This is a genomic window from Nonomuraea sp. NPDC050691 (genome assembly GCF_040654455.1).
Classification (GTDB): Bacteria; Actinomycetota; Actinomycetes; order Streptosporangiales; family Streptosporangiaceae; genus Nonomuraea.
The window spans coordinates 56,755-111,409 of record NZ_JBFAIA010000003.1; the positions used below are offsets into that span (position 1 = coordinate 56,755).

The 54,655-nt window shown below is 71.9% G+C and carries 57 protein-coding genes and 1 pseudogene (2 of these 58 running past the window's edge); 29 read left to right on the forward strand and 29 right to left on the reverse strand.

The genetic code is table 11. The features are described 5' to 3' along the window. Positions 1–242, forward strand: partial view of an alpha/beta fold hydrolase gene (locus AB0H81_RS02075; protein ID WP_358367904.1) — the final stretch only. The gene continues 622 nt to the left of window position 1, outside the view; 242 of the gene's 864 nt are visible here — the last part of the coding sequence; its start codon lies off the left edge, out of view; its stop codon occupies positions 240–242. Between the two features lie 226 nt (positions 243–468). Here AB0H81_RS02075 and AB0H81_RS02080 read toward each other — a convergent pair whose 3' ends face one another. Continuing rightward, positions 469–942: a hypothetical protein gene (locus AB0H81_RS02080; RefSeq protein ID WP_358367907.1), complete on the reverse strand. Its 474-nt coding sequence runs from the start codon at positions 940–942 to the stop codon at positions 469–471. 449 nt (positions 943–1,391) lie between these two features. Between AB0H81_RS02080 and AB0H81_RS02085 the strand changes: the two are divergent. Then, positions 1,392–1,835 (forward strand): annotated as a pseudogene (locus AB0H81_RS02085) (DUF4158 domain-containing protein); the annotation flags it as partial. A gap of 102 nt (positions 1,836–1,937) precedes the next feature. Here AB0H81_RS02085 and AB0H81_RS02090 read toward each other — a convergent pair. The 4 genes from AB0H81_RS02090 to AB0H81_RS02105 all read right to left on the reverse strand — a co-directional run bounded on the left by AB0H81_RS02090 (position 1,938) and on the right by AB0H81_RS02105 (position 4,898). After that, positions 1,938–2,354, reverse strand: coding sequence for a hypothetical protein (locus AB0H81_RS02090; RefSeq protein ID WP_358367910.1), 417 nt, complete (start codon positions 2,352–2,354; stop codon positions 1,938–1,940). Further along, positions 2,351–2,659: a hypothetical protein gene (locus AB0H81_RS02095; RefSeq protein WP_358367912.1), complete on the reverse strand. Its 309-nt coding sequence runs from the start codon at positions 2,657–2,659 to the stop codon at positions 2,351–2,353. The genes AB0H81_RS02090 and AB0H81_RS02095 overlap by 4 nt, the downstream gene beginning before the upstream one ends. An 8-nt stretch (positions 2,660–2,667) precedes the next feature. Further along, the gene (locus AB0H81_RS02100; RefSeq protein ID WP_358367915.1) at positions 2,668–4,059 is read right to left on the reverse strand and encodes a hypothetical protein; all 1,392 of its coding nucleotides are present in this window, start codon (positions 4,057–4,059) and stop codon (positions 2,668–2,670) included. 77 nt (positions 4,060–4,136) lie between these two features. Next, positions 4,137–4,898 carry a MerR family transcriptional regulator gene (locus AB0H81_RS02105; protein ID WP_358367918.1) on the reverse strand — a complete coding sequence of 254 codons (762 nt, stop codon included), beginning with the start codon at positions 4,896–4,898 and terminating at the stop codon, positions 4,137–4,139. Between the two features lie 90 nt (positions 4,899–4,988). Between AB0H81_RS02105 and AB0H81_RS02110 the strand changes: the two genes are divergently transcribed. From AB0H81_RS02110 to AB0H81_RS02120, 3 genes are all read left to right on the forward strand, one after another. Continuing rightward, positions 4,989–5,861, forward strand: a complete 873-nt coding sequence (locus tag AB0H81_RS02110) for a MerR family transcriptional regulator (RefSeq protein ID WP_358367921.1) — start codon at positions 4,989–4,991, stop codon at positions 5,859–5,861. Next, positions 5,852–6,364: a hypothetical protein gene (locus AB0H81_RS02115; RefSeq protein WP_358367923.1), complete on the forward strand. Its 513-nt coding sequence runs from the start codon at positions 5,852–5,854 to the stop codon at positions 6,362–6,364. Before AB0H81_RS02110 ends, AB0H81_RS02115 begins: the two co-directional genes overlap by 10 nt. 1,033 nt (positions 6,365–7,397) lie before the next feature. After that, on the forward strand, positions 7,398–7,667 hold the full coding sequence (locus AB0H81_RS02120) for a helix-turn-helix transcriptional regulator (RefSeq protein WP_358367926.1): 270 nt from the start codon (positions 7,398–7,400) through the stop codon (positions 7,665–7,667). 223 nt (positions 7,668–7,890) lie between these two features. Here AB0H81_RS02120 and AB0H81_RS02125 read toward each other — a convergent pair whose 3' ends face one another. From AB0H81_RS02125 to AB0H81_RS02135, 3 genes are all read right to left on the reverse strand, one after another. Continuing rightward, positions 7,891–8,967: a tyrosine-type recombinase/integrase gene (locus AB0H81_RS02125; protein ID WP_358367929.1), complete on the reverse strand. Its 1,077-nt coding sequence runs from the start codon at positions 8,965–8,967 to the stop codon at positions 7,891–7,893. 105 nt (positions 8,968–9,072) lie between these two features. Then, positions 9,073–10,602 carry a UDP-N-acetylglucosamine 1-carboxyvinyltransferase gene (locus AB0H81_RS02130; protein ID WP_358367932.1) on the reverse strand — a complete coding sequence of 510 codons (1,530 nt, stop codon included), beginning with the start codon at positions 10,600–10,602 and terminating at the stop codon, positions 9,073–9,075. A 16-nt stretch (positions 10,603–10,618) separates the two neighbouring features. Continuing rightward, the gene (locus AB0H81_RS02135) at positions 10,619–12,322 is read right to left on the reverse strand and encodes an enoyl-CoA hydratase-related protein (RefSeq protein WP_358367935.1); all 1,704 of its coding nucleotides are present in this window, start codon (positions 12,320–12,322) and stop codon (positions 10,619–10,621) included. A 390-nt stretch (positions 12,323–12,712) separates the two neighbouring features. Between AB0H81_RS02135 and AB0H81_RS02140 the strand changes: the two genes are divergently transcribed. Next, complete coding sequence (locus AB0H81_RS02140; RefSeq protein WP_358367937.1) at positions 12,713–13,252, forward strand: TIGR00730 family Rossman fold protein; 540 nt, start codon at positions 12,713–12,715, stop codon at positions 13,250–13,252. Positions 13,253–13,638: 386 nt separating this feature from the next. On the opposite strand, the gene AB0H81_RS02145 is transcribed toward AB0H81_RS02140, so the two are convergent. After that, positions 13,639–13,893, reverse strand: a complete 255-nt coding sequence (locus AB0H81_RS02145; RefSeq protein ID WP_358367940.1) for a hypothetical protein — start codon at positions 13,891–13,893, stop codon at positions 13,639–13,641. A 72-nt stretch (positions 13,894–13,965) separates the two neighbouring features. Further along, on the reverse strand, positions 13,966–14,478 hold the full coding sequence (locus AB0H81_RS02150) for a ribosomal protein L7/L12 (RefSeq protein ID WP_358367943.1): 513 nt from the start codon (positions 14,476–14,478) through the stop codon (positions 13,966–13,968). 338 nt (positions 14,479–14,816) lie between these two features. Here AB0H81_RS02150 and AB0H81_RS02155 point away from each other — a divergent pair, with 338 nt between their 5' ends. Then, a complete protein-coding gene (locus AB0H81_RS02155; RefSeq protein WP_358367946.1) occupies positions 14,817–15,080 on the forward strand; it encodes a hypothetical protein in 264 nt (87 codons plus the stop codon). 103 nt (positions 15,081–15,183) lie between these two features. Here the strand turns inward: AB0H81_RS02155 and AB0H81_RS02160 are convergent, their stop codons facing one another. The 3 genes from AB0H81_RS02160 to AB0H81_RS02170 all read right to left on the reverse strand — a co-directional run bounded on the left by AB0H81_RS02160 (position 15,184) and on the right by AB0H81_RS02170 (position 16,498). Further along, entirely contained in the window at positions 15,184–15,558 is a 375-nt protein-coding gene (locus tag AB0H81_RS02160; RefSeq protein ID WP_358367949.1) for a nuclear transport factor 2 family protein, read from the reverse strand. Positions 15,559–15,641: 83 nt separating this feature from the next. Then, on the reverse strand, positions 15,642–15,947 hold the full coding sequence (locus AB0H81_RS02165; RefSeq protein WP_358367952.1) for a DUF952 domain-containing protein: 306 nt from the start codon (positions 15,945–15,947) through the stop codon (positions 15,642–15,644). Then, on the reverse strand, positions 15,944–16,498 hold the full coding sequence (locus tag AB0H81_RS02170; protein ID WP_358367954.1) for a GNAT family N-acetyltransferase: 555 nt from the start codon (positions 16,496–16,498) through the stop codon (positions 15,944–15,946). The genes AB0H81_RS02165 and AB0H81_RS02170 overlap by 4 nt, the downstream gene beginning before the upstream one ends. A 110-nt stretch (positions 16,499–16,608) precedes the next feature. Between AB0H81_RS02170 and AB0H81_RS02175 the strand changes: the two genes are divergently transcribed. The 7 genes from AB0H81_RS02175 to AB0H81_RS02205 all read left to right on the forward strand — a co-directional run bounded on the left by AB0H81_RS02175 (position 16,609) and on the right by AB0H81_RS02205 (position 22,118). After that, complete coding sequence (locus AB0H81_RS02175) at positions 16,609–16,794, forward strand: hypothetical protein (protein ID WP_358367957.1); 186 nt, start codon at positions 16,609–16,611, stop codon at positions 16,792–16,794. Between the two features lie 157 nt (positions 16,795–16,951). Further along, entirely contained in the window at positions 16,952–17,236 is a 285-nt protein-coding gene (locus tag AB0H81_RS02180) for a hypothetical protein (RefSeq protein WP_358367960.1), read from the forward strand. A gap of 139 nt (positions 17,237–17,375) precedes the next feature. Then, complete coding sequence (locus AB0H81_RS02185) at positions 17,376–18,668, forward strand: FAD-binding oxidoreductase (protein WP_358367963.1); 1,293 nt, start codon at positions 17,376–17,378, stop codon at positions 18,666–18,668. A 12-nt stretch (positions 18,669–18,680) separates the two neighbouring features. Continuing rightward, positions 18,681–19,658, forward strand: coding sequence for a radical SAM protein (locus AB0H81_RS02190; protein WP_358367966.1), 978 nt, complete (start codon positions 18,681–18,683; stop codon positions 19,656–19,658). A gap of 139 nt (positions 19,659–19,797) precedes the next feature. Continuing rightward, the gene (locus AB0H81_RS02195; RefSeq protein ID WP_358367968.1) at positions 19,798–21,162 is read left to right on the forward strand and encodes a hypothetical protein; all 1,365 of its coding nucleotides are present in this window, start codon (positions 19,798–19,800) and stop codon (positions 21,160–21,162) included. Between the two features lie 135 nt (positions 21,163–21,297). Beyond that, positions 21,298–21,606 carry a hypothetical protein gene (locus tag AB0H81_RS02200; protein ID WP_358367971.1) on the forward strand — a complete coding sequence of 103 codons (309 nt, stop codon included), beginning with the start codon at positions 21,298–21,300 and terminating at the stop codon, positions 21,604–21,606. Next, positions 21,603–22,118, forward strand: a complete 516-nt coding sequence (locus tag AB0H81_RS02205; RefSeq protein WP_358367973.1) for a GNAT family N-acetyltransferase — start codon at positions 21,603–21,605, stop codon at positions 22,116–22,118. The genes AB0H81_RS02200 and AB0H81_RS02205 overlap by 4 nt, the downstream gene beginning before the upstream one ends. Before the next feature lie 69 nt (positions 22,119–22,187). Here AB0H81_RS02205 and AB0H81_RS02210 read toward each other — a convergent pair whose 3' ends face one another. Together AB0H81_RS02210 and AB0H81_RS02215 are read right to left on the reverse strand one after the other, a co-directional pair. Continuing rightward, on the reverse strand, positions 22,188–22,484 hold the full coding sequence (locus AB0H81_RS02210) for a putative quinol monooxygenase (protein WP_358367975.1): 297 nt from the start codon (positions 22,482–22,484) through the stop codon (positions 22,188–22,190). A gap of 44 nt (positions 22,485–22,528) precedes the next feature. After that, entirely contained in the window at positions 22,529–23,584 is a 1,056-nt protein-coding gene (locus AB0H81_RS02215) for an aldo/keto reductase (protein WP_358367977.1), read from the reverse strand. A gap of 177 nt (positions 23,585–23,761) precedes the next feature. On the opposite strand from AB0H81_RS02215, the gene AB0H81_RS02220 reads away from it, so the two are divergent. Further along, positions 23,762–24,619, forward strand: a complete 858-nt coding sequence (locus AB0H81_RS02220) for a helix-turn-helix transcriptional regulator (protein WP_358367979.1) — start codon at positions 23,762–23,764, stop codon at positions 24,617–24,619. 131 nt (positions 24,620–24,750) lie between these two features. Next, entirely contained in the window at positions 24,751–24,912 is a 162-nt protein-coding gene (locus tag AB0H81_RS02225; protein WP_358367982.1) for a hypothetical protein, read from the forward strand. A gap of 31 nt (positions 24,913–24,943) precedes the next feature. Here the strand turns inward: AB0H81_RS02225 and AB0H81_RS02230 are convergent, their stop codons facing one another. Then, positions 24,944–26,284 carry an FAD-binding oxidoreductase gene (locus tag AB0H81_RS02230; protein WP_358367985.1) on the reverse strand — a complete coding sequence of 447 codons (1,341 nt, stop codon included), beginning with the start codon at positions 26,282–26,284 and terminating at the stop codon, positions 24,944–24,946. 132 nt (positions 26,285–26,416) lie between these two features. Next, entirely contained in the window at positions 26,417–27,001 is a 585-nt protein-coding gene (locus AB0H81_RS02235; protein WP_358367987.1) for a TetR/AcrR family transcriptional regulator, read from the reverse strand. A 76-nt stretch (positions 27,002–27,077) separates the two neighbouring features. Between AB0H81_RS02235 and AB0H81_RS02240 the strand changes: the two genes are divergently transcribed. Continuing rightward, a complete protein-coding gene (locus tag AB0H81_RS02240) occupies positions 27,078–27,377 on the forward strand; it encodes an antibiotic biosynthesis monooxygenase family protein (RefSeq protein ID WP_358367990.1) in 300 nt (99 codons plus the stop codon). Next, complete coding sequence (locus AB0H81_RS02245; RefSeq protein ID WP_358367992.1) at positions 27,374–29,041, forward strand: CDGSH iron-sulfur domain-containing protein; 1,668 nt, start codon at positions 27,374–27,376, stop codon at positions 29,039–29,041. The genes AB0H81_RS02240 and AB0H81_RS02245 overlap by 4 nt, the downstream gene beginning before the upstream one ends. A 46-nt stretch (positions 29,042–29,087) precedes the next feature. Here the strand turns inward: AB0H81_RS02245 and AB0H81_RS02250 are convergent, their stop codons facing one another. Continuing rightward, on the reverse strand, positions 29,088–29,627 hold the full coding sequence (locus AB0H81_RS02250; RefSeq protein ID WP_358367995.1) for a PadR family transcriptional regulator: 540 nt from the start codon (positions 29,625–29,627) through the stop codon (positions 29,088–29,090). Positions 29,628–29,715: 88 nt separating this feature from the next. Here AB0H81_RS02250 and AB0H81_RS02255 point away from each other — a divergent pair, with 88 nt between their 5' ends. Beyond that, complete coding sequence (locus tag AB0H81_RS02255) at positions 29,716–31,008, forward strand: serine hydrolase (RefSeq protein ID WP_358367997.1); 1,293 nt, start codon at positions 29,716–29,718, stop codon at positions 31,006–31,008. A 15-nt stretch (positions 31,009–31,023) separates the two neighbouring features. On the opposite strand, the gene AB0H81_RS02260 is transcribed toward AB0H81_RS02255, so the two are convergent. Then, complete coding sequence (locus tag AB0H81_RS02260; RefSeq protein WP_358368000.1) at positions 31,024–31,605, reverse strand: LysR family substrate-binding domain-containing protein; 582 nt, start codon at positions 31,603–31,605, stop codon at positions 31,024–31,026. Here AB0H81_RS02260 and AB0H81_RS02265 point away from each other — a divergent pair. From AB0H81_RS02265 to sigJ, 3 genes are all read left to right on the forward strand, one after another. Next, positions 31,600–31,953, forward strand: coding sequence for a hypothetical protein (locus tag AB0H81_RS02265; RefSeq protein ID WP_358368002.1), 354 nt, complete (start codon positions 31,600–31,602; stop codon positions 31,951–31,953). The two genes, AB0H81_RS02260 and AB0H81_RS02265, sit on opposite strands and share 6 nt — an antisense overlap. Positions 31,954–32,056: 103 nt before the next feature. Then, entirely contained in the window at positions 32,057–32,713 is a 657-nt protein-coding gene (locus AB0H81_RS02270; RefSeq protein WP_358368005.1) for a maleylpyruvate isomerase N-terminal domain-containing protein, read from the forward strand. A 193-nt stretch (positions 32,714–32,906) separates the two neighbouring features. Next, on the forward strand, positions 32,907–33,842 hold the full coding sequence (gene sigJ / locus AB0H81_RS02275) for an RNA polymerase sigma factor SigJ (RefSeq protein ID WP_358368008.1): 936 nt from the start codon (positions 32,907–32,909) through the stop codon (positions 33,840–33,842). Positions 33,843–33,963: 121 nt separating this feature from the next. Here the strand turns inward: sigJ and AB0H81_RS02280 are convergent, their stop codons facing one another. After that, the gene (locus tag AB0H81_RS02280; RefSeq protein WP_358368011.1) at positions 33,964–34,449 is read right to left on the reverse strand and encodes a carboxymuconolactone decarboxylase family protein; all 486 of its coding nucleotides are present in this window, start codon (positions 34,447–34,449) and stop codon (positions 33,964–33,966) included. A 202-nt stretch (positions 34,450–34,651) separates the two neighbouring features. Here AB0H81_RS02280 and AB0H81_RS02285 point away from each other — a divergent pair, with 202 nt between their 5' ends. The 3 genes from AB0H81_RS02285 (at position 34,652) to AB0H81_RS02295 (ending at position 36,977) form a co-directional block, all read left to right on the forward strand. Then, a complete protein-coding gene (locus AB0H81_RS02285; protein WP_358368156.1) occupies positions 34,652–35,548 on the forward strand; it encodes an RNA polymerase sigma-70 factor in 897 nt (298 codons plus the stop codon). Positions 35,549–35,679: 131 nt separating this feature from the next. After that, positions 35,680–36,402 (forward strand): VOC family protein, encoded by a 723-nt coding sequence (locus tag AB0H81_RS02290; protein WP_358368014.1) that lies wholly within the window; start codon positions 35,680–35,682, stop codon positions 36,400–36,402. Positions 36,403–36,569: 167 nt separating this feature from the next. Continuing rightward, positions 36,570–36,977: a YciI family protein gene (locus tag AB0H81_RS02295; protein ID WP_358368017.1), complete on the forward strand. Its 408-nt coding sequence runs from the start codon at positions 36,570–36,572 to the stop codon at positions 36,975–36,977. A 309-nt stretch (positions 36,978–37,286) separates the two neighbouring features. Here AB0H81_RS02295 and AB0H81_RS02300 read toward each other — a convergent pair whose 3' ends face one another. From AB0H81_RS02300 to AB0H81_RS02320, 5 genes are all read right to left on the reverse strand, one after another. Then, positions 37,287–38,471 (reverse strand): Ig-like domain-containing protein, encoded by a 1,185-nt coding sequence (locus tag AB0H81_RS02300; protein ID WP_358368019.1) that lies wholly within the window; start codon positions 38,469–38,471, stop codon positions 37,287–37,289. 172 nt (positions 38,472–38,643) lie between these two features. Continuing rightward, positions 38,644–40,857, reverse strand: coding sequence for an ATP-dependent RecD-like DNA helicase (locus AB0H81_RS02305; protein WP_358368022.1), 2,214 nt, complete (start codon positions 40,855–40,857; stop codon positions 38,644–38,646). A 66-nt stretch (positions 40,858–40,923) separates the two neighbouring features. Further along, on the reverse strand, positions 40,924–41,352 hold the full coding sequence (locus AB0H81_RS02310; RefSeq protein WP_358368024.1) for a hypothetical protein: 429 nt from the start codon (positions 41,350–41,352) through the stop codon (positions 40,924–40,926). Continuing rightward, a complete protein-coding gene (locus AB0H81_RS02315; protein WP_358368027.1) occupies positions 41,349–41,954 on the reverse strand; it encodes a DUF2867 domain-containing protein in 606 nt (201 codons plus the stop codon). Before AB0H81_RS02315 ends, AB0H81_RS02310 begins: the two co-directional genes overlap by 4 nt. Beyond that, positions 41,951–43,882, reverse strand: coding sequence for a fumarylacetoacetate hydrolase family protein (locus AB0H81_RS02320; protein WP_358368030.1), 1,932 nt, complete (start codon positions 43,880–43,882; stop codon positions 41,951–41,953). The genes AB0H81_RS02315 and AB0H81_RS02320 overlap by 4 nt, the downstream gene beginning before the upstream one ends. Before the next feature lie 85 nt (positions 43,883–43,967). Between AB0H81_RS02320 and AB0H81_RS02325 the strand changes: the two genes are divergently transcribed. Next, entirely contained in the window at positions 43,968–44,549 is a 582-nt protein-coding gene (locus AB0H81_RS02325; RefSeq protein ID WP_358368033.1) for a TetR family transcriptional regulator, read from the forward strand. A gap of 63 nt (positions 44,550–44,612) precedes the next feature. Here AB0H81_RS02325 and AB0H81_RS02330 read toward each other — a convergent pair whose 3' ends face one another. After that, the gene (locus AB0H81_RS02330; RefSeq protein WP_358368035.1) at positions 44,613–44,930 is read right to left on the reverse strand and encodes a hypothetical protein; all 318 of its coding nucleotides are present in this window, start codon (positions 44,928–44,930) and stop codon (positions 44,613–44,615) included. A gap of 206 nt (positions 44,931–45,136) precedes the next feature. Next, a complete protein-coding gene (locus tag AB0H81_RS02335) occupies positions 45,137–46,570 on the reverse strand; it encodes an FG-GAP-like repeat-containing protein (protein WP_358368037.1) in 1,434 nt (477 codons plus the stop codon). Positions 46,571–46,731: 161 nt separating this feature from the next. Between AB0H81_RS02335 and AB0H81_RS02340 the strand changes: the two genes are divergently transcribed. Both AB0H81_RS02340 and AB0H81_RS02345 read left to right on the forward strand, forming a co-directional pair. Next, positions 46,732–50,037: a BTAD domain-containing putative transcriptional regulator gene (locus AB0H81_RS02340; RefSeq protein ID WP_358368040.1), complete on the forward strand. Its 3,306-nt coding sequence runs from the start codon at positions 46,732–46,734 to the stop codon at positions 50,035–50,037. Positions 50,038–50,118: 81 nt separating this feature from the next. Then, on the forward strand, positions 50,119–51,114 hold the full coding sequence (locus AB0H81_RS02345) for an LLM class flavin-dependent oxidoreductase (protein WP_358368043.1): 996 nt from the start codon (positions 50,119–50,121) through the stop codon (positions 51,112–51,114). Positions 51,115–51,161: 47 nt separating this feature from the next. Here AB0H81_RS02345 and AB0H81_RS02350 read toward each other — a convergent pair whose 3' ends face one another. Next, positions 51,162–52,790, reverse strand: coding sequence for a multicopper oxidase domain-containing protein (locus tag AB0H81_RS02350; protein ID WP_358368046.1), 1,629 nt, complete (start codon positions 52,788–52,790; stop codon positions 51,162–51,164). Then, on the reverse strand, positions 52,783–53,190 hold the full coding sequence (locus AB0H81_RS02355; RefSeq protein ID WP_358368049.1) for a hypothetical protein: 408 nt from the start codon (positions 53,188–53,190) through the stop codon (positions 52,783–52,785). The genes AB0H81_RS02350 and AB0H81_RS02355 overlap by 8 nt, the downstream gene beginning before the upstream one ends. Before the next feature lie 373 nt (positions 53,191–53,563). On the opposite strand from AB0H81_RS02355, the gene rsgA reads away from it, so the two are divergent. Further along, positions 53,564–54,655: the 5' portion of a ribosome small subunit-dependent GTPase A gene (rsgA, locus tag AB0H81_RS02360; RefSeq protein ID WP_358368052.1), read on the forward strand. It continues 27 nt past the right edge of the window; the window shows 1,092 of its 1,119 coding nt (coding positions 1–1,092); the start codon lies at positions 53,564–53,566; its stop codon lies beyond the right edge, outside the window.

Sequence of the window (54,655 nt, forward strand, 5' to 3'; positions counted from 1 at the left end):
GGTTCCTGGCGCCGCCGGCGGCGGGCAGGCTGGGTGAGGTGGCGGTGCCGGCGGTGGTGGTGAACGGGCTGGCGGACGTGGCGGGGATCCAGGAGGTGTCGGGGGTGCTGGCGGCGGGGATCGGTGGGGCGCGGCGGGTGGATCTGCCGCGTACGGGGCATCTGGCGCCGTTGGAGCGGCCGGTGGAGGTGGCGGGGTTGCTGGAGGGGTTGGTGGAGGAGGTGTCTGCCGGCGGCTGGTGAGGTGCGGGCCGAGCGTGCCGGTCTCGTTCATGTGCTGGGAGCCGTGAGGGGGCGCCGGCCCCTGCCGCCTGTCGTGGTGCGGAGGGGAGGGGCCGAGCGAGGCGTTCAGGCGGGCCTGCGCGCAGGTGGAGCGGCGCGGGCCGGGCGGGCCCGCCGGTGGCGGTGGTGGACGCGGCGGCTTGCCGGGAGCCTTGTCTCATCCCGCCCGGGGTCTGAAGGCGGCAGGTCAGCAGTGGCCGACGTACGGCTTGGTGTGCACCTGGTAGACGTGGTTGTCGCCGGGCAGGTCGCTGATCTCGCCCCAGGCGGTGATGCACCGGCCGGTGCCGTTGACGCGGGCGGGGCCGGCGTAGTACTCGAAGTTCCCGGAGTTGGAGTCGTCGTCGATGGTGTGGCAGTAGGTCGTGCCCTTGTCGGACAGGCGGCACGAGGAGATCGAGGCGACCATCCACTTGCGCTTGCCCCAGGTGGCTGCGGAGGACTGCATCTCGGCGCAGTTGTTGGTGCCGTCCCAGTAGACGTTGAGCCAGCCGATCGTCGTCCCGGAGACGTTCTTGAGGGGTTGCGACTCGATCCGCGTCCCGCCGCAGGCAACACCCGCCGAAGCCGGGGCGCTCCACGTCACGAGGGATCCCGCCAGCACAGCGACGCCCAGGGCGACCGTGGCGAGCTTGCGCAGCACCTTGCGAAAGGCATGCATGGGTGACTCCTTAACCATGATCAGACTTTGAGGTGATCACCCTAGGGCCGCTGCCCGCCCGCCGCCAGTTGTGGAGATCCACCCGGTGCCGGGGGTCAGGTGGACCGGCCGGCCGGATGTGAGAGGTTCGATCCTTTGTCCCGGGAGCGCTCGTGGGCGGGGGCTCGGGACTCTACTGACGGGTAGCTACGCTAAGGAGGGATCCGCAGGTCGGCAGGGTGGGGGTTGACTGGTTTGGTTTGATTTCGATTTGGGTGTGCTGACCGGTAGTGGCTGTCTGCATCCATAGCGTCGCGTTCTGTGGCTGTTGACTATCTCTCGGACGAGCAGGTCCGGCGTTATGGGGCGTTCGTGGCCGACCCGACGCCCGAGGAGCTGGAGCAGTTCTTCTTCCTTGATGAGCAGGGGCTGGTGGAGGCTCGGAAGAAGCGGCGCAAGCACAATCTGCTGGCTGGAGCGTTCAATGGGGCACCGTACGGATGCTGGGGACGTTCCTGGAGGATCCGATCGAGGTCCCGTGGGCGGTGGTCGACTACGTCGCCGAGCAGCTGGGGATCGACGACCCGTCGTGTATCAAGCGGTACGCCGAGCGGAGTGAGACGCAGCACGAGCACACCGGCGAGATCCGGAAGTTGTTGAAGTTCCGGGAGTTCGCCGAGTCCGAAGAGGAGATCGTGCGGTTCGTCGCCTCGCGGAAGGCCACCCGCAACCGCGGTCGCTTCCCCACAGATCAGGCCGCGTTGAAGGCGCTCTACCTCGCGGTCCGCGAGCAGATTACCCCGACGCGAGCGACGCGAACGGCTGGCCGCCCAGGTGCAGCGACGCGGCGCGCTGGTCGTGCTGGAAGGCGCGCGACGCCAACCGCGTCGCCGCACACTGGAAGGAAGCGCTGAGTCAGTTCTCCCTCTTCTTCGAGGACCGGCTCAACAATCAGTGACCACAAGCGACTTACGCGAGGTCACTGACACGCCCTCCCGCTCTGGGTCCAGCGACCGTCACACGCCGGTCATGCCTCTTGCGGTCAGCGGGCGGACGGTTGAGGGCGCCCGTCGTAGGGCTTCGTTCTCGACGGCCAGCTGCCGGATCATCTCGGCGTACGTCTCCACGGTGCGGCGTAGGTCCGCGTTCTCCCGGCGTAGTCGCTGTACGGCGGCTCGGTCGCGTTCGTCCGGTCCGGTGGCCGGGGTGGCCGGGGTGGCCGCGGTGGTGGCGGTGTCCGCAGCGGGGAGGCGGGGGTGGAAGTAGCCGGTGATGAGGTCGTTGTAGTGGCGGTGGAAGGTGGCGTGGGCAATGCCCAGGTGCCGCTCGACAGCGGTGACGGTAGGGCGGCGGCCGCGTTCGGCGGCGGTGGCCAGGACGGTGTCCATGGCGGCCCGGACGGTGTCGGCGTCGGGCAGGCCGGGGCGGGTCACGGGGTCTCCGGGTGGTACGGGGCGAGGAAGGCGGTGGTCTCGTAGCGTTGGGCAGTCAGGCGCTCGCGCACGTAGGGGGCCGGCAGGTCGGGCTCGGCGAGCGAGGCGTCCAGCTCGGCGACGTGGGGGGTGAGGGCCTCGCGGTTGGCGGCGGTCAGTGCGGTGTTGCGGCAGGCTAGCAGCCGGCAGTCAGCCAGCTCCGGCGCGGTGCCGGGGCTCTGCCGGGGGCGGCACAGGGCCCGGTCGGCGTTGTAGACGCAGGTGACGAAGGTGCCGGGGTAGATCTTGGGGTCGTGACTGTTCATGATCCGTTTCAGGCGGGCCTCGTCGGTGACGACTCGGCCTTGGAAGACGGCTCGGGCGGCGAAGGCGGCGATCCGCTGCTCGGCTTCGGCAGCGGCCGGGCCGGTGAGGGATGGGCGGTCCCCGTCGGCCAGGTGGGCGAGGAACTGGCCTCGGGCGAGGGCCTGCTCGGCTTCGACTTCCTCGCGGAAGCCGGAGGCGCTGGTGCCGGCGTAGCCCTCGAAGACGTGGATCGACTGGTGGCGGTACTGGAGGGCGCCGGCGATGGTGCCGCCGGGGCGGCGTGCGATGAACCAGGCGAGGGTTCGGCCCGCCAGGTCGCCCCATGGCGGGCCGCCCAGATGTCCGCGTCACGGCGGTCGAGGTCTTCCTGCAGCGCGTCCAGGAGGGCGAGGAGCATCGGCAGGTGGCGCTCCAGCACCAGGGCGTTCGGGCAGCGCAGGCAGGTCAGGAATGACTCACGGCAGCGGCCGCCAGAAGGGCCGTGGTCCATGTCCAGGCAGGAGGCGACCAGCGTGTCCAGGCGCCCCTGCTCGGCGGCGGCATGCACCGGCTCGGGCACGCTGGCGCTGTCGTCGGTGCCAATGCGCGCCACAGCCCGGCGGGCGCTGGCCTCGGCGTCGGTGATCGCCTCGGTGAGCACGTCGGCGGCCCACTCAACAGTGAAGGGCTCGGTGCGCAGGTAGTGGGCGAAGGACGTCTGCGCTGTGTTTGTCAGCCGGACCGACGGCAGATGGCCGCCGGCCTGCTTGGCGGTCCGCACCTCCACGGTCTTCTTCATCCGCGTCAGCCGCATGTCCAGCGGCCGGCCGTCGTCGTCCACCAGGCCGTGCCGGGCCGCCCACCTTCCCAGGTGCACCTTGCGGGCGAGCTCGGAGTCGAAGGGCCCGATGTGGCCGCTGGTCTCGGTGTTACGGGCCATGCCCTTGCCGGTTCCGGCCCAGATTGACCACAGCGAGGACGTGCCCGAGAGGGAGCGGCTGCGGGCCATCAGCTGGTGCAGCAGCAGGTAGAAGGAGCCGGAGCCGGCCAGCTGGCGGCCCGGGTCGGCGTGGACGCTCCAGTGGACCTGCGTGTGGGTGTTGGCCTTGCCGCGGCGGCGCTTGGTCACCGTCAGGGCCACCGCCTTGCCCTCCAGTACCTGGTGGTCGGCGGGCAGTTCCTTGAGCGTCTCGGGGTTGCGGCCGGTCAGCCCGGCCGCGTAGATCATCAGGGGTGCCAGATCGGCGTGCAGAACGAACAACTGCCGGGCCTGCTGCCAGGCCGCAGCAGAGAACTCACTGACCGCAAGCCCGCGGTAGTCGACGTGTGGGCGCCCGGTGCGGGCCATCACCTCCAGCCGCGCCCCCTGCTCCCGGGCCGGTCCGTCCAGGGCCGCCGGGTCGGTCCGGAAGCGCCGCAACAGGCGGCGGATGCGTTCCGTCCTTAGCGTAGCTACCCGTCAGTAGAGTCCCGGAGTCCCTGGGCGGAGCGGCTCGGTCAGGAGGGGTGGCGGGCGGCGTTGGCGTGGATGGCCAGGCGGAGGTAGGCGGCCAGGCCGGGGGCGTGGCGGTCGTAGGTGCTGGTGAAGCGGGGGTCGGTGACGTACAGCTCGCCGAGGCCCTGGTGGATGTCGGGGGTGCAGGGGTAGAACCAGCGGCTGATGTGGCCGCGGTGGCGTTCGGCGAGGTTCATGGTGTGGTCGCTGTCGGCGGGCAGGCCGGCTTTGTAGGCGGCGGTGAGGTCGTCGAGGAGAGCGGCGGCTTCGGCTTTGATCTGGAGCCAGTCGGCTTTGGTGTAGGTGGCGACGCGGCGGCGGCTTTCGGCGTAGTGGGGGGTGTCGCCCCAGCGGCGTTCGACTTCGGGGGTGTGGTCTTCGGGGGTGAAGGTGCCGAAGACTTCGAAGCGCTCGTCGGGGGTGAGGGGGATGTCGAGGGTGTGGGCGTTGAGGGCGCGTTCCACGGCGTTGATCACCTGGTTGAGTCGTCGGGCTTGGCGGGTGAGGAGTTCGTGCTGGCGGCGTAGGTGGGTGAGTTCGTCGGTGTGGGGGGCGTCGAGGATGACGGCGATCTCGTCGAGGGGGAAGCCGAGTTCGCGGTAGAGGAGGATCTGCTGGAGGCGGATGAGGTCGGCGTCGGTGTAGCGGCGGTAGCCGGCGTGGGTGCGTTCGCCGGGGGTGAGCAGGCCGATCTCGTCGTAGTGGTGCAGGGTGCGGACGGTGATGCCGGCGAGTTTGGCGACCTGTCCGACGGAGAGGCTCATGGGCCCACCTTGCACCCTGACGTGGCGTGAGGTTCAAGCCGGGGCGGTGGGGTGGACTCTCCCATGGAGGGAGAGGCCATGCTGGGGTGCGTGGACGATGAGGAGTTGCTGCCGATCGGGGCGTTCGCGCGGTTGGGGCGGTTGAGCGTCAAGCAGGTGCGGCATTACGGGGAGCTGGGGCTGCTGGCGCCGGCGTGGGTGGATGAGGCGACGGGTTATCGGTATTACCGGGCGTCGCAGGTGCGGGTGGCGTTGTCGATCGGGTTGTTGCGGTCGATGGATGTGCCGCTGGCGGTGATCGCGGAGGTGCTGGGCGGGTCGTCGGGTGCTTTGGAGGCGGTCCGGGAGGGGTTGGAGGCGGAGCTGGCGCGGCGGCGTCGTGCTTTGGCGTCGCTGGAGCGGGTGATGGAGCGGGGGCTTCCGTCGGCGGAGGTGCGGGTGGTGGTGGAGCCGGCGTGCCGGGTGGTGGTGGCACGGGAATGGGCGGCGGGAGAGGCCGATGTGGCGCGGGCGACCTCGGCGGGGGTGAGGCGGCTGCTGGAACTTGCCGCGGTGATGGGTGGTGCGTCAGGCGGCGGCTCGCCCGCCGGTGGAGCTGCGCCGGTGGGGGCGTCGGCGGGCCCTGGGGTCGGGGTCCGGCTGGTGGGGTTGTTCCCGCTGGACATGGACGAGGCGATGGACGTGGCCGTCGCCTTGGTGGTGGAGCGGCTGCCGCCGGGGGAGCTGCCCGGTGGGGCTCGCGTCGAGGTGCTGGCCGGGGGTGCGTTCGCCTGTGCGACTCATGTGGGGCCTTATGACCAGATCGGCCTGACCGTGCATGCGGTGCTGGCGTGGTGCGCGGAGCGGCGCCATGCGGTTCGGGGGCCGATCCGTGAGGTGTACGTGTCGGATCCGTCCGTCACGGCGCCTGAAGAGCTCGTCACTCATCTGATGATCCCTCTGGAGGAGGAGCCATGCTGGTAGAGGAGAAGACGTACGGTGCGGCGACGTGTCTGAGCGTCACGGGGATGGGGGCGCCGGGCGGCGCGGAGCACATGGCGGCGATCGGGGCGCTGTACGCGGTGGCCGGTGGGATGGGCGGGCCGGCGGGCCCGTTGGAGGGGTTGTGGTGGGTTGAGGATGAGCGTCCGGGGCTGGAGGTGGAGCGGGAGTTGTGGCGGTGGCATCTGATGCTGCCGCTGGCCGGGGCGCCGGAGCCGGGGGCGGTGGAGGCGGCGCGGGAGACGGTGCGCGCGCCCGGGTCGGCGGTGGATCGGGTGCGGGTGGTGACGTACACGGAGGGGCGGTGCGTGGAGGCGCTGCACGTGGGCGCCTTCAGCGAGGAGTACGTGACGTTGAAGGTGATGGAGGAGTTCATGGCGGAGCGGGGTCTGGTGCCCAATGGGCCGCATCATGAGGTGTATCTGACGCCCTGGGAGGAGCCGGAGCCGCGCACGGTGTTGCGTCAGCCGGTGCGGCAGGGCTGAGGCCCCGCGGGCGGGCCGCCGTCGCGACGGCGGCCCGCCTTTCAACGGTAGGCGGGGATCCGCAGCAGGTCCACGGGGATCGCGGGATCAGCCGCGCGCCCACCTCGGGGCTGGGCAGACCCGGAAGCCCGAGCGTGGTCAGGGCCGCGAGGGCGGCGACAGCCGCGGGCGCGGCGAAGACGAGGTGCCGGCCCCCGACGGCCATGAGGGCCTGGGCGACGACCGGGCCCAGCGCCAGGCTGCTGCCGAGCACGGCGCCCGCGTAGCCGTACACCCGGCGCCGCTCTTCCGGCGGGTGTACGGCCAAGGACCATCGACGATCCACCGGCGGCGCACATGGCCGCCCCGACGCCGGCGACCGCGCGAAGGGCTACCAGGGACGGCAGGTCCGGCGCGAAGGCGGACAGGACGCCGGTGGCCGCGACGACGATGTTGCCGGCGGCGAAGAAGCGGGTACGGGCGGTGCGATCCGCACTCGCCCCCGCCAGCAGCTGCGCGGACGCCTCGGGGATCACCGCCGTCGAGCCGGTGATGGCGAGCGGGAACACCGCGGTGGAGACGGGGTCGGCGATGAGGACGCGCCGACGTTGACGAACGGACAAGGCGAGCATGGGTGCGCTCCGGAACAGGGGAGGTCCGAAGCGCCATGAAGGCGCTCCTGGCCACAGGTCAGGAGCGACGGCTACGACTGGGGGTTTGCGCCGCCGCTCTCAGCGACGGCGCACCTTGTCCGTTTTCGGCACGAGCACACGCTGGCAGCGGCCTTTCGGGGAAGGCGTCGCTGCGGTGCCGTCGCCGGTTCAGCCGGCGAGGTGGGCGCCGCAGTCGATGCTGGGCAGGTCGCGTTGGCGCGGCCGGTACGGGGTGGGGATGCCGTGGACGACGGCGTCGTTGACGGAGGTGCGCAGCACGGCCGGGCAGGGGGTGGGGGCGAAGGCCGCTCTGGCGCATGGCGCGGAGTTCGCCGACGGTCTTGATCGCCGCCACGGCATAACTGTACCGGTATTTGAATACCGGGTTATAGACTGGGGCCATGGTACGGCCACCGCTGACACCCGAGGAGCGGCTGCGTGGCGAGCAGCTCGGCCTGACCCTGCGCCGGGCGCGGGGCGAGCGCAGCATCGTCCAGGTCGCCGCCGCGGCGGGCATGTCGGCCGAGACACTCCGCAAGATCGAGACCGGCCGCATCGCCACGCCGGCGTTCTTCACCATCGTCGCGCTGGCCGACGTGCTCGGCGTCTCCCTGGATCACCTGGCGGGTGACCATCTGGCGGGCCGGGTCACACCCGCCGTACCCGGCTGACCCGCCGCGCCCGCCACCCGCGAGCGCGGCCCTCGGCATGCGGCGCCCCGCATGTGGCGCCCCTACGACACACAGCGACCGCCCGCGACACGCAGCGACCGCCCGCCGCGTGCCGCGGCGCGCCGGGCGGCCTCGACCCGTCCGCGGCGGCCTGCCGGCAAGACGGCGGCCCGCCGTGCCGGCGCAGGCCCAGAGCGAGGCCGAAGGCGAGGCCGAGGCGGGGTCAGCCGCCGCGCTTGGGGTCGCGCAGCAGCGGATGAATCCGCATCGCCACCTCCAGCTCCCCGGGCAGCTCGTCACGGTAGCGGCCCAGCGTGGACAGGTCGCTGTGGCCCAAGACCCGGCGTACGGCGTCCATGTCGACGGCGTCGGCCAGCAGGTGCGTGGCCGTGGTGTGCCGTAACCCGTGAGGGGTGACCGAGCGGCGCTGGGCCGGCTCGACCCGCGCCTGCACCCGGTCGATGACCCCCTGCACCGCGCCGCGCGCCAGGCGCCGTCCCCGCCACGACAGCAGCAGCGCCTTGGCGTCGGGGCCGCCGGCCCGGCCGGACACCACGGGGCGGCCGCGTTCGAGGTAGGCGTCCAGGGCCTCGGCCACGGCCTGCGGCAGCGGGACGTCACGGGTGCGGCCGCCCTTGCCGAAGATGCGCCAGTAGCGGACACCGTCGTTGGTGTAGAAGTCCTCGACGTTGGCGCGCACCAGCTCCGACACCCGGGGCCCCATGGTGGACAGCAGGAGCACGATGAGCGCGTCACGCGACTCCATGCGCTGGTCGCGGCGGCCCTCGCGAGGGGAGTCCTCCAGGGCGCGGGCGGCGCCGATCAGGCCCTGGGCCTGTTCGCGGGTCAGGGCCCGCCGTTCGGGACGCAGGCCGCCGCGCTGGCGGGCGGTGACGGTGGAGACGGTCATCGGGTCGAGCTGGACCCACCCCGCCAGCAGGGCGTGCTTGAACAGCGCCGAGACCGAGCGGCGAAAGCGCGCCTGGGAGGAGGGGGACTGTCCCTGCGCCCCGCCGCTCCCGTCCGTGCTCGCGCCCACGCCGGTGCCGTCGCCGGCGTGGGCGCGCCGGCCGTCGGGTTTGCGGGCGAAGGCCAGCAGGATCGCGTCGATGTCCTGGCCGGTCAGGTCGTCGAGCACGCGCTCGCCTCCGGCCAGATCGACCAGCGTCGCCACGTCGCGGGCGTAGACCTCGGCGGTGGCGGGGGACAGGGCCCCCGTCAGCGTCCGTGCCCGCACCAGTTCCACGTAGCGGTCCGCCGCCTCCGCCACCGTCACCCGTTCGAGCTCCGCAGGCCGCACCGTCCCCCTCCTCGCCTTGCGCCGGCCGGCCGGACGACCCCGCTGGTCGCATGGCCGGACTCAAGATCCACGAGGGAGACGGTAGCGGCCGCCACCGACAGAAACTCAGATGTCGCGGAAGGTCTCGATGCGCGCGCCGAGCGCGTTGAGCCGCTCGGCGAGATCCTCGTAGCCGCGGTTGATCACGTACACGTTGCGCAGCACCGAGGTGCCCTCGGCGGCCATCATAGCCAGCAGCACCACCACGGCGGGCCGCAGCGCGGGCGGGCACATCATCTCGGCGCTGCGCCAGCGCGTGGGACCCTCCACCAGCACCCGGTGCGGGTCGAGCAGTTTGACCGAGGCGCCCAGGCGGGTCAGTTCGGTCAGGTAGATGGCGCGGTTGTCGTAGACCCAGTCGTGGATGAGGGTGGAGCCCTGCGCCGTGGCGGCGATGGCGGCGAAGAACGGCACGTTGTCGATGTTGAGGCCGGGGAACGGCATCGGGTGGATCTTGTCGATGGGGGAGACGAGCTTGGAGGGCCGCACCGTCAGGTCGACCAGCCGGGTGCGGCCGTTGGCGGCGGGGTACTCGGCGCCGCGGTCGTGGTCGAGGCCCATCTCCTCCAGCACCGCGAGCTCGATCTCCAGGAACTCCACCGGGACGCGGCAGATGGTCAGCTCGGAGGAGGTGACGACGGCCGCGGCCAGCAGGCTCATCGCCTCGACCGGGTCCTCGGAGGGGGAGTAGTCGACGTCACGCTCGATGGTGGCCAGGCCGTGGACGGTCAGGGTGGTGGTGCCGATGCCCTCCACCCGCACGCCGAGCTGCTCCAGGAAGAAGCACAGGTCCTGGACCATGTAGTTGGAGGAGGCGTTGCGGATGACGGTGATGCCGTCGTGGCGGGCGGCGGCCAGCAGCGCGTTCTCGGTCACGGTGTCGCCGCGCTCGGTGAGCACGATCGGCCGGGCCGGCGCCGCGCCCCGGTCGACACGCGCGTGGTAGAAGCCGCCGGTCGCGGTGATGTCCAGGCCGAAGTGCTTCAGGGCCGACATGTGCGGCTGGACGGTACGGGTACCGAGGTCGCAGCCGCCGGCGTAGGGGATCTGGAACTGGTCGGTGCGGTGCATGAGGGGGCCCAGGAACATGATGACGCTGCGGGTACGGCGCGCCGCGTCGGTGTCCATGGCCTCCAGCTCCAGCCGGGCCGGGGGAATGATCTCCAGGTCGCTGCCCTCGTTGATCCACCGGGCGCGTACACCGATGGAGGCCAGGACCTCCAGGATGCGGTAGACCTCCTCGATGCGGGCCACCTTGCGCAAGATGGTGCGGCCGGAGTTCAGCAGCGAGGCGCACAGCAGGGCCACACAGGCGTTCTTGGAGGTCTTGACGTCGATGCTGCCCGACAGGCGGCGTCCGCCGACGACACGCAGGTGCATGGGGCCGGCGTAGCCGAGTGAGACGATCTCGCTGTCGAGCGCCTCGCCGATGCGGGCGATCATCTCAAGGCTGATGTTCTGGTTGCCGCGCTCGATGCGGTTGACGGCACTCTGGCTGGTGGCCAGGGCGTCGGCCAGTTGGAGCTGGGTCCAACCGCGGTGCTGTCGCGCGTCCCGAATCAACCGGCCGATCCGCACAAGGTAGTCATCTGTCACAACAGCAGACCATATCTCACATATGAGATGTAGCCACGTCCGCCCCCACCGACGCGCCGGACAACTCCCGATGCGCCGCCAAATGAGCAGGCGTCGCCTCCGCCTTACGCTTGCCCACGAACGCCGCCCGCGCAGCACGGAAACCGTGCCGGTCATCGAACATGTCCCGGCTCATCTCCGCCAGCTCCTCCACCCGGTAGGCCTCCAACGGCTTACGCCGCTCGTCCTCCTCCCGCTGCGCCCGCCGCGCCGCCAGCAACCGCCCATAACCAGGGTCGTGCGCCAGCCGCTCGGCGTAGTCGAGCACCGCCCGCTCGAACTCCAGCCGCGACCCCGGCAACACCTCATCGGCCAGGCCCAGCCCCACCGCCTCGGCCGCCCCCACAGGCAGCGCGTCCTGCGTCAGCCGCTCGGCGGCCGCCGCCCCGACACGCCGCGGCAGCGTGTACGTCCACAACTCCGAACCGAACAACCCCATGGTGCGGTAGTGAGGATTGAGCACCACGGCCTGACGCACCAGCACCCGATCGGCGCCCAGCCCCATCATGACGCCGCCCGCGCCCGCGTTGCCGCCGATCGAGGTGACCACCAGCTGCCCCGTGCAGGCCACGATCTCCCGGCACACCTGGTTGATGGCGTTGATGTTGACCCACGCCTCCATCTCCGGATGACGGGCCGACTCGATCACGTTGAGATGGATGCCGTTGGAGAACACCTCACCCCCGCGCACCACGAGCACCCGCGTGTCCTGCGCCACCGCGTAACGCAGCGCCGAGGCCAGCCGCCGGCACTGCTCACTGGACATGGCCCCGTTGTAGAAGTCGAAGCTCACCACCCCCACGCTCTCACTGCGGTCATAGGTGATCTCGCTGTAGCCGGTGCGCTCCTCGGCCGTGGCGGCCTGCTCACCGAGCACCGTGACCGCCGGCAGCTTGACCGCGCCCGGCTCGTCGCGCCGCAGATGCCCCACCCACACCGACCCGTCGCCGGTGTGCACCAGCAGCGCCCCCTCGCGCCGCCCCGCCACCGTCCCCGGCCGGCCGCTGAGCGCCGGCCCCCGATAGACGTCGAAAACCCTCAGCGAAATGCCCGCCAGGACGGCCCGCCCGCCGGGAGCACCGTCGGCGGCCCGTACGCGCCGCAGCACCGCCTCCGTGGGCTCCTCCCAGGAGAACTCACGGTCGGCGTGCCGCATCGCCGGCCGCAGCCGCCCCACCACCTCCGGCCGCCGATAGTCCAGCGGCGCCGGCGTGAACGAAGGATCGGCCGCCTTGGCCGCCACCTCGGCCACCAGCTCGACCGCGGCGTCGGCGACCGGCCCGTTGTACAGCGCCGACTTACGCGGCGGCTCGGCCGGCATCGGGAACATCCGGTAGCCCCAGATCGGGCCCCCGTCCATCTCCTCCACGGCCTGCAACGCCGTGACGCCCCAGCTCGGCTCGCCGTCCAGGATCGCCCAGTCCAGCGAGGACGGGCCGCGGTCGCCGGGCGGCCCCGGGTGGATGATGATCGTGCGCTGGCTCTGCCACAGCCGCGCCGGCACCTTCTCCTTCAAGAACGGGCAGATCACCAGATCGGGCTTGGCCAGCTGGACGGCCTCCAGCATCACCTGCTCCGACAGGGCCAGCTCGACCGTGACGTCGTGACCGGCCCGGCGCAGCTCCAGCCAGGCGCGCTGGGTCAGGCCGTTGAACGAGGAGCAGAGCAGCAGGATACGCAACGGGGGACTTCCTTCGATCTTCGTCGCATCAGGGGGAGGGGGCCGCCCCGGGGGTGGGCGCGCCGTGGCGCACGGGCGGGGCGCCTCAGCGGGGGAGGCGGGAGACGCCGTCCCACCGGTCCCGGACGTTTAAGACAGCCACATATGTCCCGTACATACATCGATGCTTACATGCCCGGGCAAGTAGTGCTGACATAACCCCGCAAAAAGCCGCCCTGTGCCGCACCAAACGTCCACGAATGACGGAATTTTTGCCGACCCGGCGCCACCCCCACCGCACCGGCCCCCCACCCACCCCGCGTCCGAAACCCCCCACGATCCGTAGGCCACCCCCCTCCAACGCGTCACCACCCCCCCAAACCCCACCCCGCCCGCCCGTACGGTGAAACCATGAACATCTGCGTCTTCCTGTCGGCCGCCGACCTCGCCGACACCTACACCCGACCGGCCCGCGCCTTCGCCGAACTCATCGGCAAGGGCGGCCACACCCTGGTGTGGGGAGGATCCGACGTCGGGCTCATGAAAGTCGTCGCCGACGGCGTGCACGACAGCGGCGGCCGCCTCATGGGCGTGTCCGTCCACTTCCTCGTCGACAAGGTCCGCACCGGCGTCGACGACATGGTCATCGCCCGCGACCTGGCCGAACGCAAAAAACTCCTGCTCGACAAGGCCGACGCCGTCGTCATCATGGTCGGCGGCACCGGAACCCTCGACGAGGCCACCGACATCCTGGAACTGAAGAAACACGGCCACACCGACAAGCCGATCGTGCTGCTCAACACCGCCGGCTTCTACGACGGCCTCAAGCAGCAGTTCCGGCGCATGGAGGACGAAGGCTTCCTGCCGCGCCCCCTGACAGAGCTCGTCCACTTCGCCGAGGAACCCGCCGACGCCATGACCTACCTGGAGCAGGCACTCGGCACCCGCTGACCCCACCTACGCGAGCCCGCGGCGGGGGAGCGGACCACACCCTCGAGTCCGCGCTCGCGCGGGGTGGGCCCGTGCGTGGACGCGATGCTCGAAGCTTCAACGACCGCTGCCAGGACGAGATGATCTTCCCCTGGGGGAGCGCGCCTTCCAGGTGAGCGACGACTGGCGGCACGCCAGGAGCCCCGGTACGTGGGCGATCCGCGCTTCGCCGCCGCCTACCGGCGCCCGGAGGGTGCGGCGTTCGTCCGTGACGGGCTGCACGAGTACGCGCGGACCCCGGATGCAGTCCTTGACCGCGGCGGTGACGCCGGTTCGCGCACAGATCTCATACCGAACAGAACCCACCTTCTGTCCGGTATGGGATAGTTCATGCAGGTCTGGGGTGGTCAGAGGCGGTTCACGAAGCGTGCGGCGGCGCGATGGCTCATGCCGGTCTCGCCGCGTACGAGGAAGACGGCTTCCTGGAGCTGACCCATGGCTTTCAGCTCACGGACGTGGTCGACCAGGTGGTCGCTGGGGGTGAGGCGGTTGCGGGGCCGCTGGGTCAGGCGGACCGCCAAGATGATCAAGTAGATGATCGCGATGGTGACGACGGCGGTGAGCGCGACGAGGCCCGGGGTGGAGATCGCCAGGCTGAGCATGAACTGATCGTAACCCGCCGGCGCCGCGCGCGTCAGGGCGCGGGGGTCTGAGCGGGCTTGCCCGCGGGAGTGTCAGGCGTCGCCGGCGGGCCGGGCCTCGGGCCGGGCCTCGGGGTGGTCGCGGACGGCGTCGACGAAGGCGGTGGCCTCGTCGTGGTCCATGCCGGTCTCGCCGCGTACGAGGAAGACGGCCTGTTCGGTGCGGCCGTCGCCTTTGAGGGCGCGGACGCGGGCGGCCAGGTCGCCGCTGTGGTCACTGGTGTGGCGGGCGGGCTGGGGCCGCAGGGCGGGGTGGTGGATGGGGCGGCCGTGGGCCAGGCCGTCGACGGCGTCCTTGGCTTGCTTCAGTCCCATGCCGGTGTGCTGGCGCAGCAGTTTGATGGCGTGGATCTGCTGGCCGGTGGCGGCCAGGTGGCGTACGCGGGCGTCGAGCTCCTGCGGGCTCGAGGCGCGGCCCGTCGCGGCCGGTGCGCCGCCTCGCGTGCCGCTTCGTGCGGCGCGGCTGATGGCGGCGACGGCGATGACGGCGGCGAACAGGGCGGCGAAGGCCAACAGGAGGATGATTTCGGGCGCGCCGAGGTTCATGTCCTTCATCGTAGGCGGCGCAATCCGGGCGTGATCGGGATATGTCGGATTGCTCGATAATGAACATTATGTCAAGTAAGGGCGCTTGTGACGGTGCGTGACCATGACGGAACGCTTGACCATCGGTGAATTTCCTGTCCCCTGGCGCCTGTGGCGTTTAGGGTGGGAAGCCTGCTATCGCGCCGCGAGAGGAGCAGCACGTGGGGACCGAGTCTGTTTTATGTCCGGTGTGCCAGGGGGTTCTACCCGCCTCCGGCCGGGAATCGTACACCGCCCTGAGGGGCCGGTTGATCGTGACGAACGGTTACTGCGCAGGTGGCTGCGAGGAGCGGCGGGCCGTGACGGAGCCGATCCGGCGGATGCCGCGTCAGGCTCCGGCGGTGCCGGGGGGCATGGTGCCGGGTGGTGTGGCGCCCGCTGCGGGTCCGGTGGCGGCCGGTGGTGCCGGGGTGGCGCCGCTCCCCCAGGCCCAGGCGGTGCCGGGGCACGGTGGTCCGGCGCGGGGCGCGTCGTATGAGCAGTCCTACGAGCAGTCGTATGAGCGGCCCTATGAGCAGGTGGCCGAGGCGCGGCTGGCGCCGGTCGTGCGGATCTCGGGCTGAGGTTTCGCGGCGGCGGGGTTCGGGCGGGGGTTGCCCTGCCTGGTCCGGGGTGGGTTGTCCCCGCTGGTGAGGGCTCCCGTGGTGGTGCGGGGGTTGTGCCGTGTCAGTGGTGGCCTTCGGTGGTGTGCCAGTAGTCGCGGGTTCGTACGGCTTGGCCGTGTTCGTTGAAGTGGGCGAAGACGCAGCCGGCGAGGGTGACGGGTGTGCCGTTGTCGTGGGCGTGGACGCGGAATTCGTTGGCGGCCTGGTCGCCGTCGACGATGGGGGTGGCGAAGGTGACGTGGGGGTCGGTTTCGCCGGTGAAGGACCAGCGGATGTAGTCGGCGATGGCTCCTCTCCCCCGGTGGGGTGGGCGGAAGGGCATCGAGGTGTGTTCGGCGTCGTCGGCGTAGAGGGTGATGAGGGCGTCGACGTCGTGGTGGGTCCAGGCGTGTTGCCAGGTGTCGGCGAAGCGTTGTGCGGCGGTTCGCGGGTCCATGGGGTCATTGTGGCGGCCCGCGGGGGGTGTGGGGGGCTGAACGGGGCCCGGGGGCCGCTCCCCCGCCGGGCCGGTCCTTGGTGTCAGGCGGTGGGCGGCTGGTAGGGGCGGATGGCGGTGACGGCGGTGAGCGGGAGCGGGCCGTACAGGTGGGGGAAGCCGTTCTCGAGGCGGACGTCGAGGCCGGTGGGGTCGATCTCCAGGACGAGGAGCGGCTCGGTGACGGCGCTGTAGTAGGTGTTGTGGACGCCGTCGAGTTGTGCGGTGTCGCGGCTGCAGTGGATGAAGCCCTCCTCGGCCAGGGTGCGGCCGAGGGTGGAGACGCGGTAGTCGCCGGTGTGCTGGGCGGCCTGCCAGTCGGTGGCGAGGGCGAGGTGGAGGATGGTCATGGTCTCCACTCGGTTTCGAGCATGGCGTAGATGACCTCGTCGGTCCATTCGCCCTTGACGATCTCGTTCTGGATGAGGTGGGCCTCGCGGCGCATGCCGAGTTTTTCCAGGACGCGGGCGGAGGCGGTGTTGCGGCCGTCGAGGCGGCCGACGATGCGGTGCAGGTGGAGTTCGTCGAAGCCGAGGCGGAGCATTGCGCGGGAGGCTTCGGTGGCGTAGCCGTGGCCGGCGTGGTCGGGGTTGATGATGTAGCCGATCTCGCCTTGGCGGTGTTCTTTGCTGGTCCACATGAGCAGGGCCATGCCGATGAGGGTGCCGGTGTCGCGCAGGGTGACGGCGAGGTTGATGCCGTCGCCTTCGTCGGCGATGGCGGTGCGGCTGATCTTGGTGTCGAGTCCGGCGCGGACGGCGTCGAGGTCGCGGGCTTGCCAGTAGAGGTAGCGGGTGACGTCGGGGCGGGATTCGTAGGCGTGGACGGCGTGCAGGTCGTCGTGGGTGAAGGGGCGCAGCAGGAGGCGCTGGGTGGTGATCGGGTAGTCGGGTTTGAGCACGGGGGCAGTGTAGGGAGGGGTGGTGGGGGGTGGCGAGCGGTTTGTCGCGGGGTCTGCCCGGGGGGTCGGGTGTCCTCTCCCCCGGGGTTGGTCGTTGGGGGTCAGTAGGGGTGGTTGTCGGGTTTGTTGGTCCAGGCGGCGTAGGCTTCGGCGCCGAGTTCGGGGTGGATCTGTTGGATGCGGATGCGGCGCTGGTGGAGGGGTTTTTGGAAGTCTTCGTATTGGAAGGCGTCGGAGAAGCCGATTTTGCTGGTGGCTTCGAGGTCGGCGCTGAACAGGACGGCGTCGATGCGTGACCAGTAGATGGCTCATGCACATGGGGCAGGATGCGCCGCTGGTGGAGAGGGTGCAGCCGGTGAGCATGCGGGCGCGTTCGGGCAGGGGGTCGGGTGATCCGTCGGGGCGTGGGATGAGGTGGAGGGTGGAGGTGTTCTGGTGTCTACGCTTGACCAGGTGAAACGTCATGCCATTCACGGTGGCGAGGGTGACGGCGCGACCGTCGTGATCTCCTCGAAGGTCCGCGAGGGCGGCGAGGAGGATTATCGGCGCTGGCAGCGGAGAATGACCGAGGCGATGCACCTGGAGGAGGTGTGTCCGCTGCTGGAGGAGTCGCCGGCGCTGGAGGTTCTCGCGGGGCGGGGCCCGGCCGGCGAGGTGGTGACGGCGGTGATCTCCCATCAGGTGCGGCCGGGCCGTGAGCTTGAGTTCCTGCACTGGCAGGAGGCGTCTTCGGGTTGATCGCGCGCTAGGCGGCTGTTCGAGGGGTGTTCGAATCTGTGTGTGGGGGGCCGGCGTGTCGGAGCGGGAGCTGGTCGGGCGGTTGCGGGGTTCGCTGGTGTGGCGGGGTGATGCCGGCTTTGAGGAGTTGCGGGCGGGGATGGTGTGGAACGCCGTGAAGCCGGAGCGCTCCCCCGAGGTGATCGTGCGGGTCGAGGACGAGCGGGACGTGGTGACGGCGGTGCGGCTGGCGCGGGCGTACGGGATGCGGGTGGCGGTGCGGTCGGGTGGGCACAACTGGGCCGGCTCGTCGCTGCGTGAGGGGGGCATGCTGATCGATGTGTCGCGGCTGGGCGGGTGGAGCGTCGATGCCGGCTCGTCGGTGGCGCTGGTGGGGCCTGCCGTGCGGGGGCGTGGGCTGGCGGGGGCGCTGGCGGGGTGTGGGCTGGCCTTCCCGGTGGGGCATTGCGGGTCGGTGGCGCTGGGCGGCTATCTGGCCAGCGGTGGTCTGGGCTGGAATCCGGGGGTCTGGGGGCCGGCGTGCCGGAGCGTCGCGGGGATCGAGGTGGTGACTGCGGGCGGTGAGGTGGTGTGGTGCGACGAGCGGGACAACGCCGATCTGTTCTGGGCGGCGCGGGGGGCGGGGCCTGGTCTGTTCGCCGTGGTGACGCGTTTTCGGCTGGGGGTGCACCGGTTGCCGGCGGTGATCGTGCGTAGTGCGTTCGTGTTCGCGCTGGAGGAGGTGGAGCGGGTGGCCTCGTGGGTGGATGAGGTGGCGGCGGTGTTGCCCGCGCGGGTGGAGCTGAGCGTGGTGCTCGGCACGGCGCAGGGTGGGTCGGGGCGCAAGGTGGTGTCGGTGACGGCCACGTGTTTCGCCGGGTCGCGGCAGGAGGCGCTGGGCTCGCTGGAGGCGTTCGCGGCGTGTCCGTGGGCGGGGCGGGCGCTGGAGCGGACGGTGGAGGGGCCGGTGGGGTTCGGGGCGCTGATGGATGCCTCCGACGCGTTGTGGCGGCGGGGTGATCGGTGCGCGGCCGACACGTTGTGGTCGATGCGGGAGCTGGCGGTGGTGCTGCCCGCTTTGGCGCGGGAGGTGGAGCGGGCGCCGTGGGGCAGGTCGCTGGTGCTGGCGTCGCCGGCGCCGCCCGTGCCGGGTGGGGGGTTGCCGGACATGGCGTTCTCGATGCTGGGTTCGAGCTATGTCGCGGCGTACGCGATCTGGGAGGATGCGGCGGATGACGAGGTGAACGCCGGCTGGTTGCGCGGGGCGATGGACCGTATCGGGCCGTTGGGGTCGGGGCACTACATCGGTGAGGTGGATCTGCAGGCTGGTGCGTCGCGTGTCCGGCGTTCGTTCGCGCCGGGGGCGTGGGAGCGGCTGGGGGCGGTGCGGGCGCGGTGGGATCCGGACGGTGTCTTCGAGCCGTTTCCGCGGGGCGGCTGGGAGGTGGGTTGAAAAGGGAGTCGAATGCGTGTTCCACTGGGTGGTGTGGGCTGGGACGCGCTTTCGCTGGTGGACGCGGTTGATGATCGTCCGCTGTTCGAGCGGCGTGCGGTGCTGCGGGGTGGGTTGTGGGAGATGCAGGCGCGCACGGTGATCGAGCGGCTGCCCGTGACGGCGGGGGTGTCGCAGCGGTGGGGGGTCTCCCCGTATCGGGGGTGTGCGCACGCGTGCCGGGGGTGTGGGGCGCGTGGGGGGCATCGCCGGTTGGGGCTGGATGCGGGGCGTGATTTCGACACGCGGATCGTGGTGCGGCCGAACGTGGTGGAGCGGTTGCGGGCGGAGCTGGCGCGCTGGGACGGTGAGCCGCTGGCGGTGGGGGTCGGGGGCGACTGTTATCAGGAGGCGGAGCGGACCTACCGGTTGATGCCGGGGGTGGTGCGGGCGCTGGGTGAGGCGGGGGTGCCGTTCACGGTCTATACGAAGAGTCCGCTGGTGGTGCGGGATGCGGAGGTGCTGGCGCGGGCGGGGGCTCGGGTGGCGGTGTCGATCGCGTTCGTGGACGAGCGGATCCGGCGGGCGGTGGAGCCGGGCGCGGTGGGGGCGCAGGCGCGGCTGGAGCTGGTCTCGGCGCTGGTGGAGGCGGGGGTGCAGTGCCGGGTGCTGATGGCGCCGGTGTTGCCGTTGCTCAGTGACGCGGCCGATCAGTTGGCGGCCACGGTGCGGCGGATCGCTTCGGCGGGTGCGGTGGCGGTGGAGCCGGTGGTGTTGCGGCTGCCGGCGGGGACGCGGTCGTGGTATCTGCAGTGGCTGGGTGAGGCGCATCCGGGGCTGGTGGCGCGGTATGAGGAGTTGTACGACGGGGCGGGGTTGCCGTCGCCGGAGTACGAGCGGCGGATCACGGGGCAGATCGAGCAGTTGTGCCGGGTGTACGGGATGGCGTGTGGTGCGGGCGAGCCGGTGGGGCGGGGGCGCCGGGATGGGGAGCAGTTGGCGCTGGTGTGAGGGGCGGGGTGGTGCCTGTCCCCCGGCTGGTTTTCCGGGTGTGCGGAAAGGTTGACCGCTAGTCTCGATATTGGTCACTTTTTGCCGTTATGGTGGCAGCCTCAAGCTGGATGATCTTCGTTCAGGAGGCTGAATCCCCATGTCTGGCTTAACCTCGAAGACCTCGAAGACCTCGAAAGCCCTGGGCGCCGCGGCGGCGGCGCTGGTGGTCGTGTTCGCCGGAGCGGGCGCCGCGACGGCCGCCGCCTCCCCCGCGCCGGCCGCGGCCACCGTCTACTACCTCGACAGCGCCGCCGGCAACGACGCGGCCGCCGGCACCTCGGCGGCCACGGCGTGGAAGACGCTGGCCAAGGCGTCGGCGGCGTCGCTGGCGCCCGGTTCGAAGCTGCTGCTGAAGCGGGGCGGCTCGTGGTCGGGGCAGCTGGAGATCAAGAGCTCGGGAACGGCGGCCGCGCCGATCGTCGTCGACGCCTACGGCACGGGCGCCGCGCCGATCGTGATGGGCGACGACGAGGCGTGCGTGGCCCTGACCGGCAGCAACATCGAGGTCTACAACCTGCAGGTCGGGGTGAGCCGTGACCAGGGCCGCTGCTCGTGGGCGGGGATCAAGGTGAGCGGCGACGACAACGTCGTGGAGAAGAACCTCATCACCGGTGCGGCGGCGGGGGTGTACATCGAGACTTCGGCGCGGTACACGGCGGTGACGAACAACGACTTCGTCGACAACAACCACATGAGCAAGCTGACGCCGAAGGAGGAGCACGCCAACGACGACTCGGGGGCGTTCGCGGTGCTGGTGCAGGGCGACGACTCCAACATCGGGTGGAACACCATCAGCGGGTCGGTGGCCTTCAGCTACGACTACGTCTTCGACGGCGCCGCAGTGGAGATCTTCATGGGGTCGCGCAACCGGGTGCACCACAATCTCGCCGTGGACAACGACACGTTCACCGAGCTGGGCACGAGCCGTGAGGACGACGGCACGAGCAACGACCCGGACGGCACGTCGGGCAACGTGTTCGAGTACAACGCGATCTACGGGTCGCGGACGCGGTCGGGTCTGGTGACGCGGGGCCCGGTGCACGACGACGGGCGGATCGAGACCAACGGGCCGGTGTTCGGCACGGTGTTCCGCAACAACTCGATGTACCTGCCCAACGCCGACTCCGAGGGCGTGGTGTGTGACGCGAGCTGCACCAACCAGCATCTGACGTTGTCGCAGAACATCGTGGTGGCGGCCAAGAAGATCGCCTACGCCGGAGCGGCGTTCACCGCCCATGACCACAACGTCTTCTACGGCGGGCAGTTCCAGATGTCGGCGGGGACGGCCAACGTGCGCAAGGACCCGAAGTTCGACCCGAACCGGCCGCTGCATCTGCTGGGTACCAGCCCGGCGATCGGGCTGGGGGTGACGAAGTTCAACGACGTCGACCTGGACGGTGTGGCGGTCGGGCAGGACGGGCGGATCGAGGCCGGCGCGTACGAGTACGTGGCCGCGGGCTGATCTCGCCTCGGGTGTGTTCCGCCCGCTTCCTTCGGTGTGGGGTCCCTGGGGGGATCGTCGCGGGGGCGGGCGGGCCACATCCCCATCGGGTCGTGGTCGGAGAAATGGGTGGACGGCGCTGCTAGCGTGCGGCGCATGAGTGTGGTGGATGTGGAGCGGTTCGTCGCCGACGGGTTCGTCAAGGTGGAGGGCGTGGCGCCGGGTGAGGTGGGCGACGAGGCACGGGGGTTGTTGTGGGAGCGGATCGGGCTCTCGCCACGGGAGCGGTCAGGGTGGAGGCGGCCGCGGTTCATGGCGCAGACGCCGGTGACGCTGCCTGAGCCCCTCTCCCCCGCCGGCGCGTCGGCGCCGGCGCGGGCGGCGTGGGGGCCGGTTGCGGCGCCGGAGAGGTCGGCGCCGGAGGGGGCGGCGCTGGAGGGGGCGGCGCTGGAGGGGGCGGCGTGAGCGGGGTGCGGATCCGGCCGGGTGGTGCCGGGGACGTGGCGGCGGTGCTGGCGATGTTCGACAGCGCGGTGGCGTGGCTGGTGAGCCGGGGCATCACGGGTCAGTGGGGTGAGCGGCCGTTCACCGGGGACGAGCGGCGCACGGAGCAGGTGCGGCAGTGGGCGGACGGCGGCGGGCTGCGCATCGCCGAGGTGGGCGGCCGGCCGGCCGGGTGCGTGAGCGTGGGCTCCCCCGCCGTGTACGTGGAGCCGGCGGGCGTGCCGGAGTTGTACGTGCAGGCGCTGGTGGTGGATCGGCGTTTCGGCGGGTCGGGTGTGGGGGCCGCGCTGCTGGACCGGGCGCTGGCCGAGGCCGGTGAGCGGGGGGTGGAGGTGCTGCGGGTGGACTGTTACGCCGGTGGCGACGGGCGGCTGGTGCGCTGGTATGAGGAGTGGGGGTTTGCCAGGGAGGCGCCGTTCAAGGTCGGCGAGTGGCCGGGGATGGTGCTGCGCCGTAGCGTGGCCGGGCTTTGACGGAGCCGGCGGAGGCTTCTGCGGTGGCGCGGTGCGGGGCCGCCCTGGTCGCCCTGGGCGGCCCCTGGTTCAGGCGGCGGGGAACGTGATCAGCCTGCGGATGGTGGCGGGCTGGGCGAGGACGTGCCGCAGGACCTGTTCGGCGTGCTGGAAGTGCGCGGTGGCGAGGTGCTCGGCCAGGGCTCGCGGGCCGGTCCACTGCCCCACGGTCAGCATGTGGGCGCCGTCGTTGGGGTCGGCGTAGGGCTGGTAGGCCAGGCAGCCGGGTTCGTCCAGGGACGGTTCGATCATGGCTTCCAGTGCCGTGCGGAGCCGGTCGTGCCGGCCGGGAGCGGCGAGGTACTCGGCGATGACCCAGACGGACATGGCGTGATCTTCTCTGTGGTCTCTTCTGTGGCTCTTTTCTGTGGTCACGGGCGGGCGGGGCCGGTCCCCGCGCCGGAGCTGGTGATTGCCGCGGCGATCTCGTCGAGGTCGGCGCGGGTCAACTCCACCGAAGCGGCGCCGATCCAGCCGTCGACCTGGGCCGGCTTGCGGGCTCCGACGATCGCGCCGGTGACGCCGGGCCAGGCCAGCGCCCAGGCGATGGCCACCTCGGCCACGCCGACGTCGTGGCGTTCGGCGATGGGGCGCAGCGCGCCGGCGAGCTCGAGGTTGGCGGGCAGGCCGGTGGTGAAGTCCTGGTGGGCGCGGCGCCAGTCGTCGGCGGGCAGGTTCGCCGCGCGCTGGGCGGAGAAGGCGCCGGTGAGCAGCCCGGACTGCAGCGGCGAGTAGACGATCACGCCGGTGTCGTGGGCGTGGGCCCAGGCGATCTCGGCGGCCGCGGACCGGTTGATCGCGGAGAACGGCGGCTGGATGACGTCGACGTGGGCGATCTGCTCGGCGGCCTCGAGCAGGTCGGGGGTGTGGTTGGACAGCCCGATCGCCCGGACCTTGCCTTCGGCCTTCAACTCGGCCATGACCTGCCAGTACTCCTCCAGCGGCGTGGCGTTGGGTGAGAGCGCCCCGAACCCGCCGCCGGCGTACTCCAGCGACTCGCCGGTGTCGGGATAGTGCACCTGGTACAGGTCGATGTGGTCGACGCCGAGCCGCCGCAGCGAGTCTTCGAGCTCGCGGCGGACGCTGGCGGGCTTCATGATGCGCCGGGGTGCGGCCGACGGGTTGTCCGGGTCCCAGACCAGGCCGGCCTTGGTGAACAGGTACGGGCGTTCGGTCTCGGGCAGGTCGGCGACGGCCTTGCCGACCAGTTCCTCCGAGTGGCCCAGGCCGTAGACGGCGGCGGTGTCGATCCAGTTGACGCCGGAGGTGACGGCGTGGCGGATGGCGGCGATCGACTCGGCGTCGTCGGTGGCGCCCCAGCCGAATCGCCAGCCTGAGCCTGACACCGCCCACGATCCGAAGCCCACGCGGGTGATCGTCATGTCGGTGCGGCCGAGCCGCTGCAGGGGCAGGTGGGAAGAGGTCACGGTGGGTGTGCTCCCTTGTGGGGTGACCGGCAGGGGCGTTGCTCGCCCGTGGCGGTGCCGGAGCCGTTCCGGCGTGCTCCACTGTCGGGCCGGTGGTGGCGGGGCAGCCAGGGCCAGGTGGTGCCTGGGCACGCCGTGACCAGGCAGCATCGGCCGGCGGCCGCGATACTGGGGGGCATGGTGGTGGATCGACGTGCCGAGCTGGGCGAGTTCCTGCGCTCGCGGCGGGCCCGGTTGCGTCCGGAGGAGTTCGGGCTGTCGGCCTACGGGCAGCGGCGTCGTGTCCCGGGACTGCGGCGGGAGGAGCTGGCGCAGCTGGCCGGGGTCAGCGTCGACCACTACATCCGGCTGGAGCAGGGGCGTAGCCTGCGTTTCTCGGCGGAGGTCCTGGACGCGGTCGCGCGGGCGCTGCGGCTGGACGACGCCGAACGGGCGCACCTGCACCGTCTGGCGCGGCCGGACCCGGCCGGGGCGCCCGAGGCCGTCCGGCGTCCGCCTCTGCGTCCGGGGATCGCGCGGCTGCTGGGGTCGATCGATGACGTGCCGGCCTATCTGGTGGACCACAACACCACCGTGCTGGCCTGGAACCGGGTGGCCGCCGCGCTGATCACCGACTTCGGTGCGCTGGATGCGCAGCAGCGCAACATGGCCCGGATGACCTTCCTGGATGAGGGCATACGCCGGCTGTACGCCGACTGGTCGCAGCGGACCCGTGACATCGTCGGCTTCCTGCGGCTGGATGCCGGTCGCTGGCCCGCCGATCCGTCCACGGCGGTCCTGGTGAAGGAGCTGTCGGCCGCGAGTGCGGAGTTTCGGGAGTTGTGGGCGGAGCACGAGGTGAAGGACAAAGGGCACGGGCGGTACCTGTACCGGCATCCTGTGGTCGGTGAGCTGGAGCTGGCCTATGAGACCCTGCGGCTGCCGGACGAGCCGGGGCTGGCTCTGGTCGTGCACACCGCGGACGAGGGGTCGCCTTCGCACGCCGCGCTGCGGCTGCTGGCCTCCTGGGCCGGCCAGGTTATGCCCGCCGGCTGAACCGGCCCGCAGGCGCGCGCCCAGCGCGTGCACGCGTCGTTGTGGCGTATCGCGCAGCGGCACGCGGCCACCGATGAGCAGCGCCGCCGGCAGGTCCATCCTGGAGCCTGCTGCACCTGGTCCGCGGCGAGTTGGACGCTCTGGAGGCCGGGCTCCTGCAGATGGCGCGGGGCCGCGGCATGACCTGGCAGGACATCGCGTTCGGGCTCGGGCTGGGCACGCCGCAGGCCGCCAGGCAGCGCTACGAACGACTGGCCGGCCGCGCCACCATCGACGCGGAAGACCTGGTCTAGGAGGGGGTGCCGGCGGCCGGCGGTCGCCTGATCAGTGAGGCCGGACGTTGTGGTTGCCGGCGAACAGGTTGCCGGGGTCGTACTGCCGCTTGACCGCCGCGAGCCGCTGATAGGTCCGCGCCGGGTAGATCGCGGCGACGTCCTCCTCGGTGGCGGTGGAGAGGAAGTTGGCGTAGGCGCCGTTGACGTGCGGCGCGAGCCTGCCCCAGATCGCTTCCAGGCCGGGACGGGCGGCCTCGACGACCGGCTGCGGGCCGGCGGTGGTGGTCACGACCATCAACTCCGCCTGACGGTGCGCGTAAGCGGTCGCCTCGCCTGGCACCCGGGACACCGCGCCGCCGACGCTGCGCACGCAGATGAACGGCGACCCCGGCGTTCTCCCCGCCTCGGCGAGGATTCGAAGGACTTCGGGCACCGAGGGCCGCTCGACGAAGGCGCTGCGGGTGAGGAGCCGGATGCCGGGCGGCGGGGTCGCGCCGTCGGCGAGGGTGTCGGCGTACGGCCTGAGCGTGACATCGTCGTCGATCACCGTGCCCAGAGCGCGGATCGGGTCGATGGCCCGGGCCGCCGGCCGCGGGTCGTCGCCGTCGAAGGCGACCTGGATCTCGAGCGGCGCTTCGGGCCCGCCGGCGAACGGGTTGGCGAAGCCGGCGATGGAGGTGAGCTCCTCGGGGGCGGTGCGCAGGTGGTCGGCCCAGCCCTGCAGCACGCCGGCCAGCTCCGCCGCCGGGAAGACGATCCTGCCGTGGAAGACGTCCGTCGTCGGGTGGGCGGCGAAGTCGAAGGCGGTCACGATGCCGGCATTGCCGCCGCCGCCGCGGATCGCCCAGAACAGCTCCGGGTTGTCCTGCGCGCTCGCACGCACGACGTCGCCGCCGGCGGTGACCACCTGCGCGGCGACCACGTTGTCCAGGGCCAGGCCGTACTTCCTGACCTTCCAGCCGATGCCGCCGCTCAACGTCAGCCCGCCGACGCCGACGCTCCTGGTGTCGCCCGAGGAGATCGCCAGGCCGTGCGGGGCCAGTGCCGCCGCGACCTGGCCCCAGGTGGCGCCGCCGCCGATGCGCACCAGGTGTCGTTCCTTGTCGATGACCTCGACGTTCGCGAGCTCGCGAAGGTCGATCACGACGCCGCCGTCGTTGGTGCCGAAGCCCGCGAAGGCATGGCCGCCGCCCCGCACGGACAGGGCGAGGTTGGCGCCGGCGGCGAATCTGACCCCCGCCCGCACGTCCCCGACGCCGGTGGGCCGCAGCACATAGGCGGGAGTCCCGGCGGCCGGCAGCGAGCGGCCGGCCGTTGCGTACTGCGCCGCGCCCGGTTCGATGATGTCGCCGCCGAAGTCGCGGCGCAGGGTTTCCAGCGCTGAGCTCATGATGTTTCCTTCCGCGTTGTGCCGACCGGCCGGGCGGTCGCCGGCGGGTCGTTGCCCACAAGATGCCGGCGACGCGGTTCTTGTGACAGCTCGCCGAGGTGACCTGCGCCACAGCGGGCGGCGGGGAAGGGTCTACGTGGGCGGTCGGTGGCCGCCGAGGGCGCGCCAGATGAGGGCCGCGGTCCGCTCCGGCCAGCGGGGCGGCGGGGCGGGTTCGGCCAGCGCCCGGCCGTACCAGCTGCCCGTGCACATGGTGACGGCGATCTCCAGGTCGGCGTCGGCGTCGATGAGGCCGGCCTGTTGCGCCGAGCGGAGGATGGCGAGGATGCGGCGGCGCCGGGGGGCGATCACGCGGGCGCGGTAGCGGGCGAGCACCTCGGGTTCGGTGGTGTCCTGGAGCATGGTGCCGACGAGCGAGAGCCGGCCCGGCCGGGAGACGCCGCGTTCGAAGTCGGCCAGTTCGGCGACCAGCGCCGTGTAGGGGTCGGCCGGCGGGCTGGGCTGCTGCTCCTCGGTCATGCTCGCCACTGCGGCGGCGGCGAGCTCCGCCTTGCCCGGCCACCTGCGATACAGGGCCGGGCGGGTGGTGCCCGCCTCTTGGGCGACGGCGGCCAGTGACATCCGCTCGTAGCCGTAGACGGCCAGGTGCCGCCGGGCGACGGCCAGGATCCGGTCGTCGATGCTGGCGTCGCGCGTTCGCCCGGTCTTGCGTGTCATGCCCCCACCTGTTTCATTACAATGCTGTAATGTAACGAAAGTCTTCCCAGACTTCACTCTACAAAGGAGTCCCCCCGTGGTCATCGAATACATCCGCTACACGGTGCCCGCCGGCCGGGCCGAGGAGTTCGAGCAGGCCTACAAGAGGGCATCCGGCGTGCTCGACGACGATCCGCACTGCCTGGCCTACGAGGTCGCCCGCGGCGTCGAGGAGCCCGAGCACTACACGGTGCGCATCGAATGGGACTCCATCGAGGGCCACGAGCAGGGCTTTCGCCGCAGCCCCCGCTTCGCCGAGTTCTTCGCAGCCGTCAAGCCCTTCTTCTCCGCCATCGAGGAGATGAAGCACTACGACGCCAGGTTCGCAGCCCGATGAACACCGCCGAGCTGCTGGCGCGCGCCCGCCTGCTCAACCGCGATCTGGCGCCGGGCGAGCCCCTTGCCGAAACCGTCATCAGGCCGCTGAGCGCGGCGGTCTCCGAGGACGAGCCGGCGATCACCGAGGACGGCTCCCCCGCCGGGCGCCTGTGGGAGCTGGCCAAGGACGCCACGCGCCTGCGCGCCATGCCCGGCGCGCACCAGGGCCTCATCGAGGCCACGGCCGCGTTGCAGCACCTGGCCTGCCTGTTCGCCGAGGACGCCGGCCGCCTGGGCGAGCGGATCTCGGAGCTCGCCGCCATCCAGGGCGGGCTGGAACCGGGCATCGACGTCGCCACCGACGGCCCGTACCTGGTCACCAACGTCTCCCGGGTCACCACCTGGCTGGGCGAGCCCGTCCAGACGTTCCCGCAGATGGCGCTGTGCCGATGCGGCCGATCCGCCACCAAGCCCTTGTGCGACGGCAGCCATGCCCGTGCCGGGTTCAGCGGCGCCAAGGACCCCGCCAGGGTGCCCGACCGGCTCGACACCTTCGAAGGCGTGCAGGTCACCGTGCTGGACAACCGTGGCGTGTGTGCCCACTCGGGCCTGTGCACCGATCGGCTGCCCGCGGTGTTCCGGGTGGGTGAGGAGCCGTTCGTGGCGCCCAGCGGCGGCCGGGCCGACGAGATCGTCCGGGCCGTGCGCGCGTGCCCGTCCGGCGCCCTCGGCGCCGTCATCGACGCTCACCAGGTGCCCGGCCCGCGACGCGAGCCCGCCATCGAGGTGTCCAAGGACGGCCCCTACCGGATCACCGGCGGCCTCCCGCTCGACGGCGACGCCTCCCGGGAGCACTACAGCCTGTGCCGGTGCGGCCACTCCCGCAACAAGCCGCTGTGCAGCGGCATGCACTACTACGTGGGCTTCGCCGACCCGCCGCCGTCGCCGGAGCCCACGCTGTTCGAATGGGCCGGCGGCCTGCCGGCGCTGAGGCGGATGACGCACATCTTCTACGAGAAGTACGTCCCGCAGGACGACCTGCTCGCTCCCCTGTTCGCCCGGATGTCACCCGACCATCCCGAACGCGTCGCCGCGTGGCTCGCGGAGACGTTCGGCGGCCCCAAGCTCTACACCGAACAGTACGGCGGCTACGACCACATGGTCGCCGAGCACGCCGGCAAGGCCCTGACCGAACAATGGCGAGCCCGCTGGGCGCAGCTCATCAGCCTGGCCGCCGACGACGCCGCACTGCCCACCGACCCGGAGTTTCGGGCCGCCTTCGCCGGCTACATCGAATGGGGATCGAGGATCGCGCTGGAGAACTCCCAGCCCGGCGCGGCGCCTGCGCCGCACATGCCGGTGCCCCGATGGTGGTGGGTGTGCGAGGCCAGGCCCGGCTCCCGCGTCTCCGCCCTGGCGCCACCCGCCCCACCCGTTCAGGTGGCGATCCCGGCGCCCGGCCATCAGGTCGGTTTCGCCGAGCACATCAAGCCGCTGTTTCGCGCGATGGACCGCACGTCGATGAGCTTCGCCTTCGACCTGTGGTCGCACGACGACGTCGCCGAGCACGCCGAGGCCATCTTGCGGCGGCTGCGCCAGGGCGGCATGCCCTGCGACGGCGCCTGGCCCGCCGAGCACGTCGACCTGTTCGCCCGATGGATCGCCGAGGGATGCTCGCCGTGAGCGTGCTCGCGCCGGGCGCGCTCGCGGACGACGGCGGCCGCTGCCGCTATCGGCGCGCCGCCTGAGCGTCGAGCAGTCGCTGGAGGTCGGCCAGGAGGTGGGCGTCGGCCGCCAGATGCGCCTCGGCGTTGGCGAACAGGGCGTCGGCCAGCGGTGACAAGCCCGCTTTCGCCTCGCGTCCGGCGGCCAGGACCGCGCGCCTTTCCTCCAGGTCCCGGGCGGAGGCTGCGACCAGGTCCCGCGCCTCGCCCGAGTCCAGCTGGGTGTGCCAGCGCAGCGCCAGGGCGAAGTCGGAGCGGGCGGAGTGGGGCGGGGCGGCCAGGGCCTTGCGCAGCAGGTCGCGCAGCGTGCGGCGGCCCTCGGCCGTGATGGCGTAGACACGCCTGAGCCGGTCGCCCGTGCGCTCCTGCGCGTGGGTGCGCGCCAGCCCCTCCTCCTCCAGCTTGGCCAGCGCGTGGTAGATCGAGCCGGGCTTGACGTCGGTCCACTGCTCCAGCGCCCCGGCGCTCACCATCTGGTTGATCTCGTAGCCGTGCCGTGGCCCCTCATTGAGCAGGCCCAGGACGAGCAGGCGGGTCGAGGACACGCAACACCTCCACGGGATAGTCAAGGTTGACCATATCAGCGACCCCGTGCTCTGATAGTCAAACTTGAATAAGCAAACTGGAGTACACATGCTCTTCCTACGACGCCGGATGGACGCGCTGGTGAGCGCCTACACCGAACTCGGCAGATTCAGCGGCGCGGTGCTGGTCGCGCGCGGCGAGCGGGTCCTGTTCAGCAAGGGGTACGGCCTGGCCAGCCACGAGCACGACGTGCCCAACACGCCCGCCACGGCGTTCCGCATCGGCTCGCAGACCAAGCTGTTCACCGCGATCGCGATCCTGCAGCTGCGTGAACGCGGCCGCCTGCGCGTGCACGACCCGATCGGAGAGCACCTGCCCGGCTACCCGCGCGGCGACCGGATCACCCTGCACCACCTGCTCACCAACACCTCCGGCATCCCCGACTACGTCACCACGGAGGGCTTCACCCGCATCATGGGGACGCCGCGCACCCGGCGACAGCTCATCGACGACTTCAAGGACCGGCCGCCGCTCTTCGAACCCGGGGAGCGCATGAGCTACAGCAACTCCGGCTGGGTCCTTCTCGGCGAGGTGATCGAGCGGCTGTCCGGCCTGACCTACGCCCAGTACCTGCGCCGGCACGTCCTCACCCCGCTCGCCATGCACCGCAGCGGCCTGGACGACGGCGGACACCTCGTCAAGGGCCAGGCCGGCGGCTACATCTGCGCCGACGGCCGGATCACCCCCACCCCCCACCTCGACAACTCCAACCAGGACGCCGCCGGCGCGCTCCACTCGACGGTCGAGGACCTGTACCGCTTCGACCGGGGCCGCCACCGCCTGCTGCCACCCGGCCCGCTCGCCGACCTGTTCACCCCCCATGTCGAGGCGGACGGCACGGCCTACGGCTACGGCTGCTCGGTGAGCCCCGGCCGGGTCGAAAGCGCCGGCGGGACCATCGGCTTCGTCAGCATCTCGGCCCGCTACGAACGCGACGACCTGTTCGTCTGCGTGCTGTCGAACTTCGAGAACGCCGCCTTCTCCGCCATCGAGCGAGGACTGGCCGCGATCGCCCGCGGCGAGCCGTACGAGCTGCCCGGCGCACGCGTCTTCGTCCCGCTCGACCCGGCCGTCCTCGACCGGTATGTCGGCCGCTACAGCATGCGCTACGCGGGACGCGCCTCCACCATGGACATCACCCGGGAGGGCGAGCGGCTCATGGCCGAGGTCCACGGACTGGCCAGGACCGAGCTGCGCCCCATGTCCGAATCGCGGTTCTTCGCCAGGATGAAGGGTGAAGTGGAACTGGACTTCCAGCCGAGCGGGGACGTGGCGCTGACCTGGGCCGGCCGTGAGATCACGGCGCAGCGGGCGGACCCTGGGCCGGCCGCCGGAGAGTGAGGCCACGTCGGCCGTTCACTGTGGGGCAGGGCTGCCGGAGGGCCGGCGCAGTGTCGTGGTGGCGATCTCCAGGAAGTCCAGCACCCGCCGCTCACGCCTGTCCTCCGCCACCGCCAGGCAGGTCTCGTAGGGCGTGGCGTCCGTGACGGGCAAGCAGAGCAGGTCGGGTCGTGAGGAGGAGCGCGCGACGCTGCGCGGGACGAGCCCGACGCCGCGCCCGGAGGCGATGAGCTCGAACTTCTCCTCCAGCGAGGACGTCCGCCGCGTCCGCGCGTCGAGGATCGGCTCGCCGTCGAGGTCGGCCGAGGTGAGGGTACGGAGGCGGGCCAGCGGGTGTGTCACCGGCAGGCACGCGACCTTCGGATCGTGACCGATGGGGATGATGCGCAGCCCCGACTCCTCGAAGGGCCGCCGCAGGTAGCCGACGTGGGCCCGGCCGTCGCGCAGCGGCGCGTCCCGCTCCCACCAAAGCGACGGGACGAGGTCGATCTCCACCTGCGGGTGCCTCGCCGTGAACGAACGGATCGCCTCCGACACGTGCAGCCCCGCCGAGAAGGTGACGACGAGCCGTTCGAGGCCCCGAGCGGCCTCATGCACCCGCCGCAGCGCCGCGTCGACGCCCGTCTGCTGCTCGACCGGTCCTGGAGCGGGACGGGCGAGGTCGCGGTACTGGGCCCCGAGGACCTCTCGCCGGACGACATGGCGCGCATCATGTCCGAGGTGCTCGAACGGCCCATCGGCTACCGGCGGCGGTCGCTCGACGACCTCGGCGCCGCGCTGGCCGGCCACGGCCTCGGTGAGGCGTTCGTCCAAGGCATGATCGACATGATGCGCGCCAAGGACGAGGGCCTCGACAACGGCGTGGAACGCACCCCGGGCACGGCGAGCCCGACGACCTTCCGGCAGTGGTGCCGGCAGGTGCTCAAGCCCGCCGTGCTCGCCTGAGCAGCCCACCTTCGGGCAGCCCACCTTCGGGCAGCCCGGCCGCCGGGGTGCTTGTCCGCCGGGGTGCTTGTCCGCCCCCGCGGCACCGCACTACCGTGCCGATGTGGATCTCTTCTCACGCTCGTGGACGGCGTTGCGCGCAGCGGTCGCCGCGCTCGCCGACGAGGACTTCGCCCAGCCGTCCGGCTGTGGCGGCTGGCTCGTCCGGGACCTGGTGTGCCACCTGATCATCGACGCCCAGGACGTCCTGATCACCCTGGCCACCCCCGCCGAGACGGAGCCGACCCGCGACGCGGTGACCTACTGGGAGGTCACCGGCACGCCGCCGAGCGGCGAGGACCCGCTCGACGCGCTGACCGTCCGGCTGGCCGCCGCCTACGAGGAGCCCCGGCTGCTGAAGTTCCACCTCGACGACCTCGGCTCCGCCGCCGGCCGCGCCGCCGCACTGGCCGACCCGGGCCTGCGGGTCGCCACCCGCGAGCAGGTCATCACCGCGGGCGACTACCTCCTGGCGTACGTCATGGAGTGGACGCTGCACCACCTCGACCTGGTCGCGCACCTCCCGCACGCGGCGCGGCCGCCGGCGCAGGGGCTCGCCCGCTCCCGCCAGATGCTGGAACAGATCGCCGGGGCCGCGTTCCCCGCGTCGCTGTCCGACGAGGACGCGCTGCTGGTCGGCACCGGACGGCGTGCCCCGACCGGCGCGCAGAAGGCCGCGCTGGGCGAGCTGGCCGCCCGGCTCCCGTTCGTCCTCGGCTGATCGTCTTGCCGCTCGCCTCCAGCAGCCCGAGAGCGTTGTGCCGGGCGACGAAGCCGCTCCTTGTACGGGTGGAGTCGAGGACGTGGTCGCCGGTCAGCTTGCCGGCGCACGGACTCACATTCCCGGGGACCGTCTCGTCGTACAGGTGAGAGCACACGCGACAGACACGCGACCGAGGAAAGCCGGCCACACCATGACCACCCCTGCCGAGCCCGCGGACAGCCGGCTCGATCCGAGCCTGAGCGCGATCATGAGCGAGCGGCGCCAGCTGATCAATCTCGCCTACCGGCTGCTCGGCTCCCTGGCCGACGCCGAGGACGTCGTCCAGGAAACCTACGCCCGCTGGTACGCCATGGCCCCCCACCAGCAGCGGGCCATCGACTCCCCCGGCGGCTGGCTGACGACGGTCGCCAGCCGCATCTGCCTCGACGTGCTCGGCTCCGCGCGGGCCCGGCGCGAGAGCTACGTGGGCGAATGGGTCCCCGAGCCGCTGCCCGATCGCACGGAGTGGATCGCGGGGCGGCCGGGCGACACCACGGCCGACCCGGCCGACCGGGTCACCTTGGACGAGTCGGTCAACATGGCCTTCCTCGTCGTGCTCGAATCGCTGACCCCGGCCGAGCGCGTCGCGTTCGTCCTGCACGACGTCTTCCGCTACTCCTTCGCCGAGGTGGCCGGCATCGTCGGCCGCACCCCGGCGGCCTGCCGCCAGCTCGCCTCCTCCGCCCGCCGCCGCATCCGCGCCTCCCGTGCACCCGCGACCCCGGCGGCCCAGCGCGCCGACGTCGTCAGGGACTTCAAGCAGGCCTGGCAGGCCAAGGACATCGAAGCCCTCATCGGCCTGCTGGCCCCCGACGCCACAGCGGTCGGCGACGGCGGCGGCCTGGTCAGCGCCGTGCTGCACCCCGTCCAAGGCGCCGAGCAGATCGCGCGCTACCTCATCGACGTCACCGGCAAGGCGCCCGACCTGACGATCCTGGAGCGCACGGTCAACGCCCAGCCCGGGCTCGTGGCTCAGCAGGACGGCGTCACCGTGGCGGTGTTCGCGTTCGACGTCGCGGGCGACCGGATCACCCGCATCTGGGGGGTGCGCAACCCCGACAAGCTGCGGCCCTGGACGGCGACCTGACCCTGGGCCGTCCCACGCCCCCGGTCGCCGACAGCGCCCGGCAAGGGGGCCACGTCGCCGCCGGGCGAGCGGCGGCGCCGCCGATGACGGCCTTCCCGCCGCTGGGGCTGCCTCCTGCCGATCAGTTCGTCAGGCCGGCGAACATGCCCGGCTCGTAGGAGCCTCCCGGGTTGCGCGCGATCACGCCGAGCCGGTTGGCCGCGTTGATCATCGCGACCAGGTAGACGAGGGCGACGATCTGGTCCTCGTCGTAGTGCTCGCGCGCCGTTGCCCAGGTTTCGTCGGACACGCCGTGGTGGGCGTCGGCGAGGCGGGTGCCCTCCTCGGCCAGCGCCAGCGCGGCCCGCTCGGCGTCGGTGAACACGCTGCTCTCACGCCAGGCGGCGACCAGGTTGACGCGCACCGCGCTCTCCCCGGCGGCCGCGAGCTGCTTGGTGTGGTAGTCGACGCAGAAGCCGCAGCCGTTGATCTGGCTGGCGCGCAGGCTCACCAGCTCCACCGTGCTCTTCGACAGTGACGACTGCTCGATCGCCAGGCTGACGCCGGCGAACCGCTTGCCGATCCTGGCGCCGAGCTCGTTGGCGAGCAGGTCGATACGGGGTCCCATGACTTCGTCCTCACGTGGGGTGGTGGGTGCTGCCGCACTGAACGACCACAAGATGCCGGCGACCCGGCACCTGTGACGGCGGGGGTGTGTGACATGCGCCACCGTCCGCGAGTGTCACAAAACGGCGGGAACCGGCATCTTGTGCGTGTGACAGGTTGGAAGCGCACAGGAGGCGGCCTTGAGTGAACGCAGCGAGCCGATGATGGACCCCGCCGAGCCGCCCGCCGGCGGTATGGACGGGGCCACCGAGACGTTCCTGGTCCACCGCAACCTGTTGTTCACCGTCGCCTACGAGCTGCTCGGCTCGGCCGCCGACGCCGAGGACGTGCTGCAGGAGACCTGGCTGCGGTGGGCGGGCGTCGATCTGGACCCCGTGCGGGACCGGCGCGCCTACCTGGTCCGGATCACCGCCCGGCAGGCGCTGGCCCGGCTGCGCGTCCTCGGCCGGCGCAAGGAGTCCTACGTCGGCCCTTGGCTGCCCGAACCGCTGCTGACCACACCCGATGTGGCCGAGGACGTCGAACTGGCCGACAGCGTCTCGATGGCGATGCTGCTGGTGCTGGAGACGCTGCAGCCGACCGAGCGGGCGGTGTTCGTCCTGCGTGAGGTGTTCGAGCTGGGCTACGACGAGATCGCCGAAGCCGTCGGCAAGAGCCCGGCCGCGGTGCGCCAGATCGCCCACCGGGCGCGCTCGCACGTCGCCGCGCGCCGCCCCCGCGGCACCGCCTCCCCGGCCGAGGCCCGCGACGCGCTCCAGGCCTTCCAGCGGGCGATCGAGACGGGCGACCTGCAACACCTGCTCGACCGCCTCGCACCGGACGTCGTCCTGCTGAGCGACGGCGGCGGCATCAGGCAAGCCGCGCTCGCCCCCGTCATAGGCGCCGACACGGTGGCCCGCCGGCTGCGCAGAATCGACCCTGCGGCGTCCCTGCGGCTGGCGCAGATCAACGGCCACCCGGCCCTCGTCGTCCGGCTCGGCGACCAGATCGACACCGTCATCGCCGCACACGTCGACGACGGCCTCATCACCGGCCTCTACGCCGTCCGCAACCCCGACAAACTCTCCCGGATCGAGCAGGAGACCGCGCTGCGCCGCTGAGCGTCCAGGCCTCTCCCGGCCGGTCTTAAAGCGTTGGCGTGACAGTCCTGGCGCGAGCTAGCGTTGCCCGCGTCATGCGCCAGCAGGCCATGCCCTGTTGCGTCTCGAAGCCGGCCGATTGGAGACACCAGATGACCTCTCAGCTCGTCGCGCTCTGCTTCGACGCGAGCGACCCCCTCCGTCTCGCCCGTTTCTGGGCCGGGCTCCTGGGCTGGGAGACGGCCGGCGACCCCCACGACGGCGTCACGATCCTGCCGACCGACGACACCGGGTTCCAGATCCGTTTTCTTCCGGCCCAGGAGAACAAGACCGTCCCCAACCAGATGCACTTCGATCTGACGAGCACCTCCCTCGAGCACCAGAAGCAGACGGTGGCCAGGGCGCTCGAACTCGGCGCGCGGCACATCGACGTCGGGCAACGCCCGGAGGAGGGTCACGTGGTGCTCGCCGACCCCGAGGGCAACGAGCTGTGCGTCCTCGAGCCCGGCAACAAGTTCCTGGCCGACTGCGGATTCGTCGGAGCGCTCGCGTGCGACGGTTCGCAGGAGGTCGGCTACTTCTGGAGCCGGGCGCTGGGCTGGCCGCTGGTCTGGGACCAGGACGAGGAGACCGCGATCCGCTCGCCGCACGGCGGCCCGAAGATCACCTGGGGTGGTCCGCCGGTGGCGCCGAAGCACGGCAAGAACAGGCTGCACTTCGACCTGGCTCCGCCCGCGCACACCGATCAGCAGGCGGAGGTCGACCGTCTGGTCTCCCTCGGGGCGACGCGCATCGACGCCGGCCAGGGTGAGGGCGGCCGGGTGCTGATGACCGATCCCGACGGCAACGAGTTCTGCGTGCTGGCCCCCCGATAGCGTCAACGTCCTGGTACCGCCCACCTGTGATCGTCACGTGCTGACTTGGGTACATCACAGAGCGCTCCTCGGAAAAAGTCGCGGGGGATGTCGAGAACCCGCGCGTGGCTCCGTCCCCGCGGTGAACACCGGCCACCATGGGCCGTACCGCACGAAGGAGAACGACGATGGCCAAGTACCTGCTGCTCAAGCACTACCGGGGGGCGCCGGCGGCGGTCAACGACGTGCCGATGGACCAGTGGACACCGGAGGAGGTCTCGGCCCACCTTCAGTACATGCGTGACTTCGCCGCCCGGCTGGAGGGCACCGGCGAGTTCGTCGACGCTCAGGCGCTCTCCCCGGAGGGCACGTTCGTCCGCTACGACGGCGAGGGGCGTCCGCCGGTCACCGACGGCCCGTTCGCCGAGACCAAGGACCTGATCGCCGGCTGGATGATGATCGACGTCGACAGCTACGAGCGGGCGCTCGAGCTGGCCGCCGAGCTGTCCGCCGCTCCGGGCGCGGACGGCGAGCCGATCCACGAGTGGCTCGAGGTGCGTCCCTTCCTGACCGAGCCCGCCACGGTGACCGAGTGAACGAATGACGGCGTCGGCGCCGTTGCCGGACGAAGGCTTCACCGGCGGCCCGGTGCTCGACCTGTTCCCCCGCGCCGCACGAACAGGGTGCCGCCTACCTGGTCATCCTGCGCGGCGAGGGGGACGGCCGGGCGGCTGAGCTCACCCCCGCGTCATCGCGCGCCCGTCCCGGCAGTGCGGTGGCGCTGGGCGCGGGGGTGGCGCGTTGTGCGGGAAGGCCGTGGTCGACATCGTGTACGCGGCGTGCCGGCCGCCGGAGTTTTCCGCGGCGGCAAGGCAGGAGGGGCCGGGCGGGCGTGCCCGGGCGGGTTACAGGGCGCTGCCCTTCTTCCACTCGGAGAACGGCATCTGCCAGAAGCCCCAGCCGTTGTTCCACTCCAGCTCGCGGTTGGTGCCGGTGATGTCGACGACGTCGCCGCGCTGCATGGTGTCGTGGAACCACCTGGCCTGGTCGGGGCGGGCGTTGACGCAGCCGTGGCTGACGTTGCGCACGCCCTGCGCCCAGACGTTGTCCTTGGCGTGGACGTACTCGCCGGAGTTGGAGATGCGGACCGCGTGGTTGATCATGACGTCGTAGTAGCCGGGGTCGCCCTTCTTGCGGCCCGGCGAGATCATGCGGACGGGGTTGCCGCGCTCCATGGTGAGGTGGACGCCGGAGGTGGTGGTGTACTCGCGGGTGGTGGCCATGCCGGCGCTGATGCGCATGGTCTTGACCCGCTTGCCGTCCTTGTAGACGTACATCATGTGGGTGCGGGTGTTGACCTTGCTGATGACCTTGGCGCCGATCTTGAGGTTGGCGGTGTAGTCCTTGACGCCGTAGGTGCCCTTGCCGGCCTTGACGCCCTCGATGTCGGCGGTGAAGGTGATCTTCTGGTGGGCCGGCCAGTAGGTGGCGGTGCGGTAGATGACGACGGTGTCGTTGATCCAGCGCCAGGCGCCCTTGACCGGCTTCTCCGCCTCGATCTTCAGCGCGCGCTCGACGTTGGCCTTCTGCGTGACCGGCTGGTTGAAGGTGACGATGATGGGCGCGCCGACGCCGAGCGTCTCGCCCTTGGCGTTGGGGGTCACGTCGGCGACCTGCAGCGGCCGTTCGGGCTTGACGGTGGTGAAGGCGCTGGTGGCGGTGGTGACGCCCGACTTGGCGGTGACGGTGTAGTCGGTGGAGGGCTTGAGCGTGCCCTTGGAGACCCAGCGGGTCTTGTCGGCGTTGAAGGTGCCCGTGATCTCGTGGGCGTCCTCGCCCTGGACGGTGATGTCGTCGAGCGTGCCGCCGGAGGCGGTGACGACGATCTTCTTGTCAGGGCTGACCTTCGCGCTGCCCTCGGCGGGGGATATGGTGATCGTCGGCGCCTGCGGGGTGGCGGACGTGGTGACCTCGGGCGCGCCGGCGTTGCCCGTGGCGGCGTTGCCGCTCGAGCACGAAGCCGTCAGGGCGGCTGCGGCGAGCAGCGCCATGCCCGCGGTGGGCTTCTTCCAACCAGACGCGATGTTCAAGACGGTCCTCTCCCCCATGGCAGCAAGTCAAAACTGCACCCAAAAAACCTTAATGCTGATGCATGTATGACGCGGATTCATTTGGGAGAGTTCGGTCACATTTCGATCACTTGTTGCAGTCACCCGCAGGTCAGCGCACGGTCAAGTCCGGGTAAAAGAGTGAACCTGCGGGTCAGCCGCGCGAGATGCGGTGGGTGAGGCTCGTGTGGCGCCGCCCGGCGCCCCTGGTGCGCACGGCCTGGGCCAGGGCGCGGCGCGAGCCGACGATGACCACCAGCCGCTTGGCGCGGGTGATGGCGGTGTAGAGCAGGTTGCGCTGCAGCATCATCCAGGCGCTGGTGGCCAGCGGGATGACCACGGCGGGGTACTCGCTGCCCTGCGAGCGGTGGATGGAGACGGCGTAGGCGTGGGCGAGCTCGTCGAGCTCGTCGAAGGCGTACTCGACGTGCTCGTCCTCGTCGGTCAGGACGGTGAGCTTGTGCTCGTCGGGGCGCAGGTCGGTGACGACGCCGACGGTGCCGTTGAAGACGCCGGCGGCGCCCTTGTCGTAGTTGTTGCGCAGCTGGGTGACCTTGTCGCCGACGCGGAAGACGCGTCCGCCGTAGCGGCGTTCGGGCATGCCCTCGCGGGCGGGGGTGAGCGCCTCCTGCAGGGCGAGGTTGAGGGCGCCGGCGCCGGCGGCGCCGCGGTGCATGGGGGCCAGCACCTGGACGTCGCGGCGCGGGTCGAGGCCGAACTTGCGGGGGATGCGGCGGGCGACGACGTCCACGGTGAGCTGGGCGATCTCCTCGGGCTCCTCGCAGGGGAACAGGAAGAAGTCCTTCATGCCCTCAAGGACGGGGTGGCGGCCGGTGTTGACGCGGTGGGCGTTGACGACCACGCCCGACTCCTGGGCCTGGCGGAAGATCTGGGTGAGCCGCACGCGGGGGATGTCGTCGGCGGCCAGCAGGTCCTTGAGCACCTCGCCCGCCCCGACCGAGGGAAGCTGGTCGACGTCGCCCACGAACAGCAGGTGCGAGCCGGGCGCGACGGCCTTGACCAGCTTGTTGGCCAGCAGCAGGTCGAGCATGGACGCCTCGTCCACCACGACCAGGTCGGCGTCGAGGGGGTTGTCGCGGTCGAAGGTGGCCTCGCCGCCGGGGCGCAGCTGCAGCAGCCGGTGCACGGTGGTGGCCTCGTGGCCGGTCAGCTCGGCCAGGCGCTTGGCGGCGCGGCCGGTGGGGGCGGCCAGGATGACGCGGGCCCGCTTGGCGCGGGCCAGGGTGACGATGGAGCGGACGGTGAAGCTCTTGCCGCAGCCGGGGCCACCGGTCAGCACGGCGACCTTGTGGGTCAGCGCCAGGCGGACGGCCTGGCGCTGCTCGGGGGCCAGTTCGGCGCCGGTCTGTGCGGCCAGCCACGTCTCGGCGCGTTCCCAGTCGACCTCGGCGAACGCCTTGAGCCGGTCGTGTCCCCCGCGCAGCAGCCCCAGCAGTCCGCCCGCCAGCGACAGCTCGGCCCGGTGGAAGGGCGGCAGGTACACGGCGGGCACGACGCCCTCGCCGGCCGGGATCTCCTCGCGTACCACGCCCTCGGCGGCGACCAGCTCGTCCAGGCAGGTGGTGACCAGCGCCGCGGGCACGTCCAGGATCTTGACGGCGTCGGCGACGAGGTTGGGGGCGGGCAGGTAGCAGTGGCCGTCGTCGGCGGCCTGCGACAGGGTGTAGCGCAGGCCGGCCTTGACGCGTTCGGGGCTGTCGTGCGGGATGCCGACGGCCTGGGCGATGGTGTCGGCGGTCTTGAAGCCGATGCCCCACACGTCGTCGGCCAGCTGGTACGGGCTGGTGCGCACGACCGTGACGGACTGCTCGCCGTACTCCTTGAAGATGCGCACGGCGATCGAGGTGGACACGCCGACGCCCTGCAGGAAGATCATCACCTCTTTGATGATCTTCTGTTCCTCCCAGGCGGCGGCGATCATCTTGGTCCGCTTGGGGCCGAGGCCCGGCACCTCCACCAGGCGTTCGGGCGTGGTCTCGATGACCTCCAGCGTGTCGGTGCCGAAGTAGTCGACGATCCGCTCGGCCATCTTCGGGCCGATCCCCTTGATCAGGCCCGAGCCGAGGTAGCGGCGGATGCCCTGGACGGTGGCGGGCAGCACGGTGGTGTAGGACCACACCTCGAACTGGCGGCCGTAGCGGGGGTGGGAGGTCCAGCGTCCGCTCAGCCGCAGCGACTCCCCCACCTGCGCGCCCAGCAGGGGGCCGACCACGGTCAGCAGCTCCGAGCCGGAGCGCTCGGTGGCCACGCGGGCGATGGTGTAGCCGGTCTCCTCGTTGGCGTAGGTGATGCGCTCAAGGACGGCGTCCAGCGAAGCAGCGCGTGAAGCATCGTCACCGGCCCGCACGCGAAAACCCCTCTCCCGTCGCCCTTGTCCGCAGTCAGCGTAGAGCAGCCCGGCCGCGGGCGAGCCTCACGCCGGGGCCGGCCGGTCCTTCCCGCGCGCCGCCAGGACGACGAGCGCCCCCGCGACGGTCCCGGCGAAGTACGGGGACGGCACCAGCAGGACGCCGCCCAGCACGCACCACACCGCGAGGCTCCAGCCGATCCAGGCCGGCACGGCCACCCCGCGTCCCGCGAGGCCCCAGATCAGGCACCCCAGGAGGACCAGGGGGACGGCGAAGCTTCCCGGACCGGCCCAGAAGGTGACCGCGTTCTGCAGGGACCGCGCCGTCTTGACGGCACCGTCGGACAGGTCGAGCGGGACGGCCGCCCAGATCCCCCGATCCACCCAGCCGGTGACGTCCTGCCAGGAGGTCATCGCCAGCAGGGACAGGTGCCCGGCTCCCAGCGCGATCATGATGCCGCTCGCCCAGCGCAGCAGCCGCTTCCTGGCGTTCATCGTCCGCTCTCCTGTTCGTGGTCGTGGCGCCGGCGCCAGGCCTGTTCCCATCGCCGGGTCAGGGCCGGGTAGACGATGAGGTGGCGAAACGGTGCGATGGCGGCCATGTAGAGCCGCCCGAACCATCCGTTGTGCTTGACGAGCACGGCCATGCGCAGCTCGTGCTCGCCGTCGGCCCCCTGGACCCAGCCGAGGTGCATCACGGTGTGCACGGTCTTGTTCGCCAGCTCGCGCGCGGCCTCCGTGTCGAGCTCGTAGACCGCTTTGAGGGGCATGTCGTCGTCGTCCGGGCCGCGGGGAGCGTCGCGCAGGTCGCCGGGCAGGCGCTCACGCAGCGAGGAGACCCGCCGGCCGACGCCGGCCGACGGCTCGTCCCAGCCGAACAGCGCGCCGAGCTTCCACCGCAGGTCGAACAGGAATTTCACCGGCTGGGGCTGGTTGGTCAGCCCGGCGTGCTCGCGCAGCGCCGCGAGCATCACCGGGAAGTCGCCGGGCCCTGCCCCGGGCGTGCGGAAGGACCACACGTCCTGCACCGAGAAGTCGCCGGCGAACTCGTGGATGCGCCACGGCCGGCAGGTGTGCGCGCTGGTCGGCAGCCTCACGACAGCGCCCTTTCCGCCATCATGGCCATCAGCGTCAGCTGGCCCATCTCGGGTGTGGCGGCGGGGTCGAGGTCGCGGTAGCGGCGGTGGAGGTTGACCACGATCCGCTCGGAGTCCAGCCAGGTGGCGTACTCGCCGAGGTCCACCGCCTGAAGCGCCTCGGCGAAGGACAGGCCGCGGGCGTGGGCGGCGTCGGCCTGCTCGACCACGTGGGCCAGGTAGCCGCGCACCGCGCGGATCCCGTCGGGGTCGGTGACCGGGCCGTGACCGGGGACGATCGTGCCGGCGCCGGTGGCGAGCATCTTGTCGCAGGCGGCGATCCAGCCGGCGATCGGGCCGCTCCACACGATCGGGGTGCAGCCGACGAACAGCAGGTCGCCCGCGAACAGCACCCCCGCGTCGGGGACGTGCACGACGGAGTCGGCGGCGGTGTGGGCGGGACCGAGGTTGGTCACGCGCACCTCGCGGCCGCCGACCTCCAGGGTGAGCTGCCCGTCATAGGTCAGGTCGGGCAGCCGCAGGCGGATGCCGCCGAAGTCGAAGGCGGCGAACCGTTCGCGGAAGTACGGGGTCACCGGGCCCATGTCCACGACCTGGGTGGCGGTCAGCATCTCCGGGGGCATCTCGTGCCGCATCTCCGCGCAGGTGGCCTCCGCGGCGATGATCGGGACGTGCTCGCCCAGCAGCTGGTTGCCGTGGGTGTGGTCGCCGTTGGAGTGGGTGATGACGGCGTGGCTGAGCGGGTGCCGATCGGTGACCTCGCGCATGGCGCCGAGCATCTCGGCCGTCAGCGGCAGGTCGAACAGGGTGTCCACCAGAAGGGAGGCGCCCTGCCCCGCGACCAGTCCCGCGTTGCTCCAGCCGTACCCGCCGTCGGGCAGCAGCCAGGCCCACACACCCGGGCCGACCTCGTGCAGCCCGCGCGTGTAGGGCACCTTCGAGGGGGCGCGGTTGACGCGCGGGCGCGCGGGCCGCCGGTCGGGGTTGTGCCGGGCTTTCAGCGGGTACGGCGTGGCCGGCGCGCGGACGCTCTGCCGGGTGCTGCCCAGCCCTTCGACGCTCAGCTCGACGACGTCGCCGTCGCGTAACCAGCCGGGGAAGGCGGCCGGCTCGGCGAGGGACAGGTGCTCGATGAGACAGCAGCCGGGCACGGTGCCCGAGCCGAACACCTCGCCGGGCGCCAGGTCCACGCCGCGTGAGGCGTAGGAGACGACCTCGCCGAAGCTCCAGTCCATGGCGTCGGTGCGGCCCGTGCCGATGGTCTTGCCGTTGACGGTGGCCTCGACCCGCAGGGCGAGCCTGCCGTCGCGGCGGTAGGGCTCCAGCTCGTCGGGGGTGACCAGGTACGGGCCGAGCGTGGTCGCGCCGTCCTTGCCCTTGGCCTGGCCGATCGCCAGCGGCGCCTCGCGCAGTTGCAGGTCGCGTGCCGACCAGTCGTTGTAGATGGTGTAGCCGATGATGTGCCGCTCGGCCTGCTCCGGCGTGAGGTCCCGGCCGCCCGGCCCGATGACGGCGGCGATCTCCAGTTCGAAGTCGAACCAGGTGCTGCCGGGGGAGATCGTCACGTCGTCGTACGGGCCGACGACCGTCGAGGGGCAGGCGAAGTAGAAGGCCGGGATCTCGTACCAGGCGTCCTTGAGGGTGCGCGGCTGACCGGCGGCCTGCTGACAGTTGCGGATGTGGTCCAGGAAGCACAGGCAGTCGCGGACCGAGGGCGGGCGCGGAATCGGCGCGCGCAGCCTGGCCTCGGCCAGCGGGACCGTCCGCGCCCGTGAGGCCAGGGCCTCCTGTCCCGCCGCGCGCAGCTCCTCCGCGCCCCGGCCGATGAGCTGGATCAGGCTGAGGCCCGGCGCGACGGGGTGGATCCGGTCCCCGCCGATCACCCCGGCGCGCTCCCCGGTGTCCGTCGCATACGTCACCCAACGCATGAGAACCTCCTTCTGTGTTGACTGACATAGGCTATACCTGTCGACATTGGCTCTGTCGTCCGGCATACCTGGTTTGATGGTCCGCATGGCCACGCGACGTATCCAGAGGACCGAGGAGAGCCGGCGGCTGCTGGTGACGGCCGCCGCCGAGCTCTTCGCCGAGAAGGGGTACCGGCAGACGAGCTTCATCGACATCGCCGACAGGGCCGGCATCAGCCGCGGCTCCATCCCCTGGCACTTCGGCAACAAGCTGGGCCTGCTGGAAGCGGTGCTCGACGAGCAGCTGCGCGCCGTGCTCACCAGCGTCGCCGAACCCGCCCAGCCCGCCGGGCAGCGCCCCGGCGACCCGCTCGACCAGGCCATGGGCTTCATCCGCCTGCCTGTCACGCGCCTGTTCATCACGCTGCTCGCCGAGGCGGTGGAGGTCGACTCGCCGATCCGCGAGCACTACGCGCGGCTGCACACGGCACTGCGGCAGGCGGTGCGGGCCCGGCTACCGGTGCAGGCGCTGCCTTCGGGCATCACTGCGGAGGCGTTCACGGTCCTGCTGGTGGGGGCCGTCATCGGCGTCCACGCCCAGTGGCGGGTCGCCCCCGAGGCGGTGGACCTCGACGCCGTACAGGCCGCGATCCGCGCCCTGCTGCCGGCGAGCCTCGGCCTCAGCTGACCTCCCGGCCGGTCGGTGGCCGACTCGGGCATCGGCCGCCGCACCGGTGAGGTGGCCTGCTGATCAGCGGGGGCGGCTGAGGGCGGCCTCGGCCAGATCCGTCCATTTCTCGGCCCAGGAGTGGGGCACGACCACCCAGTCCTTCACCACCCTGCCCTGCCCCGAGGGGTCGAACAGGGACGCCCCGGCCAGCTGGAGCGCGGCCGTGTGTTCGGGGGTGTCCCTGACCAGCCGGAACACCATCGCGCCGTCACGCTGCAGGCTGGCGAACACCTTCCCCGCCTGATCTTTGAGCGCGGGACTGCCCATCATCCTGGAGATCTGCACACCCAGGTCGGACAGCTCGGCGCCGACCTGCTGGAAGTCCTCTTCCGCGCTCATCGTCAATCGGTCCCAAACTCCATGGCGGCGTATCGAACAGCTCGTCGTGGTCGGGCCTCTTCCCGCGTGACGCGATCGCCTCGGCCCCGCCATCCGGCGGCACGGCGATCAGGCTAGTCGTCCTGGCGGTACCGATCAAGGCGGGATGACTGCCGGCCAGGCCGAGCCCCGCGGGCGCCGGTCGCGGGTGATCCGTGTCGGGCCCTTCAGTTCAGGGAACGGCCGAAAGCGGAGTCCTTGCCGGGCGTGGCCACCCGTTCGGGGCCGATGAGTGTCGGCTCGGCCGCACGCGCGCCCTCGGACAAGCCTGCCAGCACGGCCACCACCGGCTCGGTCGGGATCGTGACCGCCAGATCGGCTGCCCCGTCGTTGTCGAAGTCGGACAACTGCAGCGAGGCCCCGAACAACTGAACGTCCTGCTCGAGGCGCGCGTCACCCGGCTTGAGCACCCGGGCTCCGGCGCCCGGCAGCCGGCCCTTCCCTCCGTACAGCAGGAAGACCGCGCCCTGGCGCGCGAACTTGCCCGATGCGCCGACCGCCACGTCCGCGTACCCGTCGCGGTTGACGTCGCCGACGGCCAGATCGCCGCCGAACCCGTCGCCCTCCGCGGAGTCCTCCGGCACGCCGGGAGAGTTCTGGGAGATCAGCACGCCCTCGGCCGCCGCTCCCGCCGACGAGCCCCGGTGGAGGAAGACCTGGCCTCCGGGATCGTTGGCGTCGGCGTAGCTGTTGCCCGCGATCACGTCGCCGAAGCCGTCCCCGTCGACATCGCCGACGGCGAGCGCCTGCACCCCCCATGCGTCGAACGTGTGACCGGCCACGTCCTTCAGCCCGCCGGACGAACCCCGGTAGACGGCTCCGGCGCCCTCGTCGGCCGGGTCGTGGTCGGAGAAGGCGACCACGAGGTCGTCGAGCCCGTCACCGGTGACGTCGCCCGAGGCCAGCGCGTTGATGACGCTGGATCTCCTGACCATCCGGGGCCGCGGTGCCTGCCGCCGTATCCGGCCGTCCCCGTAGACCACCCATACCGCCCCTTCCGTCGCCACCCCCAGGTCCTGGTAGCCGTCCCCGTTGAAGTCGCCCGCCGCCAGCAACTGCCCGAACGTCGCGTCCCCGGGCCTGAGCAGAACCGCCGACCGGCCGGACAGCCCTTGCCGGCCGCCGAAGACGATCGTCACGGCGGCGGGCGAGTCGCCGAGATCGGAGGTCGCGCCGACGGCGAGATCGGCGTATCCGTCGCCGTCGAAGTCGCCACTGGCGGACGACGCGCCGAAGTCGTCCCCCTTGGTGGAGCGCCCCGGCAGGCCGCCCCGGCCGGGCTGGAGCAACGTCCGGCCCGTGGGGCCGGGGCCGTCGGCTCCGCCGTAGGAGACGACGACGTATCCGGAGGCCGGGGGCTCTCCCTCGTCGAAGCGCTGCCCGGGAGCGCCGATGGCCAGATCGGCGTAGCCGTCGCCGTTGTAGTCGCGGGCCTTGGTGGTGTCGCAGCCCGCGCGGCACGCTCCGCGCGCCGCGGGAGTCCCCGAAGGCGCCGGCGCAGAGGTGGCCGGCGCGGAGGTGGCCGGCGCCGGAGGCCCGGCGGAGCAGGCGGCTGTGGTCACCGCGAGGGTCATGGCCGCAGCGAGCGCGATCATCCGCATGGCAGGCAGGATAGAAGGCCGGGCCGTCAGTCCAGGATGAGGAAACCTCCGGCCTCGCGTACGGCGCCGGCGACCTGCCCATTCCGGACAGGCGACTCGTTTCCTGTCGGGTGAGCGTCCCCATACGCTGGTGCGCCGGAAAACGTCAGCGATGAGGAGCCATGGACTTTCGCCTGTTCGGCCCGCTGGAGGTCCTCGACGCGCACGGGCGGCCCGTCGAGCTCGGCACTCCCAAACAGCGTGCCGTGCTCGCGATGCTGGCGCTCGACCCGGGCCGGATCGTGTCCCTGGAGCGGATGATCGACGAACTGTGGTCGGGCGAGCCGCCCTCCAGCGCCATGGGATCGCTCCAGGTCTACATCGCCAAGCTGCGCAAGGCGCTGGAACCGGACCGGCCGCCCCGCACGCCGCCGGCGGTGCTCGTGACCCGCGAGCCCGGCTACCTGCTGTCGGTGGCGCCCGGGCAGGTGGATCTCGTCCGGTTCAGCGCGGGGGCCGAGGACGGCAGCCGGGCGCTCGGCCTCGGTGAGCACGCCCTGGCGCTGCGCCATCTCGACCGGGCTCTGGCCGCCTGGCGCGGCGAGCCGCTCGCCGAGTTCGCCGGCTACGGGTTCGCCCAGCCGGTCGCGGCGCGCCTGGGCGAGCTGCGCGACACGGCGATGGAGGACCGGTTCGAGGCGCGGCTCGCGCTCGGCGAGGGCGGGGCGTGCGTCCCGGACCTGGAGCGGCTGGTGGAGGCGCAGCCCTTCCGCGAACGGCTGTGGAGGCTTCTGGTGCTCGCCCTCTACCGCGCCGGGCGCCAGGCCGACGCGCTCGGGGCGCTGCGCAGGGTCCGGACCCTGCTCGCCGACGAGCTCGGCCTCGAACCCGGTGAGGAACTGCGCGCGCTGGAGCAGGCTGTGTTCACCCAGTCCCCCGAGCTGGCCGCGGCCGTACCCCGGCCGGCCCGCGTGGAGGTGCGGGAGCCGGCCGCCTCATCGCCGCAGACGACCGACGGCCTCATCGCCCGGGACGCGATGCTGCGCCTCATCGCCGAGCGGCTGGAGGGGACCCGGCGGGGCCGGGGCGGGGTCCTGCTGGTGACGGGCGAGGCGGGCATCGGCAAGACCCGCCTCGCCCAGGCCGCCGCCGACCAGGCCGAGGCTCGTGGGCTGGCCACCGCGTGGGGTCGTTGCGCCGAGGACACCGGAGCGCCCGCGTTCTGGCCGTGGCTGCAGGTGCTGGGCGCCTTCGGCGAGGACACCGCCGGCGCGCTGCGCCTGCTGAGCGGCGAGGCGGAGACGGGCGGCGATCCCGACACGGCGCTGTTCGGGCTGCACGAGCGGGTCCTGCAGGAGCTGACGGCATCCGGTGAGCCCCGGCTGGTCGTGCTGGACGACCTGCACTGGGCCGACGCCTCTTCGCTGCGGCTGCTGTCCTTCCTGGCCGCTCACCTGCACCGCTTTCCCGTACTGATCCTGGCGACGCTGCGGCCCCAGCCGGGAGGCGAGCCCGAGCAGCTGCGCGACACCCTCGGCCGGCTGATCAGGGAACCCGGCGCCGAGCGCCTGGAGCCGGCGCCCTTCACCCGGGAGGAGGTCTCGGCCTACCTCGCCCGCCGCGACCTCACCGAGCCCGCGCTCGCTGAAGTGCTGCACGACAGGACCGGCGGCAACCCGTTCTTCCTGAACGAGCTGCTTCGCCTGCTGGACAGCGAGCACCGGCTGGACAGCGAGCACCGGCTGGACAGCGCGTCGCTGGGCGTCCCGGCCGGAGTGCGCGAGGTCATCGGACGCCGGGTCGCGCGCCTGCCCGAGCCGACCCAGGACCTGCTGCGCTGCGCCGCCGTCCTCGGCCGTGAGGTGAGCTTCGACGTGCTGGCGGCGGTGGGCGCCCTGCCGCCCGAAGAGGTCATGTCGCTGCTCGAACCGGCTGTGGCGAGCGGGCTGCTGATCGAGCTGCCCGGCGGGTTCGACTACCGCTTCTCCCACGCCCTGGTGCGGGACGCCCTGTACGCCGAGCTGGGCAGGCTGGGCAGGACCCGGCTGCACCTGCGGGCCGGGGAGGCGCTGGAGTCGTTTCCCGGCGTGGAGGCGTCGGTGCTGGCCCACCACTTCGGCGCGGCCTCCCGGGTGGGAGGGGCGGTCAAGGCGGTCCAGCACGCGGTCAGGGCCGCGCGCCGGTCGGCCGACCAGCACGCCTACGACGAGGCGGTCGGCTTCTGGCGCAGGGCGCTCGACGCGCTGGACGCGGCGGACCTGCGCCGCCGCCATGAGCTGCTCATCGGACTCGGGCGGGCGCTGCGGGCCGTGGGCGACGTGGAGGGGGCGCTGGCGGCGCTGGACGAGGCGATCCGGATCGCCGCCGGCCTCGGCGACAAGGGGGCGCTGGTCTCGGCGATCGTCGTCTTCGGCGAGGTCGCGGTGTGGAACTGGCGCGCCTACGGGGAGTCAGACGAGCGCATGGTGGCGCTGCTGGAAGGCCTCCTGGACGAGCCGCTCGACGAGCGTGACCGGGCCGCCCTGCTCGGCACGCTCGGAGTCGAGCTGTACTACACGGGCACGCGGCGGGGCGAGGGCGAGCGGCTGGCCGCCGAGGCCGTCGGCATCGCCCGCCGGGTCGGGGACCCCGCCCTGCTGACGCGTGTGCTGAACAACTATGTGATCGCCTCCTGGGTGCCCGAGCGGGAGCGGGAGCGCAGGAGCGCCGCCGAGGAGATGCTCGCCGTGCCCGGCCTGCCGGCCGGCGCGGAGGTCGTGGCCCGCGTGTTCCGGATGGCGCACCTGCTGAGGGACGGCGAGCTGGCCGAGTGGGAGCGAGACCTCGCGCGCTGCGAACGCCTGCTGGTCGAGGTGCGCCGCCCCGAGCTGGAGGCGATGGTGCGCATCGCCGAGGCCGCCGCCCGCACCCTGCAGGGCCGGTGGGAGCAGGCCGAACGGCTCGCCGGGCAGTTCACGGCGCTGCTGGACGGGGCCAGGATGTGGGGGCTCGACTATCCGGGCCTGATCACCCTGTTCTCCTGCCGCTGGGCGCAGGGAAGGACCGGCGAGATGCTCGGCGAGCTGGTGTCGAGGGCGGGCCATCCGGACATGGTGCCGTTGCGGCCTGTGGCGGTGCTGGCCGCGCTGGAGGCGGGCGATCGCGTTCTGGCGCGTGAGCTGGTGGCCCGCTGGGGGACCGAGATCCGCCACGACTGGTCCACGGAGTTCCTGACCGTCGTGTGGGGGTACGTGGCCGCCCGCCTGGGCGTCCCCGAACCGGCGGACCTGTACGCCAGGCTCGCGCCGTACGCGGGGCGGCTGGTCGTCAGCGGCATGGGGGCGGCGGGCTGGGGCTCCATGCACCTGGTCCTGGCGGAGCTGGCCCGAGCCATGGGCGAGGCGGAGCCGGCGCGTGCCCACGCCCGGCAGGCGCACGAGGCGCACCTGCGCCACCGGCTGGACCACTGGGCCGGCCGGAGCAGCCGGCTCCTCGCCGACCTGGGCTGACGGCGGCCGCGCGAAATATCCGCGCGGCCGTCATGGTTGCACAGCCTGCGACGCACCGCACCGACGAAAGGCTTGTCCCCCATGGCTCTCCCCCTCTCCATCCTCGACCTCGCCCACATCGGTGAGGGCGAGACGGCGGGCGACAGCCTGGCCGCCAGCGTGGAACTGGCCCAGCGCGCCGAGGAGTGGGGCTACCGGCGCGTCTGGTACGCCGAGCACCACAACATGCCGTCCATCGCGTCCTCGGCGACCAGCGTCCTCATCGCCCACGTCGCCGCGCACACCCGGACGATCCGCCTCGGAGCGGGCGGTGTCATGCTGCCCAACCACGCCCCGCTGACCATCGCGGAGCAGTACGGAACCCTCGAAACCCTGCACCCCGGACGCATCGACCTCGGCCTCGGCCGGGCTCCCGGCAGCGACCAGAAGACCATGCGGGCCCTGCGCCGCACCCCGTCGTCCGCCGACGCCTTCCCGGAGGACGTCCTGGAGCTGCAGGGCTACCTGACGGGCCACTCCCGCATCCCGGGCGTCGACGCGACGCCGGGCAAGGGCACCGACGTGCCGCTGTACATCCTCGGCTCCTCGCTGTTCGGGGCCACCCTCGCCGCCGCGCTCGGGCTCCCGTACGCCTTCGCCTCCCACTTCGCGCCGAGCGCCCTGGAGGAGGCCGTCGCCGTGTACCGGCGCGAGTTCAAGCCGTCCGCGCAGCTCGAGCGGCCGTACGTCATCGCCGGGGTCAACGTCATCGCGGCCGACACGACGGAGGAGGCCCAGGAGCAGTTCCTGGCGGCCAAGCGCCTCAGGGTCGGCCGGTTCCTCACGCCCGGCCGCACCCTCTCGCCGGAGGAGGCCGACGCCGTCCTCCAGTCCCCCGCCGGCCGGCAGATCGAGCAGATGACCACCTACTCCGCCGTCGGCGACCCCGCGCAGGTGGAGGAGTACCTCGACCGTTTCGCCGGGCAGGCCCAGGCGGACGAGCTGATCGTCGTCTCCGCGGCTCCCGACAGGAAGGCCTGGCTCCGTTCCCTCGAGCTCCTGGCGAGCGCCCACGGCCTGCTCCCCGGGCGGCGGTGAGCAGGGCGGCGACGGCCCTCGGCGTGGGGTCGCCGCCGGGCTCGCCGTCAGATGACCTCGAGGTTGGCCATCATGCCCATGTCCTCGTGTTCGGCGTTGTGGCAGTGGAAGAGATAGCGGCCGCGGTAGCCGTCGAAACGGGTGATGATCTCCACCGATTCGGCCGGTCGCAGGGAGACGGTGTCCTTGAGGCCGGCGTCGTGCGGCAGCGGCGGCCGGCCGCTGCGTGAGAGCACCCGGAAGCCGACCAGGTGCAGGTGGACGGGATGGTGGACGTCGGCGACCATCCGCCACACCTCGACATCGCCGAGCCGGGTGGTGACGTCGGAGCGGGCGGGGTCGAACGGCAGCCCGCCGATCAGCCATCCGTGGTCGCCGTGCATGCGTCCGGCGCGGAAGGAGAACTCGCGCACCCTGACGGCCTCCGACCGCCGCCAGGCCGGCAGGTCGGTGGACAGGGCAGGTGGGACGCGGCTGTCGTCGGCGGCCTTGCGCGCGACCCGGAAGGCCATCACCTCGCCGGTACGTCCGGAACCCAGCCGGTTGACGACTTTGACGAGGCTGCCGACCGGCACGCCGGAGAAGTCGATGATCACGTCATAACGTTCGGCCGGCGCGACCGGGAGAAGCCGGTGGGTGACCGGGGCGGCGAGCAGTCCCTGGTCGGCGCCGATCTGGACGAGAGCGAGCCGGCGTCCGTCGTCGCCGACCGCTTCGAGTTCGTAGTGCCGGGCGTTGGAGGCGTTCAGGATGCGCAGCCGGTAGCGGGCCGCGTCGACCTCGTGCACGGGCCACGGGGCGCCGTTGACCAGGATCACGTCACCGAGGACACCGGCCAGATAGGGCTCGCGCACGCCCGGCCGTTCGCGCAGGGCGGGGTCGAGGGCGGGGTAGTCCAGGCCGCCGTCGGCGGCGAACGCCCGGTCGGCGATCATGAGGGGCAGTTCGCGCCGCCCCGCGGGCAGGCCGAGTGCGTCCTCGGCGTCGTCGCGCACGATGTGCAGTCCGGCCAGGCCCCGCCAGATCGCGGGGGCGGTGAAGTCCATCCGGTGGTCGTGGTACCACAGCAGCGTCGGCCGCTGGTCCAGCGGGAAGGTGTAGTCCCGCGTCGACCTGCTCACCACCGCCCGCGGATCACGCATGTCATGCCCTGAGCCGTGCCCCGAGCCGTGGCCTGAGCCGTGGGCGCCGTGCTCCATGCCGGAGGTGACGTCCGGCCAGTCGTCGGGCAGGACGAGGTCGGTCGGGTAGCCGTCGGAAGCCGCCGGGGTCCGCCCGCCGTGCAGGTGCACCACGGTCGGCACGGGCAGGGTGTTGCGGTGTGACACGGTGATCGGCCGGCCGCGGCGCGACTCGATCGTCGGCCCCGGGAAGGTGCCCTCGTACGTCCACAGCGGCGTCTTCACACCTGGCAGGATCTCCGCGCTCGCCTCGCGCTGGGTGATCTCGTAACGGTCGGCGCCGCCCGAGGTGCCGACCGGCTTCAACACGGCGGGAATCGGCAGCGGCACCTGGAAGGGCGGCGGCAGCGGCACGGCGCTGCGCAGCTCGGCGCCGGTGACCGACGGACGGCGCGACAGCGTTGCCGCGGCCGACAGCCCGGTGGCCGCCGTCAACCCGAGCGCCCCGCCGATGCCGAGCGCCCGCCGCCTGGTCACGCCACGGCTGTCACGCACTCTCGGCCTCCTTGCGTAGAAGAGGCCGCCGCCACACATCGATGAACTGCACCACGACCGCGACGATGGTCATCACCCCCAGCGGGAGGTGCAACCACAGCGCGCCGTCCAGCCCGGCGACGTACTGCACGGTCTCGGCCGCCACCACCGCCATCGTGGCGAGGAACGGCCCGATCTGGCGCAGCCGGACCCAGACCGCGATCGCGACGATCGCCTGCAGGTAGCCGATGGAGGTGACGACGTCGGCGCCGGCCGCGTGCAAGCCCAGACCGGCGTAGTCACCGGTCAGATACACCCCGGCGAACACCGGTTGCCCGGCGATCGCCACCGCGTGCGCGCTGACGACGGCCCGCAGCATCCATCCTGTGGGGGTCGTCCGGGGCGCGGTCACGGTGAGCATGGAGATCCCTCCTCGCTTCGTTCTCAACACGTGAACGCTATGGCCCGTGAGTTATCTTGTCTAAGATCGATATTGCTATGCGGTTATGCCTCGGGAGTCATGACGGGTCCTGACGCCGCCGAACCAGAGGTGAGCGCGGACGACGGTCGCGTGCAGTGCTAAGCTGCTGATCGTTTGGTGTTGGATTTCCGGATGAGAGGGAGGTGAGGCTCGATGACCGCGGTGAAGACCGCTGCCCTGCGCAGCGCCCGGACATTCCTCACGTCCCGGGCCCCGGTCTGACCCACTTCTTCCCCTCGCCCCAGCCGTCCGGCTGGAGAGGCGGGGTGTCGTCTGCGTCTCGTCGGGGCCCCTTCCCGCAAGGTGTCTCACGTTGCCCAACTTCTTCACGGAACCATCCGACTTCACCGATCCGTCCGACTCCGCGGGTCCGTCCGGCGCCGGCCTGTCCCCGTACGGATGGACCGGAACACTCGACAACGCCTTCACCAAACACCGCGAGGCCGGCCTGGTCCCGGCCCGGATCGCGCGCGTGGACCGCGGCCTGTGCGACGCGGTCACCGAGTCCGGCCCGGTGCGGGCCGACCTCACGGCGCTCCACTCCCCCGACCCGCTCCTCGCCCCCTGCACCGGCGACTGGGCCGCGCTGCGCCCGGGCCGCGAACCGAGGCTGGTGGCCCTGCTGCCGCGCCGCAGCGCGATCGTGCGCTCGTCCGCCTCCCGGTCCTCCCACGGGCAGGTGCTGGCCGCCAACGTCGACACCGTCGTCGTCACCGTCTCCCTGGCCGCCCCTCTGGACGCGGCCAAGCTGGAACGGCTGCTGGCCCTGGCCTGGGACAGCGGCGCCAGGCCGCTGATCGTCCTGACCAAGGCGGACCTGGCCGCCGACGCCGACGCCGCGCACACCGAAGCGAGCACGCTGGCGCCCGGTGTCGACATCCTGGTCACCAGCGTGGCCACAGGTCAGAACATCGATGTGCTGACCGCGCTGCTGCGCGGCACCACAGTCCTGCTCGGCTCCTCGGGCGCGGGCAAGTCCAGCCTCGGCAACGCGCTGCTCGGCGACGAGCTTCTCGCCACCGGCGAGGTACGCGCGCAGGACGGCAAGGGCCGCCACACCACCGTCCGCCGCGAGCTGGTCCCCCTTCCCGGTGGCGGTGTCCTCATCGACACGCCGGGCCTGCGCGGCATCAGCCTCTACGACGCCGCCGACAGCCTGGAACAGGTCTTCGCCGAGATCGAACGCCTCGCCCGGGACTGCCGGTTCGGCGACTGCGCCCACGACGCCGAGCCCGGCTGCGCGGTCCAGGCCGCCATCCAGGCGGGCGAGCTGACCCGGCGCCGCCTGAACAGCTACCGCAAGCTGCAACGCGAGAACGCGTGGGCGGCCTCGCGCACCGATGCCCGGCTGCGCGGCGAACGCGCCAACCGGCAAAAGGCCATCACCGGCCACCTGCGCGCGACC

What these genes read in the sequence shown, in the direction of transcription:
- AB0H81_RS02115 (WP_358367923.1), top strand. Translation starts at nt 5,852, where the DNA reads ATGCTGGTAGAGGAGAAGACGTACGGTGCGGCGACGTGTCTGAGCGTC.
- AB0H81_RS02190 (WP_358367966.1), top strand. Translation starts at nt 18,681, where the DNA reads ATGCGTGTTCCACTGGGTGGTGTGGGCTGGGACGCGCTTTCGCTGGTG.
- AB0H81_RS02230 (WP_358367985.1), bottom strand. Translation starts at nt 26,284, where the DNA reads ATGAGCTCAGCGCTGGAAACCCTGCGCCGCGACTTCGGCGGCGACATC.
- AB0H81_RS02105 (WP_358367918.1), bottom strand. Translation starts at nt 4,898, where the DNA reads ATGAGCCTCTCCGTCGGACAGGTCGCCAAACTCGCCGGCATCACCGTC.
- AB0H81_RS02080 (WP_358367907.1), bottom strand. Translation starts at nt 942, where the DNA reads ATGCATGCCTTTCGCAAGGTGCTGCGCAAGCTCGCCACGGTCGCCCTG.
- AB0H81_RS02265 (WP_358368002.1), top strand. Translation starts at nt 31,600, where the DNA reads ATGCACCCGCCGCAGCGCCGCGTCGACGCCCGTCTGCTGCTCGACCGG.
- AB0H81_RS02245 (WP_358367992.1), top strand. Translation starts at nt 27,374, where the DNA reads ATGAACACCGCCGAGCTGCTGGCGCGCGCCCGCCTGCTCAACCGCGAT.
- AB0H81_RS02295 (WP_358368017.1), top strand. Translation starts at nt 36,570, where the DNA reads ATGGCCAAGTACCTGCTGCTCAAGCACTACCGGGGGGCGCCGGCGGCG.
- AB0H81_RS02210 (WP_358367975.1), bottom strand. Translation starts at nt 22,484, where the DNA reads ATGTCCGTCTGGGTCATCGCCGAGTACCTCGCCGCTCCCGGCCGGCAC.
- AB0H81_RS02145 (WP_358367940.1), bottom strand. Translation starts at nt 13,893, where the DNA reads ATGCTCAGCCTGGCGATCTCCACCCCGGGCCTCGTCGCGCTCACCGCC.
- AB0H81_RS02235 (WP_358367987.1), bottom strand. Translation starts at nt 27,001, where the DNA reads ATGACACGCAAGACCGGGCGAACGCGCGACGCCAGCATCGACGACCGG.
- AB0H81_RS02140 (WP_358367937.1), top strand. Translation starts at nt 12,713, where the DNA reads ATGAACATCTGCGTCTTCCTGTCGGCCGCCGACCTCGCCGACACCTAC.
- AB0H81_RS02255 (WP_358367997.1), top strand. Translation starts at nt 29,716, where the DNA reads ATGCTCTTCCTACGACGCCGGATGGACGCGCTGGTGAGCGCCTACACC.
- AB0H81_RS02335 (WP_358368037.1), bottom strand. Translation starts at nt 46,570, where the DNA reads ATGCGGATGATCGCGCTCGCTGCGGCCATGACCCTCGCGGTGACCACA.
- AB0H81_RS02310 (WP_358368024.1), bottom strand. Translation starts at nt 41,352, where the DNA reads ATGAACGCCAGGAAGCGGCTGCTGCGCTGGGCGAGCGGCATCATGATC.
- AB0H81_RS02165 (WP_358367952.1), bottom strand. Translation starts at nt 15,947, where the DNA reads ATGACCATCCTCCACCTCGCCCTCGCCACCGACTGGCAGGCCGCCCAG.
- AB0H81_RS02150 (WP_358367943.1), bottom strand. Translation starts at nt 14,478, where the DNA reads ATGAACCTCGGCGCGCCCGAAATCATCCTCCTGTTGGCCTTCGCCGCC.
- AB0H81_RS02120 (WP_358367926.1), top strand. Translation starts at nt 7,398, where the DNA reads ATGGTACGGCCACCGCTGACACCCGAGGAGCGGCTGCGTGGCGAGCAG.
- AB0H81_RS02220 (WP_358367979.1), top strand. Translation starts at nt 23,762, where the DNA reads ATGGTGGTGGATCGACGTGCCGAGCTGGGCGAGTTCCTGCGCTCGCGG.
- AB0H81_RS02185 (WP_358367963.1), top strand. Translation starts at nt 17,376, where the DNA reads ATGGTGTGGAACGCCGTGAAGCCGGAGCGCTCCCCCGAGGTGATCGTG.
- AB0H81_RS02325 (WP_358368033.1), top strand. Translation starts at nt 43,968, where the DNA reads ATGGCCACGCGACGTATCCAGAGGACCGAGGAGAGCCGGCGGCTGCTG.
- AB0H81_RS02200 (WP_358367971.1), top strand. Translation starts at nt 21,298, where the DNA reads ATGAGTGTGGTGGATGTGGAGCGGTTCGTCGCCGACGGGTTCGTCAAG.
- AB0H81_RS02280 (WP_358368011.1), bottom strand. Translation starts at nt 34,449, where the DNA reads ATGGGACCCCGTATCGACCTGCTCGCCAACGAGCTCGGCGCCAGGATC.
- sigJ (WP_358368008.1), top strand. Translation starts at nt 32,907, where the DNA reads ATGACCACCCCTGCCGAGCCCGCGGACAGCCGGCTCGATCCGAGCCTG.
- AB0H81_RS02340 (WP_358368040.1), top strand. Translation starts at nt 46,732, where the DNA reads ATGGACTTTCGCCTGTTCGGCCCGCTGGAGGTCCTCGACGCGCACGGG.
- AB0H81_RS02330 (WP_358368035.1), bottom strand. Translation starts at nt 44,930, where the DNA reads ATGAGCGCGGAAGAGGACTTCCAGCAGGTCGGCGCCGAGCTGTCCGAC.
- AB0H81_RS02320 (WP_358368030.1), bottom strand. Translation starts at nt 43,882, where the DNA reads ATGCGTTGGGTGACGTATGCGACGGACACCGGGGAGCGCGCCGGGGTG.
- AB0H81_RS02285 (WP_358368156.1), top strand. Translation starts at nt 34,652, where the DNA reads ATGGACCCCGCCGAGCCGCCCGCCGGCGGTATGGACGGGGCCACCGAG.
- AB0H81_RS02355 (WP_358368049.1), bottom strand. Translation starts at nt 53,190, where the DNA reads ATGCTCACCGTGACCGCGCCCCGGACGACCCCCACAGGATGGATGCTG.
- AB0H81_RS02160 (WP_358367949.1), bottom strand. Translation starts at nt 15,558, where the DNA reads ATGGACCCGCGAACCGCCGCACAACGCTTCGCCGACACCTGGCAACAC.
- AB0H81_RS02195 (WP_358367968.1), top strand. Translation starts at nt 19,798, where the DNA reads ATGTCTGGCTTAACCTCGAAGACCTCGAAGACCTCGAAAGCCCTGGGC.
- AB0H81_RS02095 (WP_358367912.1), bottom strand. Translation starts at nt 2,659, where the DNA reads ATGAACAGTCACGACCCCAAGATCTACCCCGGCACCTTCGTCACCTGC.
- AB0H81_RS02290 (WP_358368014.1), top strand. Translation starts at nt 35,680, where the DNA reads ATGACCTCTCAGCTCGTCGCGCTCTGCTTCGACGCGAGCGACCCCCTC.
- AB0H81_RS02345 (WP_358368043.1), top strand. Translation starts at nt 50,119, where the DNA reads ATGGCTCTCCCCCTCTCCATCCTCGACCTCGCCCACATCGGTGAGGGC.